65 protein-coding genes (2 of these 65 running past the window's edge) are annotated in these 56435 nt (G+C 38.4%); 47 read left to right on the top strand and 18 right to left on the bottom strand.

The window, feature by feature from the left end:
• The 8 genes from LJY09_RS19945 to LJY09_RS19910 form a co-directional block, all read left to right on the top strand.
• Positions 1-715, top strand: partial view of a dicarboxylate/amino acid:cation symporter gene (locus tag LJY09_RS19945; protein WP_057242995.1) — the 3' portion only. Its footprint begins 521 nt before the window's first position; the window shows 715 of its 1236 coding nt (coding positions 522-1236); its start codon lies beyond the left edge, outside the window; the stop codon is at positions 713-715.
• Positions 716-823: 108 nt separating this feature from the next.
• Positions 824-2173: an aspartate aminotransferase family protein gene (locus LJY09_RS19940; RefSeq protein ID WP_098999605.1), complete on the top strand. Its 1350-nt coding sequence runs from the start codon at positions 824-826 to the stop codon at positions 2171-2173.
• Positions 2174-2875 (top strand): CoA transferase subunit A, encoded by a 702-nt coding sequence (locus LJY09_RS19935; RefSeq protein ID WP_028415119.1) that lies wholly within the window; start codon positions 2174-2176, stop codon positions 2873-2875.
• Entirely contained in the window at positions 2860-3522 is a 663-nt protein-coding gene (locus LJY09_RS19930; protein WP_028415118.1) for a 3-oxoacid CoA-transferase subunit B, read from the top strand. The genes LJY09_RS19935 and LJY09_RS19930 overlap by 16 nt, the downstream gene beginning before the upstream one ends.
• Positions 3523-3535: 13 nt before the next feature.
• Positions 3536-4801 (top strand): peptidase, encoded by a 1266-nt coding sequence (locus LJY09_RS19925; protein ID WP_028415117.1) that lies wholly within the window; start codon positions 3536-3538, stop codon positions 4799-4801.
• Positions 4802-4827: 26 nt separating this feature from the next.
• Positions 4828-5676 carry a putative beta-lysine N-acetyltransferase gene (gene ablB / locus LJY09_RS19920; RefSeq protein ID WP_028415116.1) on the top strand — a complete coding sequence of 283 codons (849 nt, stop codon included), beginning with the start codon at positions 4828-4830 and terminating at the stop codon, positions 5674-5676.
• A gap of 67 nt (positions 5677-5743) precedes the next feature.
• Complete coding sequence (gene ablA / locus LJY09_RS19915; protein ID WP_028415115.1) at positions 5744-7156, top strand: lysine 2,3-aminomutase; 1413 nt, start codon at positions 5744-5746, stop codon at positions 7154-7156.
• A 14-nt stretch (positions 7157-7170) separates the two neighbouring features.
• Complete coding sequence (locus tag LJY09_RS19910) at positions 7171-7449, top strand: YokU family protein (protein WP_013058725.1); 279 nt, start codon at positions 7171-7173, stop codon at positions 7447-7449.
• 35 nt (positions 7450-7484) lie between these two features.
• Here the strand turns inward: LJY09_RS19910 and dat are convergent, their stop codons facing one another.
• Entirely contained in the window at positions 7485-8330 is an 846-nt protein-coding gene (gene dat / locus LJY09_RS19905; protein WP_028415114.1) for a D-amino-acid transaminase, read from the bottom strand.
• A gap of 121 nt (positions 8331-8451) precedes the next feature.
• A complete protein-coding gene (locus LJY09_RS19900) occupies positions 8452-9489 on the bottom strand; it encodes an acyltransferase family protein (RefSeq protein WP_013058723.1) in 1038 nt (345 codons plus the stop codon).
• Between the two features lie 408 nt (positions 9490-9897).
• On the opposite strand from LJY09_RS19900, the gene LJY09_RS19895 reads away from it, so the two are divergent.
• The 3 genes from LJY09_RS19895 to LJY09_RS19885 all read left to right on the top strand — a co-directional run bounded on the left by LJY09_RS19895 (position 9898) and on the right by LJY09_RS19885 (position 11433).
• Positions 9898-10113, top strand: coding sequence for a YozE family protein (locus tag LJY09_RS19895; RefSeq protein ID WP_013058722.1), 216 nt, complete (start codon positions 9898-9900; stop codon positions 10111-10113).
• 197 nt (positions 10114-10310) lie between these two features.
• The gene (locus LJY09_RS19890; RefSeq protein ID WP_013058721.1) at positions 10311-10997 is read left to right on the top strand and encodes a hypothetical protein; all 687 of its coding nucleotides are present in this window, start codon (positions 10311-10313) and stop codon (positions 10995-10997) included.
• Between the two features lie 265 nt (positions 10998-11262).
• Entirely contained in the window at positions 11263-11433 is a 171-nt protein-coding gene (locus LJY09_RS19885; RefSeq protein ID WP_013058720.1) for a YozD family protein, read from the top strand.
• Positions 11434-11491: 58 nt separating this feature from the next.
• Here LJY09_RS19885 and LJY09_RS19880 read toward each other — a convergent pair whose 3' ends face one another.
• Positions 11492-12553, bottom strand: coding sequence for a DUF2515 family protein (locus LJY09_RS19880; RefSeq protein WP_028415113.1), 1062 nt, complete (start codon positions 12551-12553; stop codon positions 11492-11494).
• Positions 12554-12670: 117 nt separating this feature from the next.
• Here LJY09_RS19880 and LJY09_RS19875 point away from each other — a divergent pair, with 117 nt between their 5' ends.
• The 5 genes from LJY09_RS19875 (at position 12671) to LJY09_RS19855 (ending at position 15954) form a co-directional block, all read left to right on the top strand.
• Positions 12671-12925, top strand: coding sequence for a hypothetical protein (locus tag LJY09_RS19875; RefSeq protein WP_080754470.1), 255 nt, complete (start codon positions 12671-12673; stop codon positions 12923-12925).
• Positions 12926-12931: 6 nt separating this feature from the next.
• A complete protein-coding gene (locus LJY09_RS19870) occupies positions 12932-13765 on the top strand; it encodes a serine/threonine protein kinase (RefSeq protein WP_047749946.1) in 834 nt (277 codons plus the stop codon).
• On the top strand, positions 13752-14522 hold the full coding sequence (locus tag LJY09_RS19865) for a sporulation protein (protein ID WP_028415111.1): 771 nt from the start codon (positions 13752-13754) through the stop codon (positions 14520-14522). The genes LJY09_RS19870 and LJY09_RS19865 overlap by 14 nt, the downstream gene beginning before the upstream one ends.
• A gap of 235 nt (positions 14523-14757) precedes the next feature.
• A complete protein-coding gene (locus LJY09_RS19860; protein WP_028415110.1) occupies positions 14758-15384 on the top strand; it encodes a phosphatase PAP2 family protein in 627 nt (208 codons plus the stop codon).
• Between the two features lie 246 nt (positions 15385-15630).
• Entirely contained in the window at positions 15631-15954 is a 324-nt protein-coding gene (locus tag LJY09_RS19855; RefSeq protein ID WP_013058713.1) for a hypothetical protein, read from the top strand.
• 51 nt (positions 15955-16005) lie between these two features.
• On the opposite strand, the gene LJY09_RS19850 is transcribed toward LJY09_RS19855, so the two are convergent.
• The gene (locus LJY09_RS19850; RefSeq protein ID WP_013058712.1) at positions 16006-16158 is read right to left on the bottom strand and encodes a hypothetical protein; all 153 of its coding nucleotides are present in this window, start codon (positions 16156-16158) and stop codon (positions 16006-16008) included.
• 194 nt (positions 16159-16352) lie between these two features.
• Between LJY09_RS19850 and deoD the strand changes: the two genes are divergently transcribed.
• Positions 16353-17057 (top strand): purine-nucleoside phosphorylase, encoded by a 705-nt coding sequence (gene deoD, locus LJY09_RS19845; RefSeq protein WP_013058711.1) that lies wholly within the window; start codon positions 16353-16355, stop codon positions 17055-17057.
• A 214-nt stretch (positions 17058-17271) separates the two neighbouring features.
• Positions 17272-18720 (top strand): SulP family inorganic anion transporter, encoded by a 1449-nt coding sequence (locus LJY09_RS19840; RefSeq protein ID WP_028415109.1) that lies wholly within the window; start codon positions 17272-17274, stop codon positions 18718-18720.
• A 245-nt stretch (positions 18721-18965) separates the two neighbouring features.
• On the opposite strand, the gene LJY09_RS19835 is transcribed toward LJY09_RS19840, so the two are convergent.
• Positions 18966-20132: an FtsW/RodA/SpoVE family cell cycle protein gene (locus tag LJY09_RS19835; RefSeq protein WP_014458560.1), complete on the bottom strand. Its 1167-nt coding sequence runs from the start codon at positions 20130-20132 to the stop codon at positions 18966-18968.
• A 666-nt stretch (positions 20133-20798) separates the two neighbouring features.
• On the opposite strand from LJY09_RS19835, the gene LJY09_RS19830 reads away from it, so the two are divergent.
• The 12 genes from LJY09_RS19830 (at position 20799) to LJY09_RS19775 (ending at position 31039) form a co-directional block, all read left to right on the top strand.
• A complete protein-coding gene (locus LJY09_RS19830; RefSeq protein ID WP_028415108.1) occupies positions 20799-21344 on the top strand; it encodes a hypothetical protein in 546 nt (181 codons plus the stop codon).
• Between the two features lie 160 nt (positions 21345-21504).
• Positions 21505-21960, top strand: a complete 456-nt coding sequence (locus LJY09_RS19825) for a hypothetical protein (RefSeq protein ID WP_028415107.1) — start codon at positions 21505-21507, stop codon at positions 21958-21960.
• Between the two features lie 140 nt (positions 21961-22100).
• Positions 22101-22727, top strand: coding sequence for an FMN-dependent NADH-azoreductase (locus LJY09_RS19820; RefSeq protein ID WP_014458563.1), 627 nt, complete (start codon positions 22101-22103; stop codon positions 22725-22727).
• Between the two features lie 130 nt (positions 22728-22857).
• Entirely contained in the window at positions 22858-23058 is a 201-nt protein-coding gene (locus tag LJY09_RS19815) for a hypothetical protein (RefSeq protein ID WP_099331239.1), read from the top strand.
• A gap of 234 nt (positions 23059-23292) precedes the next feature.
• Positions 23293-23790, top strand: a complete 498-nt coding sequence (locus LJY09_RS19810; protein ID WP_098999610.1) for a PTS sugar transporter subunit IIA — start codon at positions 23293-23295, stop codon at positions 23788-23790.
• Between the two features lie 37 nt (positions 23791-23827).
• The gene (locus tag LJY09_RS19805; protein ID WP_028415104.1) at positions 23828-24655 is read left to right on the top strand and encodes a PRD domain-containing protein; all 828 of its coding nucleotides are present in this window, start codon (positions 23828-23830) and stop codon (positions 24653-24655) included.
• A 178-nt stretch (positions 24656-24833) separates the two neighbouring features.
• On the top strand, positions 24834-26213 hold the full coding sequence (locus LJY09_RS19800) for a sucrose-specific PTS transporter subunit IIBC (RefSeq protein ID WP_228307410.1): 1380 nt from the start codon (positions 24834-24836) through the stop codon (positions 26211-26213).
• A gap of 505 nt (positions 26214-26718) precedes the next feature.
• Positions 26719-27537: a membrane protein insertase YidC gene (gene yidC / locus LJY09_RS19795; RefSeq protein WP_014458568.1), complete on the top strand. Its 819-nt coding sequence runs from the start codon at positions 26719-26721 to the stop codon at positions 27535-27537.
• 101 nt (positions 27538-27638) lie between these two features.
• Positions 27639-28844 (top strand): TolB family protein, encoded by a 1206-nt coding sequence (locus tag LJY09_RS19790; RefSeq protein ID WP_034328202.1) that lies wholly within the window; start codon positions 27639-27641, stop codon positions 28842-28844.
• A 35-nt stretch (positions 28845-28879) separates the two neighbouring features.
• Positions 28880-29389: a GNAT family N-acetyltransferase gene (locus LJY09_RS19785; protein ID WP_033579864.1), complete on the top strand. Its 510-nt coding sequence runs from the start codon at positions 28880-28882 to the stop codon at positions 29387-29389.
• Positions 29390-29508: 119 nt separating this feature from the next.
• Positions 29509-30351: an ATP-binding cassette domain-containing protein gene (locus LJY09_RS19780; protein WP_028415101.1), complete on the top strand. Its 843-nt coding sequence runs from the start codon at positions 29509-29511 to the stop codon at positions 30349-30351.
• Position 30352: 1 nt separating this feature from the next.
• Positions 30353-31039: a hypothetical protein gene (locus LJY09_RS19775; RefSeq protein ID WP_028415100.1), complete on the top strand. Its 687-nt coding sequence runs from the start codon at positions 30353-30355 to the stop codon at positions 31037-31039.
• A 27-nt stretch (positions 31040-31066) separates the two neighbouring features.
• Here the strand turns inward: LJY09_RS19775 and LJY09_RS19770 are convergent, their stop codons facing one another.
• From LJY09_RS19770 to LJY09_RS19760, 3 genes are all read right to left on the bottom strand, one after another.
• Positions 31067-31885 (bottom strand): glycerophosphodiester phosphodiesterase family protein, encoded by an 819-nt coding sequence (locus LJY09_RS19770; RefSeq protein WP_028415099.1) that lies wholly within the window; start codon positions 31883-31885, stop codon positions 31067-31069.
• Positions 31886-32013: 128 nt separating this feature from the next.
• A complete protein-coding gene (locus LJY09_RS19765) occupies positions 32014-32637 on the bottom strand; it encodes a class F sortase (protein WP_028415098.1) in 624 nt (207 codons plus the stop codon).
• A complete protein-coding gene (locus tag LJY09_RS19760; protein ID WP_028415097.1) occupies positions 32634-33443 on the bottom strand; it encodes a DUF4397 domain-containing protein in 810 nt (269 codons plus the stop codon). Before LJY09_RS19760 ends, LJY09_RS19765 begins: the two co-directional genes overlap by 4 nt.
• A 260-nt stretch (positions 33444-33703) precedes the next feature.
• On the opposite strand from LJY09_RS19760, the gene LJY09_RS19755 reads away from it, so the two are divergent.
• The 5 genes from LJY09_RS19755 to LJY09_RS19735 all read left to right on the top strand — a co-directional run bounded on the left by LJY09_RS19755 (position 33704) and on the right by LJY09_RS19735 (position 37599).
• A complete protein-coding gene (locus LJY09_RS19755) occupies positions 33704-34594 on the top strand; it encodes a YitT family protein (protein ID WP_013058693.1) in 891 nt (296 codons plus the stop codon).
• Between the two features lie 214 nt (positions 34595-34808).
• Positions 34809-35564, top strand: coding sequence for an alpha/beta family hydrolase (locus LJY09_RS19750; protein WP_098999616.1), 756 nt, complete (start codon positions 34809-34811; stop codon positions 35562-35564).
• A gap of 105 nt (positions 35565-35669) precedes the next feature.
• Positions 35670-36038 carry a GntR family transcriptional regulator gene (locus LJY09_RS19745; RefSeq protein WP_028415095.1) on the top strand — a complete coding sequence of 123 codons (369 nt, stop codon included), beginning with the start codon at positions 35670-35672 and terminating at the stop codon, positions 36036-36038.
• Positions 36035-36904, top strand: coding sequence for an ABC transporter ATP-binding protein (locus LJY09_RS19740; protein WP_028415094.1), 870 nt, complete (start codon positions 36035-36037; stop codon positions 36902-36904). The genes LJY09_RS19745 and LJY09_RS19740 overlap by 4 nt, the downstream gene beginning before the upstream one ends.
• Entirely contained in the window at positions 36904-37599 is a 696-nt protein-coding gene (locus tag LJY09_RS19735; RefSeq protein ID WP_033579869.1) for a hypothetical protein, read from the top strand. Before LJY09_RS19740 ends, LJY09_RS19735 begins: the two co-directional genes overlap by 1 nt.
• 38 nt (positions 37600-37637) lie before the next feature.
• Here LJY09_RS19735 and LJY09_RS19730 read toward each other — a convergent pair whose 3' ends face one another.
• A complete protein-coding gene (locus LJY09_RS19730) occupies positions 37638-38240 on the bottom strand; it encodes a DUF3885 domain-containing protein (RefSeq protein WP_013058688.1) in 603 nt (200 codons plus the stop codon).
• Between the two features lie 230 nt (positions 38241-38470).
• On the opposite strand from LJY09_RS19730, the gene LJY09_RS19725 reads away from it, so the two are divergent.
• The gene (locus tag LJY09_RS19725; protein ID WP_028415092.1) at positions 38471-38839 is read left to right on the top strand and encodes a hypothetical protein; all 369 of its coding nucleotides are present in this window, start codon (positions 38471-38473) and stop codon (positions 38837-38839) included.
• A 5-nt stretch (positions 38840-38844) separates the two neighbouring features.
• On the opposite strand, the gene LJY09_RS19720 is transcribed toward LJY09_RS19725, so the two are convergent.
• Genes LJY09_RS19720 through LJY09_RS19710 form a run of 3 tightly spaced genes read right to left on the bottom strand, consistent with a single transcriptional unit; the run spans position 38845 to position 42518 of the window.
• Complete coding sequence (locus tag LJY09_RS19720; protein WP_098113575.1) at positions 38845-39972, bottom strand: Ger(x)C family spore germination protein; 1128 nt, start codon at positions 39970-39972, stop codon at positions 38845-38847.
• A complete protein-coding gene (locus tag LJY09_RS19715) occupies positions 39969-41066 on the bottom strand; it encodes a GerAB/ArcD/ProY family transporter (RefSeq protein WP_098113576.1) in 1098 nt (365 codons plus the stop codon). The genes LJY09_RS19720 and LJY09_RS19715 overlap by 4 nt, the downstream gene beginning before the upstream one ends.
• Before the next feature lie 15 nt (positions 41067-41081).
• On the bottom strand, positions 41082-42518 hold the full coding sequence (locus LJY09_RS19710) for a spore germination protein (protein ID WP_228307409.1): 1437 nt from the start codon (positions 42516-42518) through the stop codon (positions 41082-41084).
• 118 nt (positions 42519-42636) lie between these two features.
• Here LJY09_RS19710 and LJY09_RS19705 point away from each other — a divergent pair, with 118 nt between their 5' ends.
• From LJY09_RS19705 to LJY09_RS27740, 3 genes are all read left to right on the top strand, one after another.
• The gene (locus tag LJY09_RS19705) at positions 42637-43041 is read left to right on the top strand and encodes a secondary thiamine-phosphate synthase enzyme YjbQ (protein WP_028415088.1); all 405 of its coding nucleotides are present in this window, start codon (positions 42637-42639) and stop codon (positions 43039-43041) included.
• A gap of 103 nt (positions 43042-43144) precedes the next feature.
• Positions 43145-43270, top strand: a complete 126-nt coding sequence (locus LJY09_RS27745; protein WP_016765283.1) for a hypothetical protein — start codon at positions 43145-43147, stop codon at positions 43268-43270.
• Positions 43271-43856: 586 nt separating this feature from the next.
• Positions 43857-43982: a hypothetical protein gene (locus tag LJY09_RS27740; RefSeq protein ID WP_013058681.1), complete on the top strand. Its 126-nt coding sequence runs from the start codon at positions 43857-43859 to the stop codon at positions 43980-43982.
• A 150-nt stretch (positions 43983-44132) separates the two neighbouring features.
• Here LJY09_RS27740 and LJY09_RS19700 read toward each other — a convergent pair whose 3' ends face one another.
• Positions 44133-44675, bottom strand: coding sequence for a 5' nucleotidase, NT5C type (locus LJY09_RS19700; protein ID WP_028415087.1), 543 nt, complete (start codon positions 44673-44675; stop codon positions 44133-44135).
• Between the two features lie 134 nt (positions 44676-44809).
• On the bottom strand, positions 44810-45487 hold the full coding sequence (locus LJY09_RS19695; RefSeq protein ID WP_013058679.1) for a C40 family peptidase: 678 nt from the start codon (positions 45485-45487) through the stop codon (positions 44810-44812).
• Positions 45488-45832: 345 nt separating this feature from the next.
• On the opposite strand from LJY09_RS19695, the gene pfkA reads away from it, so the two are divergent.
• Positions 45833-46792, top strand: coding sequence for a 6-phosphofructokinase (gene pfkA, locus LJY09_RS19690; RefSeq protein ID WP_028415086.1), 960 nt, complete (start codon positions 45833-45835; stop codon positions 46790-46792).
• 26 nt (positions 46793-46818) lie between these two features.
• Here the strand turns inward: pfkA and LJY09_RS19685 are convergent, their stop codons facing one another.
• Complete coding sequence (locus LJY09_RS19685; RefSeq protein ID WP_013058677.1) at positions 46819-46962, bottom strand: hypothetical protein; 144 nt, start codon at positions 46960-46962, stop codon at positions 46819-46821.
• Positions 46963-47120: 158 nt separating this feature from the next.
• On the opposite strand from LJY09_RS19685, the gene LJY09_RS19680 reads away from it, so the two are divergent.
• From LJY09_RS19680 to safA, 5 genes are all read left to right on the top strand, one after another.
• Positions 47121-47519 carry a universal stress protein gene (locus tag LJY09_RS19680; protein WP_013058676.1) on the top strand — a complete coding sequence of 133 codons (399 nt, stop codon included), beginning with the start codon at positions 47121-47123 and terminating at the stop codon, positions 47517-47519.
• A 12-nt stretch (positions 47520-47531) separates the two neighbouring features.
• The gene (locus LJY09_RS19675; protein ID WP_028415085.1) at positions 47532-48251 is read left to right on the top strand and encodes an NAD-dependent protein deacylase; all 720 of its coding nucleotides are present in this window, start codon (positions 47532-47534) and stop codon (positions 48249-48251) included.
• Positions 48252-48365: 114 nt separating this feature from the next.
• Entirely contained in the window at positions 48366-48596 is a 231-nt protein-coding gene (locus LJY09_RS19670; protein WP_016765278.1) for a YuzI family membrane protein, read from the top strand.
• Positions 48597-49209: 613 nt separating this feature from the next.
• Complete coding sequence (locus LJY09_RS19665; RefSeq protein WP_028415084.1) at positions 49210-50574, top strand: hemolysin family protein; 1365 nt, start codon at positions 49210-49212, stop codon at positions 50572-50574.
• 137 nt (positions 50575-50711) lie between these two features.
• Complete coding sequence (gene safA / locus LJY09_RS19660; RefSeq protein WP_074677042.1) at positions 50712-51335, top strand: SafA/ExsA family spore coat assembly protein; 624 nt, start codon at positions 50712-50714, stop codon at positions 51333-51335.
• A 40-nt stretch (positions 51336-51375) separates the two neighbouring features.
• On the opposite strand, the gene LJY09_RS19655 is transcribed toward safA, so the two are convergent.
• A complete protein-coding gene (locus tag LJY09_RS19655) occupies positions 51376-52482 on the bottom strand; it encodes a mechanosensitive ion channel family protein (RefSeq protein ID WP_025750169.1) in 1107 nt (368 codons plus the stop codon).
• 292 nt (positions 52483-52774) lie between these two features.
• On the opposite strand from LJY09_RS19655, the gene LJY09_RS19650 reads away from it, so the two are divergent.
• Entirely contained in the window at positions 52775-53740 is a 966-nt protein-coding gene (locus LJY09_RS19650; protein WP_028415083.1) for a bile acid:sodium symporter family protein, read from the top strand.
• A gap of 157 nt (positions 53741-53897) precedes the next feature.
• Entirely contained in the window at positions 53898-54350 is a 453-nt protein-coding gene (locus LJY09_RS19645) for a CBO0543 family protein (protein ID WP_028415082.1), read from the top strand.
• A gap of 61 nt (positions 54351-54411) precedes the next feature.
• Here LJY09_RS19645 and LJY09_RS19640 read toward each other — a convergent pair whose 3' ends face one another.
• Together LJY09_RS19640 and LJY09_RS19635 are read right to left on the bottom strand one after the other, a co-directional pair.
• Positions 54412-55845: an alanine/glycine:cation symporter family protein gene (locus LJY09_RS19640; RefSeq protein WP_154973184.1), complete on the bottom strand. Its 1434-nt coding sequence runs from the start codon at positions 55843-55845 to the stop codon at positions 54412-54414.
• Positions 55846-56122: 277 nt separating this feature from the next.
• Positions 56123-56435, bottom strand: partial view of a LysE family translocator gene (locus tag LJY09_RS19635; RefSeq protein ID WP_028415080.1) — the 3' portion only. The gene runs 308 nt beyond the window's last position; 313 of the gene's 621 nt are visible here — the last part of the coding sequence; its start codon lies off the right edge, out of view; its stop codon occupies positions 56123-56125.

The raw sequence follows: 56435 nt of genomic DNA, 5'->3' as shown, positions 1-56435 counted from the left end.
CGAGCAAGGCAATGAATTGATGATGTACCTTGTAAATCTAGTGATGAAGTTTGCTCCTTACGGAACATTTGGGCTTCTTGCAACAGCGGTTGGAAGTCAAGGCTGGCAGGCAATTAAAGCGATGGGGCTTTACATGATTGTAGTCGTGCTCGCACTGTTCATCCATTCGATTGTAACATATGGGGGGTCAGTCGCTCTTATGGCCAGACGTAACCCTATTGAATTTTTTAAAGGTTTTGCTCCTGCGATGACAGTTGGATTCAGTACATCAAGCAGTAGTGCAACGCTTCCGATTTCAATGAATGTGGCTCAAAAAAATCTTCGTGTCCCGGAGTCCATCAGCAGTTTTGTTCAGCCGTTAGGTGCTACCATTAACATGGATGGAACAGCAATTATGCAAGGTGTCGCGACTATTTTTATTGCGCAAGTATACGGCGTTGACCTGTCGCTGGGTGCTCTTGTGACGGTTGTATTAACAGCGGTGCTTGCTAGTATTGGTACAGCAGGCGTGCCGGGAGTTGGTCTCATTATGCTAGCGATGGTATTGAGTTCGGTTGGCCTGCCTGTAGCAGGTATCGGATTGATTATCGGGATTGATCGCTTGCTTGATATGCTTCGTACATCTGTAAATATTACGGGAGACGCTGCGTGTGCCGTTATTGTGGCTGAGTCAGAAGCAAAGCGTATCGATAAATCTGTAACGCAATCGGCTTAATAAATGTAAAAGCTCTAGCTATATGCTAGGGCTTTTTTTATTGGCAAGAAACTCTTCTTTTCAGCATACAGTTTAATAAGAGTATGTGTTTGAAAGGAGAGTGCGGAAATGAATAAGACCCATGTGATAAAGCCGCTGCTCGACGACGACTACCCAGTTATTTCATATGGAAAAGGAATTTATTTGTACGACCAAGATGGAAAAAAGTACATAGATGCTTCGTCAGGGGCAGTTACAGCAAGTATCGGACACGGCGTAAAAGAAATTATTGATGCGATGACGGATCAGGCACAGAAAGTTGCGTTTGTATATCGGTCGCAGTTTACAAGCGATCCGACGGAAGCCTTAGCTAAGAAACTATGTGAATTAAGCAGCAATCATTTCCAGTGGAGCTTTTTTGTTAACAGCGGGACAGAAGCGACTGAAACGGCTATGAAAACAGCCATTCAGCATTTTCAAGAGCAAGGAAAGCCAACCAAAACAAAGGTTTTGTCACGCTGGATGAGCTATCACGGTATTACAATAGGAGCGCTGTCTATGTCAGGGCACGTTGGAAGACGAAAACGTTTCTCGTCTTTGCTTGAAGATTATCCTTCGGTTTCACCTCCTTATTGCTATCGATGTCCGTTTCATCAAACCTATCCATCCTGTAATCTTGCTTGTGCACACGAATTGGAAACAGTTATCAAACGAACCGGCCCTGAACATATTGCTGCTTTTATTACAGAGCCCATTGTAGGAGCTGCCGGAGCAGCTCTTACACCTCCACCCGGTTATTATGAAGTGATAAGAGAAATTTGTGATAAATATGATGTGTTATGGATAGCCGATGAAGTCATGACTGGAGTTGGGCGTACAGGCGTGATGTTTGCATATGAGCACTGGGGAGCTAAACCAGACATCATGACGCTTGGAAAAGGAGTGGGAGCAGGATATACACCGATAGCCGTTACGTTAGCTAGCAGCAAAACGATTGAACCTATCATGAACGGATCCAAATTAATTATGAGCGGCCATACGCTAAGCGCTAATCCGCTGTCAGCGGCTGTAGGGCTAGCTGTCTTAGCCTATATTGAAAAGAACGATCTTGTTCAACAAGTAGCGCTGAAAGGAGCCTATTTAGTAAAAAAATTGAAGGAGCTTCAACTTCTTTACCCTATCATTGGTGATATTCGTGGCAAAGGCTTACTAGTTGGTCTTGAGCTTGTACAAAATCCAAAAACGAAGGAGCCTTTTTCATCCTCCGAAAATATGACGGCGCGCGTAATAAGTAAAGCCCATAAAAATGGTCTTCTCCTTTATCCTTCACAAGCAGGAACAGATGGAGTAGAAGGAGACGGTATTATTATTGCGCCGCCATTTACGATTACTCATCGCCAACTTGATGAAGCGGTCGTGTTGCTTTCGAAAACATTGTATGAAGTACAAAATGAAAAACAGGGAAATGAGGTGAAATAAGTGACAAAGGTCGAAAACTCATTTCAAAAGATTACAACTGTGGAACAAGCAATTGAATACGTGGATCATGCTGCTACGCTGATGATAGGAGGGTTTGGAGGCGTAGGCAGTCCGCCTTCTCTCATTGACGGCCTTATTGAAAGCGAAAAATCAAATTTCACACTGATATGTAATGATTCAGGCTTTCCTCATATTGGTGCGGGAAAATTAGTAAGTCAAGGAAGAATTCAAAAACTGATCGCTTCTCACATTGGATCGAATCCCGTGGCTGGAACGCTGATGACAGAAGAAAAGCTGAAAGTTGAGTTTTCTCCTCAAGGAACGCTTGCTGAACGGATTCGAGCGGGGGGAGTTGGACTTGGAGGAGTACTGATTGATGTAGGAATAGAAAATGACATTATTCAATTTGGAAAAGAAAAAGTGGAAGTAGACGGCAAGACATTTTTAGTTGAAAAACCGCTCACAGCCGACGTGGCTTTTGTATATGCAAAAAAAGCAGATCCATTCGGCAACTTGCTCTATGATAAAAGCGCTCGAAACACTAATCCATTAATGGCTATGGCAGGTCGTATAACTATTGCTGAAGTGGAGGAAATCGTTCCTCTTGGCGACATTGACCCAGAGAATGTGATGACGTCAGGCGTATTTGTGGATTATATTGTGCCTTCAAAAGGAGTGAATTGGAAATGGGTTTGGGAATAGATATTCGTCATCGTATTGCAAGACGTGCTGCGGCTGAAATCAAAAACGGCATGATTGTTAACTTAGGGATTGGCATTCCTTCTCTTATTCCTAATTATGTACCAAGCGCTGTTCATGTGATGTTTCATGCTGAAAACGGAATTTTAGGGTTAGGATCTTCGCCTCCTTTAGGTGAAGAAGATGAGAATGTCTGCAATGCAGCAGGCTATCCAACAACTACTGTTCAAGGGGCTTCATACTGTGATAGTGCTACAGCCTTCGCGATGATTCGAAAAGGATACGTCGATATGACCATTCTTGGTGCGTTAGAAGTGAGTGAAAAAGGGGATTTAGCTAATTGGATTGTGCCAGGTAAGCGAGTTCCTGGGATGGGAGGAGCGATGGAATTAGCTCAAAAAGCGAAAAAAGTCATTGTGCTAATGAATCATACGAGCAAGACAGGAGAACCAAAACTGGTCAAGACATGCTCTTTACCTCTTACTGCTTCGGGCTGCGTGGGATTAGTTATTACGGATCGGGCGGTTTTTAAAGTAGAAAAAGATGCGCTTCTTCTAACCGAGTTAATGTCTCCTTATACCGTAGAGGATATTTTGAGTTCAACAGAAGCGACAGTTCGCCTGAGTGATCAATTGATTACGATACGATAAGGAGGACCATTACATGAACATACAGCAATCTATTCATAACTGGATGACAGAGCATCGTCAAAGTGCAGTGCGTTTACTCAAGCGTTTCGTAGAAGAAGCAAGCGTACAGGGTTCTGAAAAGCATGCGCAGGCAATTGTCATTGAACGCCTTCGACAGCTGCAGTTAGATATTGATATATGGGAACCAGACGAAAAAACACTTCGTACCCATGAAGCTTTTGCCTCCAACCGTTCTAGTTTCCGAGATAGCCCGAATGTGGTAGGCGTGTTAAAAGGAAAAGGTGGGGGAAAATCCATCATTTTAAACGGACATATTGATGTTGTGCCTCCCGGCGATCTTTCACAGTGGAAGGAAGACCCTTATACGGCCGTTGTAAAAGATGGAAACTTATATGGGCGCGGTGCAACGGATATGAAAGGAGGAAATGTGTCGTTACTTTTAGCGATTCAAGCATTAAAAGAGCTAGGTATTTCATTAAAAGGAGATGTTATTTTTCAAAGCGTAGTAGAAGAGGAAAGCGGAGGGGCAGGAACACTTTCCTGCGTGCTTAGAGGGTATAAAGCAGATGGTGCCATTATTCCAGAACCAACCAACATGAAGATCTTTCCTAAACAACAAGGCTCGATGTGGTTTCGCGTGACCGTACATGGAGTAGCAGCACATGGAGGGACTCGGTATGAAGGCGTGAGTGCCATTGAAAAAGCAGCTGTTGTGCTTAAACATATTGAGGGTCTTGAAAAAGAGAGAAACAGCCGAATTACAGACCCGCTCTATAATAAAATTCCCATTCCCGTGCCCATTAATATCGGAAATATACAAGGAGGAACGTGGCCTTCTTCAGTTGCTGATCAAGTAGTATTAGAAGGCAGGATAGGAGTTGCTCCGCATGAAAAAATGAAAAATGTCAGAGCGGAAATGAAATCGTGGCTTGAACTTTTGCCTCAGTGTGATGAGTGGTTTGCTGAGCATCCTGTCGACTTGGAATGGTTTGGGGCCCACTGGCTTCCTGGTGAAATTGAATTAGAGCATCCGCTTATGACCTCTCTTTCGTCCTCTTTTTATCATGTGAAACAGAAACAGCCGATCATTGAAGCATCTCCTTGGGGAACGGACGGAGGGATATTGTCACAAGTTGGAGATATTCCAACAGTTGTGTTTGGACCAGGAGTAACAGAAGTAGCCCACTTTCCAAATGAGTATATTTGTATTCAAACGATGCTTGATGCAGCAGAAATTATTGCGCTCACCGTAGCAGACTGGTGCAGTATTGCGGACTAAGCTAAAAAGGGAGAGGATACAAACAAATGGCGAAACAAGAAACTATTTGTCAACCAACCTTTGCTATGACTCTTTTTTTAGATGAATGTAACAAGCGTCTGAGAATGGATGATTACCGGGGAAATGTGAACGATATTTACAGCTATATATATAAAGAAATGGATAAGGCAACGTACGAAAAGTGGATTATAAAAGCACGTGCCGAACATCTGTTGGACTGGATGAGCTTGGGATTTTCTTTAGAAGCAACTGTTCCCTACTATTTTAACGGAAGCGACGCGTATCTTTTATGCTACTATACGTCTCAATCCCGCCGAGACAGCGGGGAGACGTTAAAAGAAACAGAGCTGCTTCAAGATGTTTTGAATTTGCCGACATCTGATTATTCTCCTTTATCGAATCAACTGATCATGCGCCGAGCCATTTCATCTGACGCCAAACAACTTTCTCAGCTCTACCGTCAAATCTTCACAGTGTATCCGACTCCCCTCTATGAAGAAGAGTATCTCTTTAGTTTGCTTCAAGAAGATAATTTGTTTTATATCATCGTTGACAAGAACGATATCGTTAGCGCTGCTTCTGCTGAAATTGACTATGTCTATCACAATGCTGAACTAACGGATTGTGCGACTCTCCCTGCTTACCGAAAGTATGGATTCATGAAGCATTTATTAAGCGCACTAGAGGCGGAGCTAAAACAGAGGCATATTTTTTGTGCATACACAATAGCGAGAGCGCTTTCATTTGGGATGAATGCCGCTTTTCATCAGCTTGGGTATACCTATACGGGACGGTTAACGAATAATTGTTACATTTATAAATCGTTAGAAGATATGAACGTATGGGTGAAGGATCTATCAAAAAGTAAAGGATGAGAAATAATTAACCAATTTATGGGCTGTAACATATAACAATAGTAAATCTTCATAAAGGAGCGATTGTATGTTATATGATTTATATAAGCCGTCCCGACATTGGAAAGATATCGAATTATGGAAAGATGTGCCCGAGGAAAAGTGGAACGATTGGATTTGGCAATTAACAAACACAATTCGAACGCTAGATGATTTAAAAAAAGTCATTAATTTAACTCCTGAAGAAGAAGAAGGAGTGCGCATTTCAACCAAAACCATTCCGCTTAATATTACGCCTTACTATGCATCTTTAATGAATCCAGATGATCCTCGCTGCCCCGTCCGTATGCAGTCTGTTCCGGTTGGCCAAGAACTTCATAAAACAAAATACGATCTAGAAGATCCGCTAGATGAAGACGAAGATTCTCCAGTGCCAGGATTGACTCATCGCTATCCGGATCGCGTTTTGTTCTTAGTTACCAATCAATGCTCCATGTACTGCAGATACTGCACTCGAAGAAGGTTTTCAGGACAAATTGGAATGGGCGTTCCAAAAAAACAGTTAGATGCTGCGATTGCTTATATCGCCAAAACACCTGAAGTGCGAGATGTACTCATTTCAGGCGGTGATGGCTTGCTGATTAATGACAACATTTTAGAATATATTTTGAAAAATTTAAGAGCTATTCCCCACGTGGAAATTATTCGAATTGGCACCAGAGCACCCGTTGTGTTTCCCCAGCGAATAACGGAAAATTTATGTGCCATTTTAAGAAAATATCATCCAGTGTGGTTAAATACTCACTTTAATACATCCATTGAAATTACGGAAGAGACAAAAAAAGCATGTGAAATGCTTGTCGATGCAGGCGTTCCAGTTGGCAATCAAGCGGTTATTTTAGCTGGGATTAATGACAGCGTAGCTATCATGAAAAAGCTTATGCACGATTTAGTAAAAATACGCGTTCGTCCTTACTATATTTATCAATGTGATTTATCAGAAGGAATTGGGCATTTCCGCGCACCTGTTTCCAAAGGGCTTGAAATTATGGAAGGGCTGCGAGGTCATACGTCTGGCTATGCTGTTCCAACGTTTGTTATTGATGCGCCAGGAGGTGGAGGAAAGATTGCCGTTCAACCAAACTATATTATTAGTCAAAGCGCAAGTAAAGTTGTTCTGCGAAACTTTGAAGGCGTGATTACGACGTATCCGGAGCCAGAAAGCTATGTGCCTGGGCGTGCAGATGATTATTTTCGAGCTGTTTATCCAGAATCGGATGCTAAAGATTCTTCCATCGGCATCTCGGGTCTTATGAATGATGCTCAATTCAACCTTGTACCGGAAGGGTTAGGGAGAGTAAAAAGACGTAAAACATATGAAAGTGACAGTGCTCACGAAAGCCTAAAAGACAAACGTGAAAAAAGAGATGAATTAAAAGATAAAAAGTTTAAAGCTCAATTGAAAAAAGACGGTAAAAGCGACGATGCTCCATCATCTTAAGGAGGTCCTGTAATATGACTGTTCAATGCGCATGGTGCGAAGAAGAAAAAGCGGTAGAAACAACCAATACCGCATACTGGGAATTGCCAGATGGAACGAGAAGTATCGAAATTACTCATATGCCATGTATCAGCTGTTCAGGTTGCGGGATGTCATATCAAGAAGAAGAGATCATAGAAGAAGTGGAAACACAGCTGCTTCTTGTCGATACAAAAAAACTTGATGAATCCATTCGGTATGATGAGCTATTAAAAGTGCCAAGATTATTAAAGCGCAACTACTTTAAATTCTAAAAATCCGCCCCTTATTTTGTAAGGGGCGGATTTTCTTATTGATAAGCCTTTGTTCCAGCAGTACGTAGGCTGTATGCGTGCTTTAAAGCTACTGTAACAGGACGAACAGTTGGAAGTTCGACTTCGTCTATTTTCGAAACGGGCAAAAGACCAACGGACGTGCTCGTAATAAAAACTTCATCAGCGTCTTTTAAAAAGGAAGGAGTCATATTTTGTTCTCGGATTTGAATGGCTTGTTCCTGCGCACATTCCAGTACGTTAGCGCGCGTAATACCGGATAGAATTTTTCTTGTGGCAGGAGTCGTGAACAAGACGTTGTCTTTTATCGCAAATACATTGCTGCTCGACCCTTCGGTTATGTATCCGTCTTTTACTAAAATAGCTTCTTTGCACCCTTTAGAAGCCGCAGCTTGTTTGGCCAGAAGGTTAGGAAGTAGGTTCAATGATTTGATATAGCAATTAGCCCATCGTTCGTCTTCCAATAGAAGAGTGGAAATGCCTTTTTCATAGGCTTCTTCAGGTGTTTGGCGAGGATGGCGTATTGTGAGTGCTAATTGTGCAGGTACATCAGGAAATAAATGATTTCGAGGAGCAATCCCGCGCGTAACTTGAATATAAATATCAGCGTCTTTTAACGTTGATTTTTCCATTCCTTGACGAATGATGTCCTTTAGTTCCTGTCTTGAAACCGGCAGTTCAATAAAGATTGCCTTTGCACTTCTTTCTAAGCGGTCTAAGTGACGTTCAATCGAAAACGGAACTCCTTTGTATACACGAATAAATTCATAAACACCGTCTCCAAACTGGTGACCGCGTTCATCAATTGGAATAACAGCCTCGTTAATATCTCTAAACTCTCCAGCATAATATGCTAATTCCATCTTGAAAAACTCCCTTCCTTTAGATATTAAAACGTTAACATAAAATTCAGCAAAATGAAATTATTTACTTGGTTTCTCTAAAGAAAATGAAAAAAGTCATACTCCTAAAGGAGTATGACTTTTATGAAAACGTACGTTTGAATGCTAATGAAAATTTCTGAATGGCTTTTTTAGGTGTAACAAACTGAACGATGAGCTTGGTACCGGTGATGAACCAATCGACAATACGGCTACCAAGAAGCATCGTTACTAAAATGGACAGTGCGATTAAGACGATAATACCCCATGATGTTGGCTCTAGACTTTTTGAGAAGTCAGTTGTAAAGAACCATTTTAAAATGAAGCCGTGCAATAAATACACGTATAGTGATCGCTGTCCAATGCTTGTTAAAGCAAAACCGCGCGTTGGAATTAAAGCCATAAAGGCAAAAGATACAAGAAAAGCAATTCCATAGTGAGAAACGCGCATTAAAAATTCGGCCACATTGTCGTACGTGTTCGTTCCATACAGCATATCTGTGTAAGCCGTGTCGTCTAAGAAAGAATAGCTTCCAATTAATGTAACTAGTAATACGATGGATGCAATGATTCGATTTCGCGCTGTCAAAAGATTTGTAAAAGGCTCTTGTCGCTGTGACAAATAGTAGCCTAAAAGGAAAAACGGGAAGAAGACAAACATTCTGCTAATGCTTAGAATTTTATCAAATCCGTCAATATCAATGAAGCCCATTGCAAGTCCAAGCGAAATAGAGACAGTTAAGCTAATCCACATTGGGAATTTTGCAAAGAAAGGAAGCATTAATTTCCAAAAAATTAAGCTCAGTAGAAACCACATTGCCCATCTAGGAACCAAATATTGAAGCGTGTACGTTTCATCTGTATAAAGCACACTATAATAAAGAGTATAGATCGTTTGGAAAGCTAAGTAAGGAAGAGCCACCTTTGTAAATATTTTTTTGTAATATCCTTTTTTATGGAAATTTTTCGAGAAATAACCTGCTAGTAAAATAAAGACAGGCATATGGAAAATAAAGATAAAGTGATAAATGGACAGCATTCCGCTGCTATCTGTTCGGTACGGAGAAATCATGTGCCCAAATACAACTAAAAAAATTAATACGAATTTAGCATTATCAAAGTAAGCATTTCGAGTATTCATAGTATTATTTTTCCTCAACATATGCTGATGTAAACCTCCCACCAACAAGATTTATTTAAATGGCGATTATTGTTAGAATAACCTTTCACTACGGAATTAAAACATGAATTCTTCTTTTTTGCAATTACATAAAGGCTTGAGAAACCTGTCGAATCAACGCTTTTGTTATAAAAACGATGTGTTTTTGTTACAAATGTCTTTTTGAAAAAAGAAAAATATTGATATAACAATATTTATTCGTTACGCTAATAGTGAAATTTGTTTTGCAACTGTAACATGAATTTAATATTTTTTGTCCAGTAAAACACTCATATTGCAGTGTTCGACATCTACATATCACAGAAGAAAGTTGTAGATTTCTTGAAAAAATGATAGAAAAGATACACATACCGCTGGAGGGGGAGTACGATGAAATCCTTTTATCACTATATAATGAAATTCCGATCAAATAAAAAACATGATCGAATGGGAGAGTTTGCGCGAAGTGCTTATGATGATCACAGCTTCCCGAAATCTTCAACAGACTATGACGAACTGAGTTCTTATTTAGAGCTCAACGGACATTATTTATCAAGTATGACCGTATTTGATGAAGCATGGGAGCTTTATCAAAATAATGCGTGAGAAAATAAAAAGATCCGAACGATGAATCGTTCGGATCTTTTTATTTTCCTTAGCCTGTACAATAAGCAGAAAAAAATGATAGAGGGCAATAGATAATAAAGGCTTGGTTCTAAAGATGTTATACTTCCCCTTTTTTAGTTACTGCATATAATATTGTAACTTTTCAGTAGGTGTATGTTTACTAAGGAGGTGCGACGATGGCAGGGAAGAAAAAACCTAAATACGGAATTGGTGAAACAGTCGTTGTAACAATATACGGGACCGTTGGCACTATTACCGATATAAAAGTGATGGATGGGATTTTTGTATACGAAATCAACCATAGTGAAGGTCTTTTTTTAGAAGATACAATTGAGCTTCTAGAAGAATATGAAGGTCAAATATTAGTACAGGAAAGAGTAGAGCTTGAATATAAATTTTTCTTCGGCGATATCGTCCAGGTTTTTAATTATGGAAAAGAGTTATTTAAAATCATTGGTATTCGAACAGAAATATGGCGTTATAAAGAGGATTCATGGGAAGATATTGTCTATGAATTGTCACGTGTAACAGATGGAGAATGGCTTGAGGCTAGTGAAGAAGAACTCATTCTCGTAACTCCTCATGAGGAAACAGAAAATTACGCTCAAAGTGTTGATATGTTGTATTTAGGTAAAGAAATTAAAAAGACGGAGTTGCTACCAAAGATGAAAAAACAAAACGGTTCTGAAAAAGAAGAAGTGAGGTTAACTAAAGAAAAGCATGAGATTATAAACGGTCTTTTAGATGTGTACAATGATTATAAATTTTTGTATGAGCTTTTTGAAGATGAAGAATACGCTGAAGTCATGAACTTAGTGCTGAAACATTTAAAAAAGATAGCAAAATCCGAACAAGGAAAATAGCAGGTAGATGCCTAATAAATAAAAGATAGCCGAGATAGATCATCACATCTCTCTTAGCTATCTTTTATTGTGTATACGGCGATGGTAATGAAAAAAGAATGGGTATAATTACCTTTCTATTTAAACTGCTGAAATTTTAGACATACTATTGCCAAATTGTTCATAAATGTGTATAAGGTAAAACTTCAAGCAGAAGATGGAGTGAACCTATTTTTAAGAAAAATAAGGTACGCTAATCCGTTCAAACGGGATAAGGAGTGATATTGTGAAAGAAATCGAAGTGGTCATTGATACGGAAGAAATTGCGGAGTTCTTTTACAATGAACTAGTCAAGCGAGGCTATGTTCCCGCTGAAGAAGAGCTAGGCGAATTAGCGGATATAACTTTTGATTATCTCATTGATAAATGTATTATTGATGAGCAAGATGAAGAATAAAAAGATAGATACATCTGTAACGACGGGGAAACTCGTCGTTTTGTTTATGAGACAGCGGTTATGAAAAAGGATTAGCAGCTTTTATAGCGGATTGCACTTTTATATGATGCTGAAGGGGAATTTTTTTAACTGAAGAAGCGGGAATAGAGTCAAGAAGAGAAAATATGCTTTCGTCTTCAAACCAATCTTCTTTTCTTAAAAAAAGATGTACGCGGTCTCCCCAGCTCATAGTTAAAGTCGGGCTATAGAGCTTTTTGGAATGAGTTCTGTCATTTGTAAATATATCTGAATTATAATCGCTTCGAGACCCTGTATGAGGGTGTTTAAGGCTAAAGGTATAAATAGCATCATGCAAGTTTGAATAAAAAAGAAGAACGTATAGGGTTTTTCCCACTTCAATCCGTCTTATCACAGACTCAAAATGGTAGACTTTCGTTCCACATAAATCAATTTTATTACCTGAATAATAGGGAAAGACGATTTGAGTCATACCGAGAAAATTTTGAGTGTGAAACTGCCAAGAGTTAAGAACATCACGCTGAAACTCTTTTTTAAAGAGAACATTTTTTTCGATATGATACTGTTCGTTCACAATCAGGGCTATTGATAAGAGCGTTTTGTTTCTGTGCTGCCAAAAGTCATTCCAAACAGCTTTCATAAAAGAAGATATGTGAAAGGCGGGGAGTAAATGAAACAGATTGCTGTTTTGCTCTTTGCTTTTTTCATAGAGTAACAGCTGAGCGTAAGCATCATGAAATATCGCTGAGTTGGAATGTTCTAAAAACAAGAAGTATGCGTGCTGTTTCTCTGATGAAAGCAGGGATTTTATTAAGGTAGTGGAGAGATCTGTCATATAATAGCCGCCGTTTCGTGAAACTAAGTGTGCTAAAAGAGCCCAGTGAATTTCAGGGTGTTTTTGATAATAGTCCAAATAAGCTTGTGTACGTGTAACATTGTTTTGATTAGCTTTTTTTACTTTTCTTCGAATTTCTTTAATCCATTTTACATCTTCTCCAATAAAAGAGAGCGGGAGAATAGCAGGAGGTTTGTGCTGCATCATCTGCTGCAGACGAAGAACATCCTCCAATCTAATGAGGGGATTTGTGTCAGTAGAAGTCATGTTAAGCCTCCTTTGAAACGTTTAACTATTTTAAAAAAGGGTAAGGGACTTTTTGAAACCTTTATAACATTTCGTACGTATAAAGGGTAACAAATGTTAAGAAAAGAGGTTTTCTTTATGTTCAGAAAAATATTTGAATCATTAACTGGATCTAAACATCGCCGCTACAGCAGCAGTGATCGACACTACCGACGTCCACGCCACTACAGCAGCAGTGATCATCATCACAGACGTCCGCGTCACCATAGCAGCAGTAGCGATTATAAACGAAGCAAATATTATGACAGCCACAGTCATTCAAAATATGGTCATCACCATTACAAGCGTAAACGCAAAAGCGGAAGCTTCTTCTCAAGCTTTTTCTCAAGTTGATTTGGAATGAAAAATCGAATGTTCAAACACTTTCATCGCTGGCTAGTTGACCGTCCTTTTAAAAAAGGAACAGTCATTTGTGAGCGCTATGAAATCATAAATGTACTGGGAATGGGGAGCTATGGTATAACATATGTTGCTAGTGACATTGTGCAACAAAAAGAGGTAGTAATAAAGCAGCTCCGCAAAACGAAGCAGCGCACGCCTCAGGGGCTGAAGTCTTTTCATTATGAAGCAAAACTGCTGTCTCAACTAGATCATCCTCAAATTCCTTCGCTGTATGAAGCTGTTGAAATAGATGAAGGGTGTTTTCTAGTGATGGAGTTGATTCAAGGAAAAACGTTTGAAGATTTAATTTTTGAAGAGAAGCGCGTATATACAGAAGAAAAAGCGCTTGACATTTTACTTGATATTCTAAAAGTAGTTTCCGTTATTCATGAGCAAGGAATCGTTCACCGTGATCTTCGTATTCCAAACATTATTGATGTTAACGGGACCATCTATGTTATTGACTTTGGTCTTGCAAGATTTTTGGGAGCTCATGAAGAAACAAGCAGCCTTATAGAAGAACAGCAGTTTATGAGACAAACATCGGTTGCAAGCGATATCTATGCGCTTGGTCATTTTCTTTTATTTTTATTGTATTCTGGTTATGAGCCGACGGATAAACAAGAAAAAAGCTGGGAACAAGAGCTAAGCTTGTCGGCGCCCATTAAAACCATCATTCAAAAAATGCTGAGAGCAGATGAAGCGTATGAAAGTATTAAAAGTTTACAAAAAGACATTTATGACTATATAAATAGTAAGAACTCGGGGAGGGAAAAGCATGGCGCTATTTAATAAAGCGTTAGCCCGCATTGGAATTGGTGCAGCGCGAGTGGATGCTAAGCTTGTCAATGATGAATTTCGTGCTGGTGAAACGATTGAAGGGATTGTTGAAGTGTACGGCGGAAATGTTGAGCAGAAAATTGACAGCATCTATCTGCGTCTATTCACAACCTATGTAAAAGAAAGAGACGATAAAAAATACAAGCAGGACATTGAACTTAATACGTTTAAGATTAACGACCCGTTTACGATCCAACCATCTGAAACCAAGTCTATTCCTTTTACCTTTCAGCTGCCTGATGATACGCCTGTTACATTAGGGAGAACCCGAGTGTGGGTGGCGACGAGCCTCGATATTAAAGATGCGGTTGATCCGTCGGATATTGATCATGTAAAAGTGCTCCCTAACCTTATGGTAACAAGCACAATTGAAGCGATGGAACAGCTTGGCTTTCGCTTGCGCCAAGTCGAGTGCGAAGAAGCTCCTCGCAGGATGAGAAAAAGACTTCCTTTTGTTCAAGAATTTGAATTTGTTCCAAGCGGTGGAGTGTACGCTGGGAAAGTAGATGAAATTGAAATCATCGTGCAGCCGAGCGGCTTACATGACTACGATTTATTTATAGAAGTAGATCGACGGGCCAGAGGGTTTGGGGGGTTTTTATCTGAAATGCTGGATGCAGATGAGTCGCTCGTTCATGTTCATGTTTCTGAAAAAGAAATTCCTCAGTTAAAAAATAGATTAACCAATATTATTTCACGCTATAGCTAACGTGCATAGCTCTCCTTTATTTTTCGTATATTAAAGACAGTAAAAAGAAAGGAGAGAGGTATATGCCGCAATCAAAACAAACGAAAAAAATAAATGCAAAAGAGGAATTTTCGGCTGAATTTGTCGTTCATCAAGCTCCCAAGCCGGAAGACTATATTCAGCCAAAACGTGTGAATAAGTAAAGCATGTAGCACGCTACATGCTTTTTCTTTTAATAGGTTGGAGGAAATAAAAAATGGTAAATCGCACTACAAAATATTCTCTATTTATTGTATCGCTTTTAGCTTTCTTTTTACTCATTTTATTTACGTTTAATACACCTTGGGTGAAACAGCTTGACTTTAATGTACTTCATACCATTGAAGGATGGAGGACGGATACGTTAACACCCATCATCATATTTATAACAACTGTAGGATCTTGGTATGTCACTGCGCCAATATGGTTTGCCATTATAGTATTTCTTCTTTATAAACGAAAAGGATTGCTCGCTTTATATATCACGCTTGTTTTTTGGGGAGTTCGCGCTTTAAATTGGGGATTGAAGGAGATTTTTGCAAGACCAAGACCTGATTGGAGTCAAGTCGTTCCCGCCTCTCACTATAGTTTTCCGAGCGGACATGCCATGAACTCAATGGCGTTTTACAGCGGAGTGCTTTTGTTAATATGGATGTATACAAGAAGCAGGGCTATTAAAACGGCAGCTGCATGCGTAATTGCTATTATTATTTTATTAATTGGATTTAGCCGTTTGTATTTAGGCGTACACTTTTTAACGGATATACTAGCTGGATATTGTGTAGGACTTGCTTGGTCATTAGGAGTCTACCTCCTTTCTAAGCGCCTATATAACCAAAAATAGGAGCAATGGTTACATTTTTTTCGTTAATATTTCATTTTGTTTAAGTAGGCCTATTGATTCATCCATTCAAAAACAACTAATGATAAAATGGGAAACAAATATTTTATGTACATGTTTAATAAGAAAAAACTAGTAATTTCGACAAAAAACGTTTTGATTCGATAAAGGGTTTTCGGATTTTATCACTAATTATATAAGAATACATGACGTAAAAGAGTAAATACTTGCTTTTGGGTGGAGGGAAGAATGTTGAGTGTGTGGACCACAATAAAAAAACAATTTAATATTAGCACAGAATATGATGTAACCATTATGCAAACAGAAGAAAAAGGTGAAAAGCGCGGATATAAGCCTGTCCATCGTCTAACGATTACAGCATTCGATCATCAAGACGCAGCAACACAAGTATTTCAGATGTTTAATATTGCTGATAATTTGCCAAAAGATTGTGATGCGAGATTTATTAGCACAGGCGATATTTTGTTAATTGATGAAGGTACTCGAGGGAAGTATTACTACAAGCTATGGACAGACGGATGGCAAAAAGTGAATCGCCTGCACGTACGTTAAACATAAGGTAAAAGCGACCTATCTGGCCGCTTTTTATTTATATGTTGACTCTTAGTAATCACGAGTATGATGACCAGGGCCATTTTTTCGGTTTGTTGCTGAATATTCATCTCCATGGGCTTCATGTTCTGCTATAATTGCTTCTTTTGGAATGTGATTATTCTTTTTAGGCGAATTAATTCGGTTGCGATGTTTTTTCCCCATACATATCACCTCAGCTAAAGTTAGTAAATCCCTTGCGCTATTAGCGTACCCTTATATAAAAAGACATACTACGCCATTTTTTGGGCAGTATGTCTTTTTATTTTTGACGCATAATGTTAGAAGTAAATAGACATGCAAGGGATACAATATGGTATAGTGAAAGCGTAAGATTTTTTACATATAGGAGGTACGAAATGAGCGTACATATTGGGGCAAAACAAGGTGATATTGCAGAAACAATTTTACTTCCAGGTGATCCACTTCGTGCAAAATACATTGCAGAAACGTTTTTAGAAGATGTAACTTGCTATAACGAAGTGCGCGGTATGCTTGGATTTACAGGAACATATAAAGGAAAGCGCGTTTCTGTTCAAGGAACGGGAATGGGTGTACCATCGATTGCTATTTATGTAAATGAACTAATGAATGAATATGGTGTTCAAAACCTAATTCGCGTGGGTACATGCGGAGCAATCCAAAAAGATGTAAAAGTACGTGACGTTATTTTAGCCATGTCTTCGTCAAGTGATTCACAAATGAACCGCGTTAAATTTGGTCCTATTGACTACGCACCGACAGCTAACTTTGATTTATTAAAGCGCGCTTACGATGCAGGTGTTGAAAAAGGCCTTCAGTTAAAAGTAGGAAGTGTATTTACATCTGATCAATTTTACAATGAAGACGGCCAGCTAGAAAAATTAGCAGCTCACGGCGTATTGGCAGTTGAAATGGAAACGACGGCTCTGTATACGCTAGCGGCTAAATACGGCCGTAATGCTTTGTCGGTTTTAACAGTAAGTGATCACATCTTCACTGGTGAAGAAACAACGTCAGAAGAACGTCAAACGACGTTCAACGATATGATTGTTGTTGCGCTTGAAGCAGCAATTAATGAATGAACATAATTTCATTTATTTGCTGAATGGAAGCGAAATGCTGCCGCGTAACAAATAAAAAGACGAGAAGCAATCAAGCTTCTCGTCTTTTTATTTGCGAAAATTAATTGTTTCCAAATAGGAAATTGTATGGTACGATTTGATACGTTAAAAACGGCCTTGATTTTCGTGAAAGTCGAAAATCGTATAAAAAATTCATAAGAGGTGATAAACCATCATGATGGCAAGTATTAAACAGCAGTGGTTTTCAAATGTTCGAGCAGACATTTTGTCAGGGATGACAGTTGCTCTTGCGCTTATTCCAGAAGCCCTTGCTTTTTCCATTATCGCCGGTGTCGATCCTATGGTTGGTCTGTATGCATCTTTTTGTATGGCAATTGTGATTGCTTTTACAGGTGGAAGACCAGCTATGATTTCAGCTGCAACAGGAGCAATGTCTTTATTGATGATTAACTTAGTCAAAGATCATGGCATTGAGTATTTATTTGCAGCTACTGTTTTAACCGGAATTATTCAAATTTTACTTGGTGTTTTGAAAGTAGGAAGGTTTTTATCGTTTCTTCCTCAAACAGTGATGATTGGCTTTGTAAATGCGCTCGGTATTTTGATTTTTACCGCACAGCTTCCGCATTTTGAAGGAGCAAATTGGATGATGTACGCAATGGTAGCCGGAACGCTGCTCATCGTCTACTTATTTCCGCTCATGACCAAGGCAATACCATCTCCGCTTGTTGCGATTGTCTTGATGACGATTGTAGCGATTGTCTTTCATTTAGATTTAAAAACGGTAGGAGATATGGGGAATATTACGCGTTCATTGCCGGTTCTTCACTTTCCAAAGGTTGATTTATCAGTGGAGACACTGCTCATCATTTTACCTTATTCGCTTCCTTTGGCGATTGTAGGCCTACTTGAATCTATGCTAACGGCAACGGTACTGGACGAAATTACAGATACGCCTTCGAATAAAAATAAAGAAGCGCGCGGTCAAGGCATTGCTAATATTGTAACAGGTTTCTTTGGAGGAATGGCTGGCTGTGCCATGATTGGACAATCTATGATTAATGTAAAATCAGGGGGACGTGGAAGGTTATCTACCTTAGTCGCCGGAGTCTTTTTATTGTTCTTAATTATGGTGCTTGGCGATGTTGTTAAACAAATTCCAATGGCTGCTCTTGTAGGCGTTATGTTTATGGTAGCTGCCGGTACATTTGATTGGCAGTCCCTTAAAGACTTAACGAAATATCCGCTATCGGATGCCATTGTAATGGTTGTTACGGTGGTTATCGTATTGTTTACACATAACTTAGCATTAGGAGTAATGGTAGGTATTGTTTTAAGTACGATTGTATTTGGCTGGAAGATGGCTAAAATCAAAACAACTTCACAAAAAGAAGGCAATATGAAGCAATACAGGGTTTCAGGGCAATTATTTTTTGCTACCATCAGTTTCTTTATGGATGAATTTCAGTATGAAACAGACCCAGATACCATCATTATTGATTTTAGTTCTTCTCATATATGGGATCAATCGGCCGTGATCGGCATCTCAAAAATTATCGATAAGTATGAGCGATTGAATAAAAAGGTTATTGTAAAAGGATTAAATGAAGACAGTAAAAAAATCGTTAGGCAGATTGGCTTAACGTCGCTGTCGAACAAGTAAAAAAGGTGTGCAGTAGCACACCTTTTTTACTTGTTTCGTTTTAGTAGCTGTATGAGCCAGGTGGAAAAAGAAGTTGTAGATGAAGGTGCGGATGTCTGTTTTAACAAAATAGCATAGGCTTTGCGACGATATTGGTAATCAAGCATGCATATCTACTCCTTTTAAAACAGATTTTGAAAGCGTTTTCTTTATTGTAGCATGCTTAATAGGGAGATAAAAGAAAAAAGAGAGACCATTGTCTCTCTTTAATCATTTCCAAACATATAGCGTTTGTGATGCCATGAGATTCCAAACATCAGACCCATTGCAAACATGTTCCCCATCAGTGAACTACCTCCATATGAAATAAAAGGAAGTGGAATTCCGGTAATAGGTAAGACTTGAATGGTCATACCGATATTTTGAAATACGTGGAACGTAAGCATTGAAATAACGCCTACACATAAGTAAGAATTGAATTCATTTTTTGTTTCAAGCCCTAGCTTGATCAAGTAATAAACGAGTACGAAGAAAAGACTAATAACAATGCTGGCGCCTATAAAGCCAAACTCTTCTCCAATAACCGCAAAAATAAAGTCGGTCTGTCCTTCTGGCAAATAGACAACTCCATTTCCGATCCCTTTACCGTTTACCATTCCTGACCCAATCGCATCTAACGATTTCTTTAAATGATAGCCCTCTCCGGAACTATACGACTCAGGATCAAGCCAAGAATAAATACGTCCAAATTGGTATTGCTTAACCCCTAAATACTTTTCTAATAAGTTAGGTGCATAAACAACAAGTCCCAAAATAACAGAACCAACCGCTGTAATACCTAAAAATGCAGGCGCGATGATTTTCCAGCTTACGCCTGAAACAAATACAAGTCCAACTGTGATTGCTAAGAACACAAGAGCGGTACCTAAGTCAGGCTGCTGCATGATTAACAATAAAGGTAAAGCAAGTACAGCGCCTAGTTTACCAAGCAGTAAAAAGTCTTCTCTTACTGTTCGGATACGATATTTTTCATTGTGTTTAACAATGACCGTACTCAGTGTGATAATCAAAAACACTTTCATAAACTCTGATGGCTGCAACGAGAAGCCGGGAAGTGTGAACCAACTTTTTGCCCCGTTAATTTCTCTGGCAATACTTGAAGGAGCCACTAGTAAAAGAAGCAATAAAAAGTTCCCAAATCCATAAAAAACCCACGTTAGCTTTTGAAGCTGATCGGAGTCAAAACGCATGACAAATCCTATAATCACCATTCCAATAATATAAAAAACAACTTGTTGCGCTACGAAGTTCTTATCATACTGCCCAATTTTTTCAGCACTATGGATTGCCACAACGCTTACGCAAAACAATAGGAAGATTAGGAAAGCCAAGTTCCAGTCAAATCTACTAACATTTCTTTGATTTTCACCCATATTATTCACCTGTCACTATTAAATCTCATTCTTTCTTTATGATAAAAGAAAAATGCTGGTTTTTAATGCAAAGTCGATTAATGAAGAGTCGCACTAACCCCGCTTTGCAGTTTTTGCTTTGAATATAGACTTGCTAAAAGTAAGAAAAGATATGTCGCAAGCTGCGTTACCATACAGCCTTTTATTATACATGAATTATTCTATAACATAAATAGGAGAAATGATAACAATTTCTTTTTTCTAAAAACTCTATTTGTAAGGATTGATTCAATTCATCTTCTTTATCTCCTTAAAGGTTAATATGAAAACATACTATAGGAATTTATCTTTTTTTGCACGTGAAAAGATAAAGAAACGTGTATATATATAACGAAAGAAAGGGGCAAATAGTTTCATATGAACGACTGAAAAATTCTAAACTGCGAGGACTAAATCTAGCAAGCTATACATATGAATAATAGTAAAGGTAAGAGAAAGTGTTCTACACTATCTTTTTCTACATGCAGACATTCAACTTCTTAGCTCCCTACAAGTAAACAGTCATAGTCTACTTTCTTACTGATGAACGTATGGAAGGCATGGGGTAGATTACCGAATAAGAGACACAGGATATTAGGAAAATAATAGATAGAGATTAATAGAATCATAACGTAGAGAGGTGTGTTTATGATTATAGGGGCAAGTTTGACAGCATTTTTATTATTATGGTGGACAATTTTTTATAGCGGGCGCTACCATCATTATGTTTCAGAGCCTGTTGGCAAAAGAATTTCCCTTCACGTAGGAATACATGTTACCTTAGTGGTTGGAGTGAATGCATGTCTCTGGCTTGAGCAGCCGCTGCTTTTTTCTAGCATTTTAGCAGGGTGTGCAGGACTAGGAGCCGGATGGTTTGTGGGGATTCCTTTTTCGGTAAAAAGTATTTTAAGCGGAATAATGGGGGGCATAGGAACGAGTGTTAGTTTTTATATCTCTATGAGTATGTGGATAGATCAATTTAACTCGCTGTCTTTTTTATTGATAGGAACGAGCGTTATTTTTAGCGGAAGCTCGTTATTTCAAGTGTTAAAATCGATTCCGTCATTTGAAAAGGTACTGGTGAAAATGTGGGTTCAACATCCTTTTCTGATAGCGCCTATTTTGATTACCGTATTTTGGCTGTATAATTTTATTGAAAAGTATTTTCCGCAAGCAGATCCAACACGCAAGTAGTTTCCGTGTTGGATTTATTACTTTCTCCCATAAGGCTCCTCTTTAAGCTTACCAAGTTTGACATCGTTCAATTAGTCTATAGAAGGTAAAAGTAGACATTCACCTATCTTCATTATGATGCATATTGTAACGTAGCAAGCATTATAAAGGGGGAGTGCGTATGTATCCATATCAATACGATCCACGTTTTCAAAATTTGTTTCCACCTGGAGGAGGCCAAGGGTTTCCGTCGTTTCCACCTGGAGGAGGAGGTCAGGGCTTTCCGCCGCCGCCACCTGGAGGAGGAGGTCAAGGCTTTCCACCATCGCCACCTGGAGGAGGGGGCCAAGGGTTTCCGCCGCAGGGAGGAGCGCAGCCGCCTTCAAGTCCGCCGCCAGGTTTTACACCTGCACCAAAGCTAGGTTCAGGAGGTCCATCACTTTATGCTGTTGATCCAGGCGCTATTTCAGGATGCCTATACCGATACACCTATATATGGCCGAGAAATGGTCGACCTTACTGGTTTTACCCAACCTTTGTAGGCAGACGCTCAGTTGCAGGATATCGCTGGACAGGATCTTTCTGGGTGTATGCTGGGGTAGATGTGAATCAAATTCGAGAATTTCAATGTGTATAAAACTCCGCTTGCGGAGTTTTTTTGTGCGAAAAGGTTGACGCATAAAAAATGACGTTATATAATAAATCTCGAATTAAAGATAATTTGTTTAGTAATATCTCGAATTGATAATAATATACACTTTTTAGGAGATGACATTTATGGCAAATGTATTATATGTAAAAGTAAATCCACAGGTTGATGAAGCATCATTTTCAACTCGTTTAGCACAGGTTTTCTTAGATGAGTATAAAACAGCAAACCCGACTGATACAGTGACAACGCTTGATCTGTATAAAGAAACAGTTCCATTCATCGATGGAGATGTTTTAGCAGCATGGGGAAAAGCTGGAGCTGGTGAAGAATTATCAGCTGTTGAGTTAGAAAAAGTAACGCGTATGGGTGAATTAGTAGAGCAGTTTTTACAAGCTGACAAAGTTATTTTCTCAGCTCCAATGTGGAACTTAAGTTTCCCTCCACTAATGAAAGCATATATTGATAACATTTTAATTGCAGGAAAAACGTTTAAATATACTGAAAATGGTCCAGTAGGATTAGCTTCAGATAAAAAGGTAGTATTACTAGAAGCTCGTGGAGGCGTGTATTCAGAAGGCCCTGCGGCAGAGCTAGAATTTACTCAAAGCTATTTACGTACAGTAATGGGATTCATTGGTGTTCAAGATTTCCAACTGGTTGTTGCAGAAGGCATGGCTTACACGCCAGCAGAAGCAGACAATATTCTAGCAAAAGCATCTGAAAAAGCAAAAGAAGTTGCGTCAACGTTCTAATCTCAAGAGGCTGGGACAAAAGGATTTTAGACGAAGTGAAAAACGAACCACTGATCAAGATGTTTGATTAGTGGTTCGTTTTTTTTGTTACGGTGAACGTAGGTTTCATGTTTGTAAGTCTTTCTAGCAGTTGATTGGAGGGCAAGCCGAAGACTCCTGCGGGAAAAGCGGAATAGGTGAGACCCCACAGGAGCGTATGCGACGAGGAGGCTCAGCATCCGCCCGCGGAAAGCGAAGTCGTGCACGGAAATCAACTGCGGTGTCAAAAGCGGTTCGGCTCATGTATACGAGTTATTCGTCTTTAGATTGGATTCATTTGTTTATGTCTTAACCTCTTTTTTAGGTTTAAAATTTAATATCCACCCTTCAAAAGATGTATAAAGGGTTACATGAAGTGCGGCATAGAGAACGCACTTCTTATGAAAACACGCATACATTTTTATTTACAAGACAAAAAAAGCATGGTTAAATAATGACCATGTTAATGTACCATCAGGATAGGAGAAGTTTTTCTGCAGAATCATTGGGGTATGCTACAAGTACAATCTAAAAAAGGGTGATTGAGATGTTTAAAAAATTATTTGGTAATAAGACAAAATCAAAAGAAACAACCGTTCTAGCTCCGCTTTCAGGTAATATCCTGCCAATCAGCGAAGTGCCAGATCCAGTGTTCGCACAGAAGATGATGGGAGACGGTTTTGCAATCGAACCTTCAGAAGGACAAGTTGTTTCACCCGTTGCTGGGGAAGTCGTTCAGCTTTTTCATACAAAACATGCGGTAGGCTTAAAAACAGAAGCCGGTACAGAAGTATTAATACATATCGGCCTTGAAACAGTGGCAATGGAAGGCGAAGGATTCGAAGCTCACGTAACACAAGGTGACAAAGTAAGTGTAGGAACACCTCTTATTACATTTGATTTAGCGCTTATTCAAGAAAAAGCGAAAAGCATTATCACACCAATTGTTGTTACAAATAGTGATGCAAGTGAAAGTTTCGAAATTTTGGCTCAAGGGACGGTTCAAAAAGGCGAAACTGCTTGTGCAAAAGTAACGATGAAGTAATAAGCAAGGCCTTTTCCTTTAAGAAAGGAGAGCGCATTTGAAGATTTTAAAAGTGTTAAATAACAACGCCGTTGTCTTTAAGGAAGGCGGAGTTGAAAAGATTGCGATGGGTCCCGGCATCGCTTTTCAAAAAGGTAAAAATGATCTTATTAATGCTGCAAAAGTGGAGAAAGTCTTTGTCATGAAAGAAGAACAGGAAAAGTTTCAAGAACTATTAAAAAATCTTCCTGAAGAGCATATTCAAGTGGCGGAAGAAATCATTTCGTATGCTGAGCAGCAGCTTTCTGCTACGCTAAGTCATCATGTGCATATTGCTTTGAGCGATCATTTATCCTTTGCTGTCGAAAGGATAGCCCGCGGAATTTCCATCCAAAATAAATTGCTTAATGAAATTAAATCACTCTATCAGCCTGAGTATGCAATAGGAGTGTGGGCTCTTCAGCATATCAAAAAGAGGTTAGACATCACGATGCCGATTGATGAAGCGGGATATATTGCGCTTCATATTCATACGGCGAAACTGAATTCACCAGGAATGCAGCAGCTCATGATGAATACAACGATTATTAATGAAATGGTTACGATTATAAAAAAAGAGCTGAATATGGAGATTGATGAAAACAGCATGTCCTATCAGCGTCTGCTGACTCACTTGCGCTTTGCGTTAAATCGTTTAGCGCAAAATGAACCTTTTCATGAGATGGATGAAGAGATGCTCGACGTATTAAAAGTCAAATATAAAAAATCGTATCAGTGTGCTGAAACGATAAAGCAATTTGTCAAAGAGGAGTACGACATTAATTTTCCAGAAGCGGAGTTAGGCTACATCACGCTTCACATTTGCCGAATAGAGCAAAGAATATAGAAAAAAGCATTGACGAATATTGTTGCATTGAGTACAATGAAAGCGTATTAATTGAATAATCGGGATTGTGACTGGTAAAGCAGGCAAGACCTAGAATGCGCATAAAGGACAAGTGTGTCTTTTATAAGCGTGTTTTAGGTCTTGCTTTTTTTATGACATACAACAAGGAGGAAGTAAGATGGACGTAAAAGAAATTGCTAAAAAGCTTGTTCCGCTTTTGGGAGGAAAAGAAAATATTGCTAGTGCCCAGCACTGTGCTACGCGTTTGCGCCTCGTTATTCGAGATGAAAGCAAAATCGATCAAAAAGGTTTGGATGAAATAGAGGATGTAAAAGGGGCTTTTTCAAATTCAGGACAGTTTCAAATCATTTTTGGAACCGGTCTCGTTAATAAAATCCACGCTGCTTTTGTTAAAGAATTAGGCGCTGAAGAGGCTGCTGCCCCAGTAGATCACCAAGAAGAAATGAAGAAGAAGATGAACCCATTTGCCCGTTTTGCCCGCATGCTTTCCAATATTTTTGTTCCGATTATTCCAGCCATTGTAGCAAGCGGTTTATTAATGGGATTGCTCGGTATGATGAAAGCGTTCCACTGGGTCTCAGAAGATAGTGCGTTATTTGTTTTATTGGACATGTTCTCAGGCGCAGCATTTATCATTTTACCGATTTTAATCGGGTTTTCAGCTGCAAAAGAATTTGGTTCAAACCCTTATCTTGGAGCGGTTATCGGAGGGATTTTGACGCATTCGATGTTATTAAATCCATGGACATTAGCAGATGCTAAGCCAGAATATATGGATTTGTTTGGCTTAAGTATTCCGCTGATTGGCTATCAAGGTACGGTCGTTCCAATTTTATTAGCTATTTACGTGATGAGTAAAATTGAAAAGGGCCTGCGGAAAATTGTGCCGAATTCGGTTGATTTACTTGTTACGCCTTTTTTAACTGTTATTATCACGGGCTTTGTGTCACTTGTGTTTATTGGTCCTTTCGGCCGCTATATTGGAGATTTAATTTCCATTAGCCTTCAGTCTCTATACGATGTAGCCGGAGTGTTTGCAGGAATTTTGTTTGGTGGCTTATATTCAACCATTGTATTAACAGGCCTGCAGCATAGTTTTCATGCTATTGAAGCAGGGCTGCTTGCTAACCCGAAGATTGGTGTTAACTTCTTACTTCCTATTTGGGCCTGCGCGAATGTAGCGCAAGGAGGAGCAGGGCTGGCTGTTTACTTTAAGACGAAAAATGCCAAAACGAAAAAAATTGCGATTCCGGCGGCTATTTCTTCTTTCTTAGGAATTACAGAACCGATTATCTTTGGCGTCAATTTACGGCTTCGCAAGCCATTTATTGCTGCGGCTATAGGCGGGGCAGCCGGGGGAGGCTACGTTGTACTTATGCACGTAGTAGCCAATGCATACGGACTCACAGGTATTCCAATGATGGCAATCGCCGCACCGCTTGGTATGAGCAATTTAATTCACTATATCATCGGTATGATTATTTCTGTGGGTGTAGCATTCGGCGTTACGTGGTTCATGAAACTAAAAGAAGACTGAGAACCAGCGCTAAGCATACGAGAATAGAGAATGGTATTAGATTTGCTCATCATATTTTATGGTGAGCAAATTTTGTGTCGTAAATATGAAACTTTTTAAAAAGTAATACGTAGAACAGTCAAAGAGATAAGTTGATGTTGTGTAACAGGAACGTAAATGCTACACTACATATATTGGATTGTACTATTATAGTCAGAAAGAGAGCTGGCACATGGAATTTTATCACGATCTTTTTCTATATGCGCCGTATTTATCTGCTTTCGTTTTATACATCCTTTGTTATTATATGCTTCGTGAAGCTAGGTTTACGGCTTTTCATGCGGAACCTGTCACTGACCATGTGAATGCAGGGATCGATCCTTCAGTATTAACGATATGGAAAAGACGAAATGTATTTATACATGTGTATAGAAAAACACCAGTTAAAGAGAAGAATAATGATGAAGAAGATCCTTTCCTTCTGAAAAACACTTCATACATTTAGTCATTATTAGGAGGAAAGAATATGAAAAGAAATAAAAAATTATTATTGCTTGGTTTAATGGGAGCGCTTCTTTTAGCTCTAGCCGGCTGTAGCAGTACAAAAACACCGGTTACGGCTACAAGTGGCGGATTCTGGGATCATTATTTTGTTTACCCTTTATCTATGGCATTAACGAAAATTGCTGAGTGGGCAGGCGGAAGCTATGGTCTGTCTATTATTATTGCGACGGTTATCATTCGTTTAGTTCTATTGCCACTTATTTTAAAACAGCAAAAGAGCACGATGGCTATGCAAGCACTTCGTCCAGAGATGGAAAAGATTCAAAAGAAATATGCTGGTAAAAAAGATCCGGAAACACAGCAAAAGCAGCAAAAAGAAATGATGCAGCTTTACCAAACGCATAAAATTAATCCGGTTGGCGGATGTTTGCCAATCTTTATTCAAATGCCTATTATTATCGCATTTTATAATGCCATTGCACGAACGCATGAAATTGCGCAGCATTCATTCTTATGGGTAAGTTTAGGAAAGCCAGATCCTTACTTCATTTTACCGGTAGTTGCAGCGATTACGACATTCTTACAAATTCGTGTAAGTATGACGGATGAAATTCAACCTCCAATGAAAATGATGATGAACATTATGCCAATCTTCATCTTAGTAGCGGGAATTTCACTTCCATCTGCTCTTGCACTATATTGGGTAATTGGTAACTTATTCGGAATTGGACAAGGTTACTACTTGAAAAAACGTATGAGTTTATTAAAAGAAAAAGATGCGGCCAATAATGCAGCACAAGCTAAAACAAAGCCATCACCAAAATCTAAGTCAAAATCATAATATACAAAAAGCGCAGCTATCCGCTGCGCTTTTTTATTTTTTCAAAAATGTGATGAGATGAGGAGATTTGTGTAACGCTATAAAAAAAGACAGGAGTGAACATGGTGAAAAAAATAGCGTTATGTCTGCTTTTTCTTATGTTGTTCCCTATGCAAATAAATGCTGCCAATACAGTGAAGGTCAGTTTTATACGGCAAGGAAACCTATGGGTATATGATAACGGTACCGAAAGGCAGTTATCCTATGCCCGTCATGCCTCTATGCCTCAATGGTCATCACATGGAGATATAGTTGCGTATGCAGAAAATGATTCTTTAATGATTGCACCGTTAAAAGGAAAACCGCTGCTTGTTGAACATGATGTGACTCATTATCAATGGTCACCGGTTGCCGAGGAGCTTGCGTATATTTCGAATGGAATCTTAGTATATTACAACGTTAAAACGCATGAAAAGAAGCGTGTAGCCATAGGAGTTGATCAGTTTTCATGGTTTCCGGAAGGAGATCGATTTTTAATTACGTCAGCTGCTGCGCTGGCGCCCACGGGATGGGGACCGGTAAAGCTATATACAGTGAGCAAATATGCAGGGTTAGATGTGAAAAAAGTAGAGGCTTTTACGACGCTGCCAGCAGAAAATGATTCATTTTTTGCGTATACAACAAGCAGCTTTAAATGGTCTCCTAACGGTCAATGGATTAGTTTTATCGCTATTCCAACGGCTTCGATGTCTGCAGATGCAAATAAGCTGTGCATCATTACAAAAGAAGGAAAAGCTTTTCAAGTGGTGGGAGATATGCTTAATGTACCCAATTGGTTTAAGTGGAGTAATGAAGAGCAAGTACTGGCATTTATTAATGGAGAAGGAAGATTTGCCACCGAAAATAAAAAGTTCACTTTAAAAGAGATGCCCGTTTTTAAAGAACATGTGTTTACGCCAAAAGGCTTCGCAGATTGGGATTTCACTTGGACAGAAAAAGATAACATCATCATTTCACGTGTGCCCGAAGCAGGGTGGTCGAATGATGAAAAAAAGAGGCCGCTGCCTTTTTTATATAGCATGAATGTAAAGACCAATAAGCAAAGTCAGTTCACATTTCCGCAAAAAGGCTTAGGCGATTACGCGCCTGTTTATCATAAAGCAACGAATCAAACGATGTGGATTCGTACAAATCGAAAACAAGCAAATCTTTTAACGCGCGTAAAAGATACGAAAAATGACAAGGTACTCATTTCAGATTTAGACCTGCCGGGAAATTATTATGAGCTTTATCGGTGGAATGAAGTATTTAGCGTGTACAGTCCTTAATAGCTAATTAAAACATAAGAAACTAAGGTGAAAAGATGAATATACGATTGTTGGCAAAAGAAGACGCTGACGTGTACTTTGAACTCCGTCTTCGTGCTTTAAAAGATCATCCCGAAAGTTTTATTTTAAGTTATGAAGAAGAATATGAAAAAGAAATTGCTGATATCAGAAATTATTTTCCAAGCAGCCAATCAGAATTTGTAGTAGGAGCTTTTATGGAAAGCCAGCTTGTAGGGATTGTAGGGTTTCAGCAGCAAAAGCCTTTAAAAGTTCAGCATAAAGGAGATATTTGGGGCATGTACGTAGCCCCTGAAGCAAGGGGGAAAGGTCTTGGGAAGAAGCTGTTAAAAGCCGCTGTTGAACAAGCTTTTTCCAAAACGAATGTTTTGCAAATCTACCTAGCTGTCGCTGCTAAAAATGAAGGGGCAAAAGCCCTATACAAAAGCCTCGGTTTTACTTCTTATGCGTATGAAAAAAGAGCTCTTCAAGTAGATGGTGAATTTATTGATGAAGAGCATATGGTATTGTCTATAAAAAGCCTTTGATCATATCAAAGGCTTTTTTGTACGGGAAAAATTTAGCTGAAACGTATAGAGATGGAAGCACATTCCCCATAAATATGCTATGATTTAACATATAGGATTATGGAGAGGCGAGGCAGCGGATGGAAAAACTGATTGAATTAAAAAATGTTGCAAAAGTATACAAAAAACATACCGTATTAGAAAACATTCATACGACCCTTTATAAAGGAGAGACTGTTGCGATTGTTGGAAAAAACGGGGCGGGAAAAAGTACGTTTTTAAAGCTAATTGGCGGATTATCTAAACCGACTAAAGGAACAATTCACCTTGATAAAGAAACCGGTACGCCTGGATTTGTGGTAGAGCAATTTCCTCAGGAGCTGCGTTTTACCCTAGTAGGTTATTTGCAGCACATGGGACGAATTCAAGGATTGTCTAAGAAAAAGCGCAGCTCTAGAATTGAAGAGCTGCTCGAAACTTTCGAAATGGTAGAGTTTAGACATGAAGAAATCGTTTCTTTTTCAAAAGGAATGAAGCAAAAAGTCAACATGATGCAAGCACTGCTGAGTTCTTCTAAGCTGCTATTGCTTGATGAACCTCTATCAGGATTAGATGCGCGTGCTCAGCTAGAAGTAGAACGAATTTTTACAAAGCTAAAAGAACGAGGGATGACCATTGTATTTACGTGTCATGAAGAAAGGCTCATACATGCTGTAGCAGATCGTGTTATCACCATTGGGTCACAGCGCATTTTAAAAAATGAGCGCGTTCAACTCATTGAGCATTTAACGGTTATTGAGGCAAATGTGATTCTTAATAAGCCACTTCGTTTATTAAAAGAAAAGTGCACGAAAATTGAACAGCACGGAAACTACTGGATTTTTTATATAGATAAAAAATATGTAAACGAGTTTCTTGCAGAATTACTTGCTGTTCAAGGTGAAGTTGTAAAGCTATATCATATGGAAAGGGAAGAAATTTAAGATGGGTGCATTGATTCGCTATCATTTTATTACATATATTAAATCGTATCGATATATTCCGCCGCTTGCACTTTATATTATTTCGCTGTGTATGAACTATACATATAGACCGAACCCGGTGCTTGATAGCTTTTTTAATACGGCGCTTTTCCTCTTTTTTCTAACCACTTGGTTTACAATGTCGCTGTTTCACGCGGAAGATTCCAGTCAAGAAGTTATTACAAAACTTCACGTAGGGAAAAAGAATAAGTACTTTACGAGCAAACTTATTAGCTGTGTTCTGCTGTTTACATTTTTATCAGCGGTTTCAATTGCCTATCCCGTGCTGCTTGATATGTTTGAAGTGGATATATCCACTAAGCAAATGGTGTTTGGGTTTATTATTCACTGGACGTTTAGTTTGCTTGGTATGAGCATAGGTCTTGTTTTTACAAGAGATGTTGTAAGAGAAGGCAGCTTATCGTGGTTTGGACCTCTATTTATTTTAATCATTACGCTTGCAGCGGCAGGTGTTTCATTTCCGTATCAAGGAGGCGGACTGCTGCTGTATGTATTGCCACCCGTATCTGCAATCATTCAATTTATTAACGAAGGATTAAACAAATTTTTGGTGTTTGGCTGGGCTTTGCTTTATGCCATAGCATTAATTAGCCTGTACTTGTGGAGAGCTAATAGAAGAGATGTATAAAGAATAAACACTTGCCGCGGCAAGTGTTTATTTATTATGAAGCACGTTATAAAGACGATCCGGGTAATTAGTAAACATGCCGGTTACGCCCCACTCAATAAGCATTCTCATTTGCTTTTCATCATTTACTGTATAAGGATGAACGTCTAAATCATATGAGCGAGCTTTTTGTACATATGACTTTGTCAGCGTGTTTGCATTAGGACCGATGCCGTTTGCGTACTTTTTGATTTGTCTGAACTGCTGATCTGTTAACATATTGGTTTGCTTAGAACGAATCAGTTGAATTAGTTTCATAGTAGGTCGGTATCGATGGATGGTTTTTAAGCTTTCAGGACTAAATGATTGTACAATGACGTGATCGGTATGAATGTTGTACTTAGCCATCAACGTCAACAACTCCTTTTCCATACCTGGATATTCATGAGGAGATTTTGTTTCAATATAATAGTTTGTTCGATTGCCAAACGTACGGAATATTTCTTCTAAAGTTGGAATGACGGCTTTTTTAGGGCCTTTTCCTGCGTTCAAACGCTGAAGCTGCTTCACTGTATACTGTTTTACATAGCCTGTTCCATTTGTCGTGCGGTCAACTTTGTAGTCATGAATGGCTACAAGCTGCTGATCTTTAGACATGTGAAGATCAAGTTCAATGTAATCCGCTTTTTGCTGGACGGCCGTGAGATAAGATTGCATCGTATGCTCTGGCTCATATCCTGATGCGCCTCGATGAGCAATAATGGCTACTTTTTCTGCTTGAGTAGAAGCTGCCTGCGTATGTATAAACATAAAAATACCGCATAAACAAAAAGTGAGTGAGCTTACAAACCACCATTTTAGTCTCATATCAAAACTCCTTTTTATTGAGGGGTCGTGCATTAGTTTACCAGCGAGATGTTGTGTTCATATTAAGGCTGTGTAAATATTTAAATAAAACGAACCAGTGTGTAATTAAAAGTAATAAAGGCCGATGTTTAGTGAGAAACATCGGCTGTTTTTTCCGGGCGGAGGCTTGTATAAATAACGAGTCTGCGCTCATGAGTTTTCTGTTTATGATCAAATGTTCCCGTACAGGTGATTAAATTAAGCTGGTGTTGAAAAGTTGGACCGAAAATCTCTCTGATAGGAGCAGACTCTCGGGGGTAAGAAGCTTTATTGGTAACAACAAAGGCCAGCTGCTGACCTTGCTGATCGGTTACAAAAATTTCATCTCCTTTTGTGAGCTTGTCGAGATGATAGAAGATAGCGGGTCCTTTTTGGTCATCAACATGTCCTGCAATGACCGCATTTCCTTCCTCTCCGGGTCTTGCTCCAAGCTTAAACCATGCTACATCATGACCATTATCAGGAACGCTCATTTCACCTTGATTAGTAAGGCCCATTCCTTTTATAAAAGCCTTGATATGAAGCTTCGGAATAATAAGCTGAGATGGAAGAGGTGTAGAAGCGGTCCCTGAAGATTTCAAGGATTGAGCCGATTTTGTTTCAGCCATCTTCACAACAAAATCCGTCGAGCTGTTTGCAAATGCTGATTGGGCAAACCAGCTGCTCATGAATAGTATAAAAGAAAAGGTGAAAACCCCTCCTATCCATTTCATTCGCTTTCGTATCCTCTGTGACGACGAACAACAAATATAGCGACCGCTCCAATTCCCAATAAAGTAAGAACCGGCACAATTGAATTATAATTATCCTCTGAAGCACCGCCCATACCGGTTTTTGGCATTTCGGAAGGCATAGCGGTATTATCTTTTAATAACAGCGTTTCAAGGCTGTCGGCTTTGTTAATAGCGAGCACCGTGTAGACCGTGTTGGCTTCTAAATTAAGGTTTGGAATTTCCAGTATTTTTTTATTGTCTTGACTAGTTGCGATGGTTAAATCATAAGTTCCGGCATCTACTTCAGAATAATTTGTCATTTGTTTAAAAGCAGTGTCTTTAAACAAAGCAGGGCCGTGATTAATACCTACATTAACAGCGGGAGCATCTGGAGAAAAGTGAGCAATTCGGATTTTACTCTTTCCTTTAGCTACGTTCATATCATCTTGAGCTACTTTTAATTCTAAGTGTGCAACTTGGTTAATAGCAGCAAGGGTGTAGGCTTTGTTTGCTTCGACGGTTACATTAGTGGAAATGACAGGTTTTTCTTTTCCTTTTGTACCTATAGCATATACCTCTACTTTATGAGACCCCGCAGGTACCTTAAGGTAATCTGTCACATCTTTAAACGATGCGCCGACTACGATGCTTTGATTGTCCACATATATATCTACTTCAGGTGCATCAGGTGATGCATGCACAACTCGTATCATTGCCTCCTGCACAGCTGCAGAAGTGAAATTATCTGAAAAAGCTAGCAATAAAACTGCGAGTAAAGAAGCAGCAATAATCTTTACACGGTTCATAACGTTTTACTCTCCTTTTAATCTAAGTTTGTCCTGTTAATCCCGTATGAAAAGTGGTCGGGGTGCATTCACTTTTGAACGTACTCGGGCATTTATTCACTTGTTATCATCTACAATTTTATCCAATATATGCATAATTTATTTCGTTAGATGAAATTTTTGTAAAAGAGCAGATAAATAGTTTGAATTTTGTGATAATATTAAAATAGAGCGTTTAGTTAGTAATTGATGTCTCTATCACAAAAAGGAGGGGAAGTTATGTGCTGCAAACGAATCATGAAATAAAAAAGGTTGTTCATCGTTCGCTATCAGCTAAAATGATTGTAAAGCGTATGCTATTTATTTTAGTGGGGGCTCTTTTAATGGCCGTCGGGCTAGAATTTTTTCTTGTCCCTAATGAGGTTATTGACGGTGGAATTGTAGGTATATCTATTATTTTATCCCACTTAACGGATGTTCAAATCGGCTTTTATATCTTCGTATTAAATCTTCCATTCTTTTTTATTGGATACAAGCAAATTGGAAAAACATTTGCGCTATCTACGCTATTAGGTGTTATCATTCTATCCATTGCTACCTCTATTTTTCACGACTTGCCGGTCTTAACAGGCGACCCTCTTTTAGCAACTGTGTTTGGCGGAATTGTTCTCGGTGTGGGAGTAGGAATTGTTATTCGATACGGAGGTTCTTTAGACGGAACCGAGATATTAGCTATTTTATTTAATAAGCGTACGCCGTTCTCCGTAGGTGAGACGATTATGTTTTTTAATTTATTTATTTTGGGAAGTGCCGGTTTTGTATTTGGCTGGGATCGCGCTATGTATTCTTTAATGGCTTACTTCATTGCTTTTAAAACGATTGACATTGTGATTCAAGGTTTAGATGAGTCCAAGTCAGCTTGGATTATTAGCGAACAATATGAACAAATTGGTGAAGCAATCCTTGCTCGTTTAGGGAGAGGCGTCACGTATTTAAACGGGGAAGGTGCGTATACGGGAGATGATAAAAAAGTGATTTTTTGTGTTATTACCAGGCTTGAAGAAGCAAAGTTAAAAGCGATTATCGATGAGATAGATCCATCTGCTTTTTTTGCTGTAGCAGCTATTGCTGAAGTCAGGGGAGGAAGGTTTAAGAAACGAGATATTCATTAATGAAGGTTGTCTGCTAATGAGACTGCCCCTTATTATAGCTTACAGCCGAATTTTTAGCTTTCTCTGCTTGATTGTTTGTAATGGTTTACGTTACTTTTGCTGCTTCATGCATATTGAGCCCCTCTTTTTTCTTGTATGTCTTTGAAACAAACATGTAAAATGTCTAAAAGATATAAAAAGAGTACATAGTAAAAAAACAGAAAGAGGGAGTGACATGAAAAAAACGTTAAAAATACTAGGAGTCAGTCTTGCCGTTCTTGTTGCAGTAACCGCGGCTTTTTTTGTTATATGGTCGGGTTTTGATTATGAACCTTCAAAACAGCTTCACTCACTGGTAGATGAGAAAAAAATAGTGAAAAAAGACGATTATTACGTATTTAAGCCTCAAACGAACAAAGAGATAAAGGCCGGCTATATTATTTATCAAGGTGCTAAAGTAGAGCCGTTAGCATATGGCTATTATGCTCAGCAAATTGCAAATGAAGGATATCTTGTTGCTGTTGTAGATTCTCCGTTTAATATGAGCTTCTTTAGTCAAAATAAAGCGACGGATATTGTGAAGAGCTACCCGAAGATTGCCGCATGGTTTATCGGAGGGCATTCCCTTGGAGGAGTGAGTGCAGCGTCTTATGCGTATGATCATCAAAACTCAATAAAAGGCTTAGTTCTTTTAGCATCGTATCCGATGAATAAAAATGATTTTTCAACCTCCACTTACCCTATTTTGTCTTTAACCGGTGAGAAAGATGGTTTGTCGACGCCTGAAAAAATTAAAGAAACCAAGCATTTACTTTCAAAAAATACGGAGCTGGTCCAAGTAAAAGGAGCTAATCACGCACAGTTTGGAATGTACGGGAAACAAAAAGGCGACAACAAAGCCAGTATTTCTCCTAAAGAGCAGCAGGATGAGCTAGTAAAAAGAACGGTAAAGTGGTTCAACAGTCAAATGAAAAAGTCCGTCAGTAACTAACTGACGGACTTTTTTTCTTTTTTTGGAAATAACACTTGAAAAAATAACCAGTTAGTTATATAGTTAGTTACATGAGTAATGAACCACTTAAGTGAGGTAGTCAAAATGAAACAATCATTAGATCATCAGCGACCAATTTTTCAACAAATCAAAGAAACCATCGAAGAGAATATTTTAAATGATGCTTTTCCAGAAGAAGAAAGAGTACCGTCTACGAATGAATTTGCCAAAATGTATCGCATTAACCCTGCAACGGCAGCTAAAGGAATTAATCAGCTAGTTGACCACGGAATATTGTATAAAAAGAGAGGGATCGGGATGTTTGTATGTGCGGGTGCCAAAGAAGTGTTGCTTACACAAAGAAAAGAAGAATTTTATAACCGTTTTATCGTTCCGCTGAAAAAAGAAGCACAGCATTTAGGAATTACGGTAACCGAGTTAAAAGAGCTGTTAGACAAGGGGGAAATAGAATGAATATAGAAGCGCAGCTGTTAAATAAATGCTACGGATCTAAGCAAGTGTTAAAGGATATTTCACTTACGCTAGCACAAAATAAAATATACGGACTGCTAGGTAGAAACGGAGCAGGTAAAACGACTCTGATGCAAATTGTAGCCGGACATATTCCAGTTACAACAGGAGAGGTAAAAGTGGGAAATCAATCTCCGTTTGAAAACCGCTCTGTTCTACAAAACATCTGCTTAATTAACGAAAGCGGAAATTTCAAAAAAACATTAAAAGTCAAAGACGTGCTAAAAATTGCCTCCTTTTTTTATCCTTATTGGAGCCAGGAAGCTGCTGAGAGGCTTATGGAAGAGTTCGATTTAGATTGTAATAGGAAAGTGAAGGCATTGTCTAAAGGTATGGAATCAGCGTTAGGAATTATTGTTGGGTTATCTTCTCGCACAAGCATCACAATTTTTGATGAACCTTATATTGGACTTGATGCTGCGATGCGAGCGCGCTTTTATGAGCTTTTATTGGATGAATATGAAGAATATCCACGCACGTTCATTATTTCAACGCACTTAATTGATGAAGTAAGTAATTTGTTTGAAGAAGTACTTATTATGCAAAAAGGAAAGCTGATTCTTCAGGATACAGCAGAAAATTTGCAGCAGCGCTGTGTAAGTGTGAAAGGACCTAAAAGTCAAATTGAAGAGTATGAAAAAGGAAAGCAAGTCATCCATGAACAAGTATTCGGGGGAGAGAAAAAAATAGTGCTGTTTAATGAAGATATTTATGCTGAAGAACTTGTCGACAGTTCGTTTCATGTAGAAGCCGTTCACATACAGGATATTATGATTTATCTTACAGCCAATCGTGGAGGTGTAGCGTAATGAAAGGACAGTTTGCAGCCATTAGTTATTCGCTCTACGTTGAACTAAAGTATTTAATGATTCGCTTTTGGACGATTCTGCTAGCTTTTGTTGCAGTAGATATTTTAGTGTTCAGTCAGGTGAATGAGCATCTTCTGTTAGTAACAAGTATGCCGCAGTATATCTTTTCAGGTATTGTAAGTTTTATTATCATTCGAAAAAGTTTTTCCTTTTGCTTAAAGTTAGGAGCTACTCGTAAAGCATATCTTTCAACGATGACCTGTGTTTTTGCTCTATTTGCAATTGTAATGTCTTTTATCAATGTTGTCATCATGAGCATTTCAATGAAGGTGATTAATAGTTTGAATTTAATGAATGTTCAGCTTTATTATGCAAGTGATTTTATCTTCCATGATCCTACTCTCGCTGTTCACTTTTTAACGGACGCTGTCTTTATCTTTTTTATTACAGCAGCCGCGTGTTTGCTTGGCAGCATTGTTTACAAATTCGGGCAAACAGGAGGGATGATCAGCGGTGCTGTTCTGGTGTTACTGTTCACAATTCCAGTAACAAAAGAACCGATTATTCATTTTATAAAAAGCTTTTCGAGCGGGTCGTTATTGCTTACATTCGGAACAATGGTTATCGTAAGCTTCCTACTCTTTCTTATCAACTGGCTGTTTTTAAAAAAAGCGTCTCCTGTCCATCAAGCCTAATAAAAAAGCAATCATTCCTTTACTGAATGATTGCTTTTTTACTGTACTTTTTTTGAACAAGCTGCATCAATATCTAGAATCCAGTCGTGAAACTTTTGCTGAAGCAGTTGAAGAGAAGACTGATTGTTTGATACGATGTCCAGGCCGCGCTCGTCGTATAGGTGGAAGATGGTTTCTTTATTCAAATTCACAATGTAACACTCTTCTTCAATAGCCGGATGAATATGAAGATCACGGTTGGCAATTGATTGCAAAAGAAGCTTTTCTTTCACATCATTTGTTTTACAGGCAATAATATACTCAGCGTTATTTAATAATGCTACGGATTGAACTTCTTGTTTCTTCAGGCGAGAGCGGATGAATTTTTTAATAGCTGTTTCTTTTTTCTTTTTTAAAAGTAAATCATCCTGTGCAGCATTCGCTTTGAAAACAAGCAGCAGCTCATCATTTTTTTCATGGAGTGTTTCAAAAATTTCGTAAGCGCGTGCGTACACATTTTTCATGTATTCTCGTTCCCATACGCCTTTTTGATTGGTAAGCGTAAAGCGAATACCCGCAGGCGCGTTATAAAAAAGAGGTCTTTTCATTTGAACATTTGGAAACATTGTTGTTAAGTATGATTGAAGCCGCATTGTGGTCATACGCAACACCTCATTTAGTTTAGTCCTGACTTAATATGTTGAATTTAGTCTATCACGTGATTAGCTAAATTTGTAAAGAAGTAATGTTATTTAATCAAAAGGTAACCAAACTGTTATATTTTGTTGATTTTGCATTATTTCTTTACACAACCTTTGCGGATGAACAGGTTTTTTCATACGCCTGTCGTATTACTTAACGTAGTAACGACGTGAAGAAAGGGTGATAGACGGTGAAAAAACAGCTTGTTCTTATTTCAATTGTTACAGCTGCTTTCTTTGTGCTTATTTTTCACAAAACGATCTTTCAAGAAGGTAATCCTCTTCCCATTGCATGGAGTATTGTAAAATTAAAGTCTTCAGGTGAAGATGTTGTTCAAATATCTGATAAGCCTAAGAGGTACCTCATTCATTCAAATGACTATTTAACGTTTATTAAACAAATGAAAAAGAAAAAAGTGAATTTTCAATATCAGGACGATAAAAAGTTTTATTTTAATAACGATGATGAACGCCAGCTGTTCATCAGCAAAAACTATACCGATAAGTTCACGATTATGGAACTAAAGAAAAAAGAGCTGACTGAAGCTGGCGTTGAGTAATAAGACTAATCTCTGCCCTGTGTACCAAAATCTTTAATTTGAACATCGACATGATAGTCGATGGTCGACTGGCTAAATATTTCATCCCATTCATGCTGATGTTTTTTCCAAAAATGAGGATGATGAATTCGTACGTAATTATGCAGGTCAAGCACATCAGCTTTGTAATTATTTTGTAATAAGCGAAGTGTTTTTTCTGCGTCTTTTCGAATAATTTTTTCTATTTTTTTCTCGGTGTTCTTTACATTAGAGGCGGCAAGAGCCTGTTTTGAAGTCTCCCAATCTTCTGATAGCCTGCCGCTTGTTTGAACGTTGATGTCAAAATGAAGGGAGTGATTTGAATCAATGCGGGCCTTCACATCTTGCTGAACATCTCCAATTTCATAGGAAAAGGGGTATGGACCGTGTTTGCCGTAAATAATTCCGCCTTTAATATTCCCCGTTAACCACGTTAAAGCCTCCACTTGGTGCTGAGTTAAGGTGAATTTTGCTTTTTTATCTTTTATGATTGCCGCGCCGTCTATTTCAACGCTGTTTTTTATTTTAGAAAGCCGCTGTATTAAAAAGCTTTGATCTGTTTTTAACTTAGCCGATAGCTCTCCCATGGTTAAGGGATTTAGAATTTTATTCGTTTTGAATTTATTGTAAACAAGCTCGTAAATTAAGTTGACTGGAGGCACAGACATTCCTTGAATCGTTAAAACGTTTTTAGCGTCTCCTTTTGTAACAAACGCAAGGCTGCTGCGCCGTATTTCATTATCACGTACAAACTGATTGATAAGCGCATCAAGAGGGATTGTCTTGCTCGCTTTTTCTCCTATTAAAAGTGCTCGCTGATGCTGGCTGTATATAGGGTCAGATTTCAGCGAAATATTTCGTGTGATTTCATGAATGGTAGGGCCGGCTGTTGTAATGTTTTTGTATGGAATGGAAGAAGACATATTTCCGGATTCCGTTTCGGTTAACGTTTGATGAGTCAGCACAAGCTGATTTTTTCCTGTTTTTGGTTCGATTTTTGGTGTAATATCCATTGCCACTCCTATAACAAGAGCAAGTTGTTCAATATTCCGATGGCTCATACAGCCGCATAATAAAAAAACGGTCATCATGACAGGAAGACATTTTTTCGTCATTTGAACACAACCTTTTTTATTTTCATTAACGTGCTGAAAAAAAGAGGGATAACTAAAAATGTCACTAAAAATGCCCAGCCTAATACCGTTGAAAAATGGGACACGTCGCTTGCTGTTTTGGGGGCTAACGAGCTCATAAATAAAATGGGCACAAGAAAGATAATATTGGTAGTTGACCGGTTTTTGAAAATCTTTTTAAATCCTGAAACAGCCAAAAAGAAATACATTACAAAAGTTAAAAAAAACTGAAGAAGCCAGACAATAAGTAAAAATAATTCAAGCCTCTCAAAGAAAATTCCTTTTACTTCATGCGTCTGAACAAATTCAATCGTGGGCCAAACGGTTGTTTTTACCTCCGGAACGGATAAAGCGCCTACAACTAATACGTAAGTGATAATATACAAAAGTAAAGGAATAGAAAATCCGATGATCGAAACTTTTCGTAAGTGATTTTTATTTTTCATATGCTTCGGAAGAAAGACAATGGTTTCAATCCCTAAAAAAGAAACAGAGACGGTTGTAAAGGCAGCAAGAAGCGGGCTGAATCCGTCAGCTAATACAGGCTGCAAGTTTTTTAAATCCACCATACCGATGCTAAGAGCGTATAAGGTAAGAAGAATGATGACCGTTACAGGAAAACATAGTGCCATTACTTTTCCAATAGAATCAATACCTCCCGTGATTAAATAAACGCCTGTCAAAATAAACGAAAGAATAATTAATTCAATGGGCATCGTTTCCAGTAAATAAAAATGAATCATTTCTGCCATAGCTCTTACTTCAAAGCTTGCTACAGATGTAAAATAAACGACCATAGCAAAGTTGAAGATATTTCCAATTATCTTGCCGGTTACTTCCTGTGTAAAATCAAACATACAGCTAATTGTAAAATACTTAACCATCCAGACTAAAAAAAGAACAATTCCAATAAACAAAAGACCGTCCATAATCAGTACAATCCATCCGTCTGCATTATTTGTCTGGTTTGTAATACTGCTTGGCAGTGTTAATAAACCGACGCCAAGCATAGTTGAAGAAATAATTGAAATGGCGTAAAAATCTGAAAGAAGCTTGCTTGATTGTGATTGTTGCATATGGTCCTCCTTTTGTTAGTTTTGTTTTGATTTATTTTTAGACTGTTTTAGGCTTTTGTTTGGAAGACGAACATAAGAGTCTTTCCACGCTTTTTTATTTAACGCAAAAAACGGTTTAAAGTAGGCTATACCAAAACTTTCGAGCTTAGTTAGATGAATGACAAGAACAAGGAAAAACATGGTAACTCCGTATAATCCAAAGATTGCTGCAATCATCATAGATACGAAACGCAAAATTCGAAACGAAAGGCCAATTCCATACTGAGGAACGGTAAAGGACGCAATTGCCGATACGGATACAACAATAATCATAACGGAGCTAACGATATGGGCTTCCACCGCTGCTTGACCAATCACAACCCCTCCTACAAGTCCAACTGTTTGTCCGACAGGAGTAGGGAGACGCAGCCCGGCTTCGCGCAATAATTCAAGCGTCACTTCCATGACCACTGCTTCGATAAAAGGAGAAAAAGGAACGTTTTCTCGTGTAGCCGCAATAGTGATAGCTAGCTCCGTCGGAAGCAGACCTTGGTTAAACGAAACGAGTGAAATATAAATAGCTGAAAAGAATAGGGTAATAAAAATAGACAAGTACCTTAGTAATCTCAGCAACGAACCCGCTATCCATCTTTCGTAATAATCATCGGGTGATTTCATAATCATATCGAAAGTTGTAGGTACTAAAAGAGCAAAAGGAGAGCCATCTACTAAAATGGCTACTCGCCCTTCATTCACCGCAGCGAGAACGCGATCCGGTCTTTCTGTGTTTTGCACTTGAGGGAACGGTGAGTAGGGTGCTTCTTCTAAAAATTCTTCAATCATTCCTGAGTCTTGAATGTTATCTAAAGGAATATCTAATAATTTCTCTCGGACTTGATTCACGATGTGAGTTTGACAGTGTTTATTATGAAAAACGATACTTGTTCGATGTTCCTTTGTATTTCCAATGTAAATGTCTTCAATAACCATTTCTTCTTCGGTAGAACGCTGCCTTAAAAGACCAAGGTTTTCATCTAAGTTTTCGATAAGCGCAATTTTAGGGCCACGCACTACTTTTTCTGTTGTAGGTTCACTTAAAGAGCGCTGTTTGGTCATAGACATATTCAGCGAATATGCCGTGGTGCTTTTGCTAATGAACAGCAAGGGCTGACCTTTAAAAAAACACGAGATCGCTTGCTTGTATGTATAAACTTCTTTGTCTTTAATGACAGAAATAAACGAATCGATGTCATCGAGTGTTTGCGTTTCACTTTTTGCTTTGGTCTCAACAATATGCTGAGTGAGATTATCAAGTTTTTCTCCGTCGACTAATCCTTGGAGATAAATAATGCATATATATTTTGTGGGGGACAGCCATAATTTTTTGGAACCAACATCTGTATTTTGACCCACCAAATCTAGAAACGTTTGAACGGTGTAGTCTGCATTGGGCTGAAATTTTGAATCAAGCATAAATAAACTCACCGCCTGTTGTATTAATGAGCTTAGTGTTTACGATGTAAAAACGAGTTATGCGAAAAATGTGGAAGAATAGAAAAGATATGTTATGGTAAAGAAAAGAGGTGATGGTATGCTACATTCATTTACGTTAAAAACGAATAAGCGTGACGAAATGATCGACGTTACGAGTCATGTACAAGCAGTAATAAGAACAGAAGGATTAAAAGAAGGGGCTGTAGTTGTTTACTGTCCTCATACAACCGCTGGTATAACAATTAATGAAAATGCGGATCCCGATGTAAAAACGGATATGATCCGACGCTTCGATGAAGTATATCCTTGGGAACATAAGTTAGATCTTCATATGGAAGGAAATACGGCGGCACATCTCAAAGCGAGCACGGTCGGCCCCTCTCAGCATATAATCATTCACGATGGGCAGCTGCTGCTAGGAACGTGGCAAGGAATTTATTTTTGTGAGTTTGATGGACCGAGGAACCGTACGTATTATGTGAAAATTTTATCCCTGCAATAACTTTTTTTCATACGTCATTGTCCAACTTTCTTTTTAAAGTTGTTATAAAACAAAGTTTAGTTAATATAAATGTTATATAACAGTTAAAGGGAGAGATTGAATAATGGAAAAGATCGGTGCAGAACAAGAAACAGTAAAAAAAGAAAACGAAAAAACAAACTTTACATGGGTGGAAGAATACCCAACTATTTTAGACATTGTTAATGAGTATTACAGTACGTGTCGATAATGTGAAGAATCTGGGGCAAAATTATTTTAGTTGAAGGAAGATCCGAACGCGTTTGATTCTTGCTGGAGAATCCAACGCATTCGGATTTTTTCATTGATATAGTGAACGTAGATTTTATGTATGTAGACGAGGAGGCTCATCAGCCGCCTGGGGAAAGCGAAGTCTTACAAGGAAATCAACAGCAACGTAACAAGCAGTTGAGATTATTTATCTCGTTTGTTCGTCTTTGGATTGGAATAATTTAGTTAGGTCTTAATATCTTTTTTATAAAAAAGATATTATAGTAGCAATTTTTCTAAAAGGTTTAATATAATAAATATTAGGGTACTGAATTGTATGAAGTAAAGATAAAACGCATCGTTTCATACTATTTCCTTTTTTACCGCTAGTATAGCCTTGAAGAAAAAGTTTCATTTGATATACTAACTATACGCTTAGTCTTTAAGAGAAAGATGAAGATTCATTGTCATTGTTACACGCAGTGAATGAGCTGCCTTTGCTTGGCGAAAACGTCGTACAAACAAAGACAGATAGCGAATTGTTTTGGGTGCGTTCATTTAGTTCAAAACAGGGAGGCGATTAGTCTATGTTACTTGTACGTATGGCCATGATTGGTTTCTTTTCATTAACAGCCATATCATTGTTTTCTTTTCAGTCCGTTGAAATTATCCATGCCATTATGGACTTTTTTTCATCAGCTGATAAGTACTAAAAAACGATATCTTTTTTAAATAAAAAGCGGATAACCCTTAGGGGGCTATCCGTCAAAAACCGCCCAAAAGGCGGTTTTTTTATGCTTATAGCTGTGCTCACAAACGCACTGCATTCATTCTCTGATGACAAAGTCTACGTGTTTTTTTGATTAACATTCGTTGAAATAAGTATTTACGTACTGTTCAAACTGAAGCCAATCGTCCACGCGAGGGACATTTACTTCTTCGTTGTATGGGTAGCTCATGGCAACAGCATGGCGACCTGTAGCTTGAAAAGCCTTCAAATTATGCGGTGCATCATCAAATAGCAAGTCTCCGTATATTTTATCTTTTTGGTGTGTAAACACGATATTGTACTTTCCGATAAACGGAAGGTGTTTTTCAACCCACTGCTCTTTTTCTGTATAAGCATAGGTACGGCTGCTTGTGACAATTAAAATGGAAAACCTTTCATAAAGTCGTTTAAGAACCTCAACAGCATGAGGCAGAGGTTGTAAATGTAAAAAAAGCCCCGGCTGATCGAGGTAGTCATAAATCTTTGTGCCGCATTCCGGCTTTACATACTTTTCTGATTCCCAGCATTTTAACTTTTCAACCGATAAGCTGTCGCAATAATCTTTGTTATATTGGTTATGCCAATCCGTCATAAGATCACAAATGACAGAATCCATGTCAATTAAAAGGGTGTGCATTTATTCAACTTCCTTTACAGTATTCATCTACACGCTTGGTTTTGTAATGCGCTGCTTCTACTATACCAAATCTTTTACATGCAGAAAAAGAGCAAGCCGCATCAAAATCGCACAGCTTGCCCTTTTTATCGAAACTACATTCTTTTAGCACCTAAATAGCGTTTGCTCCAATAGCTCTCTTTTAGAGAAGAGATGCTCACACCTTTAGATGAAGAACAGTGAAGAAACTGGTTGTTTCCTAAATAAATTCCTGCATGGGAAGGCCCTTTTGTATAGGTTTGGAAGAACACAATATCTCCAGCTTTTGGACTTGAGACGCGCGTTCCTTTTTGGTAAATTTGAGCTACTGTCCGAGGAAGCTGAACCCCGCCGCCATGTTTGAACGCATAGCCAATAAAACCGCTGCAGTCAAAGCCGCTTGGCGTTGTTCCGCCCCAGCGATAGCGAACGCCCATGTACTGTTTTCCTTTGTTAATCACTGCGTTAGGGTTATAGCGCGCTGAGCTAGAAGACGATTTGCCCTTTGCTGAAACGCCTAGTTTAGCGTACGTTCCTTTTCCGACAATACCATCTGCTGCTAGTCCATTTTTGCGCTGAAATGATTTTACAGCAGAAGTTGTAACAGTCCCAAAGTATGTAGTCGTATTCCCTTTAAAATAACCTTTATTTTTCAACGTTTGTTGTAGTTGTTTAACATCTTGGTGATTCATGCCTTGGCGAAGCGTTTGGTCGCCTAGAGCCGCTTGGCTGACAATCGGGCTAGTAGAAACAATAACGCCAGCAAGCGTAAGAGCTGCTATTACTTTTTTCATAAAACTAGTACCCCCTGAAAATTTTTCCTGATTTGAGTAAATTCATCATATCATCTTTCGACAGTGTTCTACGTTACAATTTCATTACATATATGAAAAAAATGAAATATAAAGGTGAATATAGTCTTATAAAAGCTGTAATTAAAAGGGTTCTTTAGATGTGTAATATTGCTAGAAAAACTTTGAATATTTGACGGTAAATAACTAAAAGATATGAAAAAGTATGTACATTTAAAATTTAACAAAGAAATATGTTGTGAATTACTACACAAAAAGTTCGAACTCGGGTAAAATGTAGAACTATAATATAGTAGTCATATATGTGACTTTGATGAGGTGAAAGTAATGAAAAGAATAGGTGTATTAACAAGCGGCGGAGATTCTCCAGGTATGAATCCTGCGGTTCGTGCTGTTGTGCGTAAAGCAATTCATGAAGGTATGGAAGTTTATGGTATCTTCCAAGGATATCAAGGATTAATAGAAGGAAATATTAAAAAGCTAGAAGTTGGAGATGTTGGTGACATCATTCAACGCGGCGGAACGATGCTTTATTCTGCAAGATGTCCAGAATTCAAAACAGAAGAAGGGCGTTTAAAAGGTATTGAAAACCTTAAGAAGCACGGTATTGAAGGCTTAGTAGTTATCGGTGGAGACGGATCATATATGGGAGCTGTAAAACTAACAGAGCTTGGTTTCCCTTGTATCGGTATTCCAGGAACAATTGATAACGACATTCCAGGAACAGATTTTACACTAGGATTTGATACGGCTCTTCATACGGTTATCGATGCAATTGATAAAATCCGTGATACGGCGACTTCTCATGAGCGTACGTTTATTATTGAAGTTATGGGTCGTAATGCAGGAGACATTGCTCTTTGGTCAGGTCTTGCTGGCGGTGCGGAAACAATCCTTATCCCAGAAGCAAAAGATGAGTTCCAAGAAATGGTTGATCGTTTGAGAAAAGGACAAGAGCGCGGTAAAAAGCACAGCATTATCGTGGTAGCTGAAGGTGTAGCCAATGGTAATGAAGTAGCGAAACAGCTTCATGAAGCTGCAGGTATTGAAACGCGTGTAACAGTATTAGGACACATTCAGCGCGGTGGTTCCCCAACTGCTCAAGATCGTGTGCTAGGAAGCCGTTTCGGCGGTCGTGCAGTCGAACTTTTACTAGAAGGTAAAGGCGGCCGTGCAATCGGTATCCGTAAAAATGAAATTGTAGATTATGATATTATGGAAATTTTAGGTGAACCTCACCATATCAATGCTGATATGTACCGTTTATCTAAAGAGCTTTCAATCTAATCACAGTGTTGCTGAGGCGAAACTTCTTATATTGAAGGAGTTTCGTCTTTTTTTGACTGCATCCCTGTCCCTTCACAGTGTTTGCATGTTTTCATGTAACCGATACCAGGAATAACAGCTAGCTTTCCGAGCCCTTTGCAAAAAGTGCAAATTAATTCAAAACCAAACATTGGTTCATCCCCTCTGTACACGTTTTCTTTCAGTTTATCATAAAAGTAGACAAATAATTTTAAAAATTATAGAAATAATCAAAAAAATGATTACATTTGAACAGCGAGTGATATAGTAAAGAGAGAAGACCATTTTATAAAAGAGGAGAGGAAGCGTGATGTTTAAACGAATTTTACTTGCCTCAGATGGCTCAGAGCATGCAGCTAAAGCAACAGAAAAAGCCGTTCAGCTGGCTCAGCTTACGGAAAACAGTTTTATTCAAGTTATTTATGCAGTAGAAGGTGATTCAAGATTAAAATCACTTAGCCGCGACGAGGAACGGGAAAGTCGGATACATACAACGGATGAAATTTTAAAGCAAGGAAACGTGGAGTATGAGATCACCTTTATGCACGGAGACGCGGCTAAAACAGTGATTCAATTTGCTAATCAAAATTCATTTGACCTTGTAGTAATAGGGAGCAGAGGGTTAAATCCTGTAAAAGGCATGCTGCTTGGAAGCGTTAGTTCTAAGATAGCACAGCAAGTAACAATTCCTGTGCTAATTGTTAAATAGGAGAGAAATGCAATGTCAAACCAGTACAAAGAATTAAAACAGCTCATTGATGATGCTAAACACATTTGTTTTTTTACGGGAGCAGGAATGAGCACAGAGTCGGGCATACCTGACTTTCGCTCTCAAAATGGCTTATATCGCCAAAACAAAAGCTTTGTGGACATAGTAGCTGCTGACTTCTATGAACAGTATCCTCATGAATTTTGGCCGCTGTTTAAAGAAATTTTTCATATTAAAATGCTGCATCATTATAAAGCAAATACGGGCCATCGCTTTATTGCTGAACTAGAAGACGCCAAAACCGTGCATGTGATTACGCAAAATATCGATGGGCTGCACCAAGATGCAGGAAGCACGAACGTTTTTGAAATTCATGGGTCCATTAAGAGAGCTCATTGTCCGAGGTGTAAAAAAGAGTATGACTTAGCGTATTTAAATCAGTCAGCTCTCCCACAATGTACAGCGTGTGAGCGCCTTTTAAAGCCAAATGTTGTTCTCTTTGGAGATGCCATTCATCAGTTCGATGAAGCAGTTACAGCAGCGCTGTCATCTGATTTATTCATCGTGCTTGGTTCATCGCTTGAAGTAGCACCGATTAATCAGATTCCGCTGCTTGTGAGCCGGTACAATCGTACAAATATGGTGATCATTAATAAAGAACCTACGCATTATGATTATTTGTTTGATTTGGTTATCTATGATTCCATTGGACAAGTGGTTGCAAATTTATAAGCGTCTATGCATGGACATAGCGCTTTTTTAGCATTTAGTGATAAAGTGTAGGGATGTATCATATGGTGTAGTACATCATCCATTCGCTAATGGATAGAAGGGATGTTTTTGCATATGAGTGGAGGCCTGAGAGTTTGTCTTTTCATTGTTGGTATTGCACTCAAAGTGACAGCTGTTTTGACTTTGATTTTTGAAATGAATCTTGTCCCTATTCACGGAAGGAGTCTCACTTATTATGCTGAAGCGATAGGTATGAAACTCCCCATTATCTGTTTTGTCCTTGGTTTTTTTTGTGTAGCAGCAAGCTTTTATTTGCCTGCTAAAAATCGCCGCACCAGTAAATAGCAAGGGCAGGAGACTAACTAAAACGTTTGACTGCAAAGTTTTTAACATTTAAAATAAAGTCAATAAGTTTAAAAAGAAATAGGATAATTATTCCTAAATCTTTTTAGATATACGGAAATAGAGGTGATTGGATGGGGCAGTGTACCACGTTGGCGAAGTAGCATTATATGCACCAGTGTCAAAGCGTACAATACAGTATTATACAAACCTACATTTGCTTCACGCATATCGCTCTTTATCACATAATCGCTCTTTTAAGGCGTTAACAGACTTTAACTTTATAAAGATTGTAAACTACTAAATTTTTTATAAATGAATTGGGAGAGAGAATCAGCGCTGAAGCAACATCATGAAATGAAGCGATGTGAGCCATTGCTTCACATCTAGAACAGCTGAATAAAGAATGACCTGCTAGATTAACGAGTGAAACGTGAGATAAGGAAGAAAGGCTGGCAGTTTTGCTCCATATAAAAATGTTTATACATTTATCATGTGATTCCTCCTTATATGCACTTTTCCAAGTGATCAGTACAGGGATAGAGTTCTTTATCCAAATTTTTTATTTTTTAGGAGGTGAGTCCTTACTCGTTTTTAAACGAGCTAAGGAACTTGATTGGACATATTTAACTTGATTTTACTAGCGGTACTGATTGCATTAACTGCTTTTTTCGTTGCTACCGAGTTTGCGATTATTCGCGTGAGGAGTTCCAAAGTGGATCAGCTTATAGCAGAAGGGAGCAGCAATGCAAAAGCTGCGAAGCAAGTTATTTCAAATTTAGATGAATACTTATCTGCGTGCCAGCTTGGTATTACGATTACTGCGCTGGGAATTGGTTGGTTAGGAGAGCCTACACTTTCGCATCTCCTGTCACCATTACTTGATCAACTAGGGATAAGCGGAGCGTTAACAAAAGTACTATCTGTTGCGATTTCTTTTGCGGTTGTTACATTTATAAATGTTGTGGTCGGAGAGCTTGCTCCGAAAACATTTGCAATTCAAAAAGCAGAGAAAGTCACTTTATTATTTGTTCGTCCGCTTATACTCTTTTATAAAGTAACCTATCCTTTCATTTGGCTATTAAACAGTTCTTCTCGTTTAATAACAGGGTTATTTGGTCTAAAGCCTGCTTCAGAAAATGAGCTTGCACACAGTGAAGAAGAGCTTCGCATCTTGTTATCAGAAAGCTATAAAAGCGGTGAAATCAATCAATCGGAGTTTAAATATGTAAGTAAAATTTTTGACTTTGATGATCGCGTTGCCAAGGAGATTATGGTGCCGCGTACGGAAGTCGTTTCAATTGACCAGGAAGATACGGTCGAATACATCCTTGAGATGGTCCAAGAAGAACGGTTTACCCGCTATCCGGTCATCGATGGAGATAAAGACCATATTATTGGAATGGTCAATATGAAAGAAATTTTAACCGAGATTGTCATGAACAACAGCAAGGAAAAAATAGATTTAAAACAGTATATCCGTCCTGTTATTGAAGTAATTGAATCGATTCCTATTCATGATTTATTGCTTAAGATGCAGCGTGAACGCATCCATATGGCTATTTTAATTGATGAATACGGTGGAACAGCAGGGATTGTAACAGTAGAGGATATTTTAGAAGAAATTGTCGGTGAAATTCGTGATGAATTTGATGCGGATGAACTTCCATTAATTCAGAAAGTCAAACCCGATCATTATATTGTAGATGGAAAATTATTAGTAAGTGAGCTTAACGAGCTGCTTGGCACGACAATTGATGATACGGATGTTGATACAATTGGAGGCTGGGTCTTAACGGAAAAATATGACGTCAAACAAGGAGAAAGCCTTAGCTTTGATCAGTATGATTTTACCGTTACGAAAATGGAAGGCCATCACATTCAATATATTGATGTGATTAAAAAACGTCAGGTACATCAAAGTACGGATGAAGCGGTTAATGTGTCGGACATGAACCAGTCACAGGCTTTATCTTCATAATAAGAAGGCGCATTGCGAAAGAGCAGTGCGTCTTTTTTTAAAAGAAAGTGTGGAGGGAAGATGACAAAGTCATATGATGGAACTATGGGATAATATTACCGCTATGAATCTTGAAATCAATTTGCTTTAATAAAAGTATGAAAACTCTATCAAAACTTTTATTAGTAACATTGTTGTCTGTCACTCTAGCTTTTGGTCTTAATAACACTGCGCAAGCAGCAACCGTACATACCGTTCAATCGGGAGATACGATGTGGAAAATAGCAGTAAAATATCAGGTGGGCGTTTCCGAGCTGATTGAAGCGAATTCTGCTATTAAAAATCCTAATTCGATCTATCCGGGACAAAAAATTACCATACCAACAGATAAAGCGGGAAGTTCATACGAAGAGCAAGTGGTTCAGCTAGTGAATCAAGAACGTGCTAAAGTAGGGCTTAAGCCTTTAAAGTCTAATTGGGAAGTAGCTCGCGTGGCTCGCTATAAATCGCAGGATATGATTGATAAAAATTATTTCAGTCATACATCGCCTACGTATGGAAGTCCGTTCGACATGATGAAAAAATTTGGCATTACATACAGTACAGCAGGTGAAAATATCGCTGCTGGACAAGCAACTCCAAAAGAAGTGGTTAACGCATGGATGAATAGCGAAGGTCACCGTAAAAACATACTATCAAGTCAATTTACCGAAATCGGAGTAGGTTACGCTAAAGGCGGAAGCTACGGTCATTACTGGACTCAAATGTTCATTTCAAACTAAAGAAGAAAGGAAAAAAAGCTGACTACTAAGTCAGCTTTTTTTAGCTTCGAGCACTTTCTAGAAATTCTTTTGGATTGCCAGAAAGCTTTCCGTCCTGCTCAACGATGAGTGTGCGTGTAGGGAAAGCAAATTCTACGCCTTCTTCTTCAAGAATGTCCATAATTTCGAAGTTTATATTTTCTTTTACATCTAAGTAATCAGCAAAAACGGTTGTATTTGTAAAGAAATACAGATAGATATTTAAACTAGATTCATAGAAACCGTCAAAATTTACAAGAATCGTTTCATTGTGAATTTCTTCGTGCTCAGTCAGCATCTTTTTAATTCTTGCCACTACGGTTTCTAACTTTTCTTTTGGTGTATTATAATTCAAGTTTAAATGAAAGGCAATTTGACGTTTCCCCATTTTAGCCCAGTTAATAATAGGTTCATTAGAAAGAGTAGCATTTGGAACCGTTACGACTGCTTGAGCGAACGTTCGAACTTTGGTGCTTCGAAACGTAATATCTTCTACAACGCCTTCAACACTTGGTGTTTTAATCCAATCTCCAATGGTAAAAGGCTTTTCAGTAATAATTACGATTCCGCCGAATAAATTACTAACGGTGTCTTTTGCGGCTAGGGCAAAAGCAAGACCACCTAAGCCAAGACCTGCTACAAAGCCGTTTACGTTAAAACCCCATTCTTCTGCGATGATGGAGATAGAAAGCATAACAACAACGATGCGGATAAACTTTTCAATAAAAGGAATAATGATTCGATCCACTTGGATATCAAAATTTTTGGCAAACGTTGCAAAAAATAAATTGGTAGAAGCAGCTAAATTATACAAGCCCCATCCTGCAAGGCCAACAGAAGCTGAACGAACTAAATGTCTTTCCGTATCGGCTGTTAAAACATCAAAGGGAAGATAGGGAAGAGCAAGCTTGAAACCAATAATCACAAAAATCCAGCGCAGCGGCTTTTCAAAAGCTTCTAAAACGCTCGTAATTAAATTGATTTTTTTATTTTTGACAAAACCAATAATAAACTTAAACAAATAAGTCGTGAAAAGCTTGCGAAGAATTAAAAAGATCAAAAAGATCCCAATCGCAATCACGATTTTTTTCCAATCATCTAACGATGATAGAGACTTCAAAAAATCCATACAATCCTCCTAGTTACCAAAACTGTGCTACAGTCCATTTATATCCGTCAATTGAAAGCATTCCTATGTAGAGTGTTCTTTACCCTAAATTCATGCTTTTTAAAAGCTTCTTCCCTATTAAAATAGCACAAAAATACCTGTAAATCTATTTAAGTGATAATTATGAATATATCTCTTTTTAGTAAAAGAGACAGACAATAGTCTGAAAATAAGTTGTATAATAAATAGGTGATATTATAAACGTTAATTTATCTTATTATTTATTTAAAACGTTCGTTGGAGGGAGAAAGCTTTGTTAAGTCAATTAAATAGAATGCTAGAAAAATTGATGCCGTTTATTACGCCGCTCAGCTTGCTCATAGGAGTTCTTATCGGTTCATCATTAAGTCAGTATACCTTCTTAATTCCATGGCTTTTTGCATTAATGACGTTTGCCGGAAGTTTGAATTCAAACTTTCACCAATTAAATGCCACGATACATCGTCCATTTCCAATCATTATGGCTCTGTTTGTTTTACATATTTTTATGCCAGCATGGGCTTGGAGCGTTGGCCAAGTGATTTTTCCACATGATGTATTTACAAGCACGGGTCTTTTGCTAGCAGCAATTATTCCAACGGGAGTGACTAGTTTTATATGGGTCTCGATTTACAAAGGAAGCATTCCTCTTGCACTATCCATTATTTTAATTGATACTCTTTTAGCACCGCTTATCGTTCCTTATACGCTTTTATTGGTGGTTGGAGACACCGTACATTTGGAAGCGCTAAAGTTAGTCAAAGATTTATGTTTTATGATTGTCCTTCCATCTTTGTTAGGCATGTGCTTAAATCAATATACAAAAGGAACAATTAAGCAGACCTTAGGACCAAAGCTGGCACCTGTTTCGAAAATAGGGTTAAGTGTGATGGTTATGGTAAACGGGGGAGTGATTGCACCTTATTTAAAACATATTGATAAAAAACTGCTGTTTATTATCGTGATCGTCTTTTTAATGAGTTCAGCTGGTTATTTCTTCAGCTGGATGATTGGCAAATGGCTAAGATGGGACCGAGCAAAAGTTGTGACGCTTACGTTTTGCGGAGGCATGAGAAATATTAGCGCCGGAGCCGTATTAGCCGTATCTTATTTTCCAGCTCCCGTTGCTGTACCGGTCGTATTAGGGATGTTATTTCAGCAGGTATTAGCTGCTTTATCAGGGCGTTTAGTTCAAAACTATTACCAGAAAAAAGACGCTGAATTTGCTTCATTAAAATAAATTAAAAAAGCAAGGGACGAACCACAGTAATCATAAAGTAAGCACTCTGGTTTAACGATCAGAGATAAGATACTTTTACACTTGCTGCGTTCAAGATAATGAGATGATTAGAAAAAGCTGCGGTGTGGCATACTAGAAAGAAAAAGGTCGGATATTCTTGCTTATCAATATAGCGCTGGCGTTTGTTTTACCTTGGATTTTTGGCACCCTCTATTTACATCCTAGAAATCGTCGTTTACTGCCTTTAGTAGGAACTGCTTTTTGCATTTTAGCAATCGTTATCAATGAATTAGGGAGCTATTATGGCTTTTGGAAACTCCGGACTTCTTTAGAAAATGAAGCATTAGAAGCGCTGCCTTTTAATTTAGGTGTTTATCCTGTATTGGCCAGCTATATGATTTTTTTAATCCAGCGAATCGGAAAGCCTCATTTTTTTATTTTTCTTATAGCGCTGTTTACAACATTTTTAGAAGGAACGTATATGTATATGGAAAGAGTTATATACGGAAACGGATGGAATCTCGGCTGGACATTTTTTTCCTACTGGATTCCGTACAGCGTAATTTATTTATACTATAGGTATTTGGTTAGTCTTAGACTGCTTCACTAGAAGAAAAAAAGAAGTAAATTTGCACAATAAAAAAAGCCGTGAGTATTCACGGCTTTTTTTATTAGATCGCTTCTTTAGAGCTAGATTTATCTTTTGAATGATCCCATGCATCAATATTATCAAGTCCAGAAATGCTGTCTTGATAGAAGACAGGGTCTTTTCCAGCTTTCTTTTGGGCAAGATAATCTTTGAGTGCGGCAAAGGCCACTTTCGAGAGCAGGAGAATTGCGATTAAGTTGACTACTACCATAAAGCCCATAAACAGGTCTGCTAAGTCCCATACAAGCTGAATTTGAGAAATAGAACCGAACACGATCATTGCAAGCACAGCAACACGATAAGTCATCAGCCAAGCTTTATTTGTGTTCAAGAACTCAATATTTGTTTCTCCGTAGTAGTAGTTACCAATTAATGTACTAAACGCAAATAGGAAAATCATAATTGCAAGAGCACCTGTTGCCCAAGAACCAATATGAGTGCTTAAAGCAGCTTGTGTTAATTCAATACCGCTTAAATTTTTATTTGTATAAGTACCTGAAAGTAAAATGATAAAGGCAGTACTACTACAAATAATAAGCGTATCCGTTAATACACCAAAGGCTTGAATTAATCCTTGTTTTACCGGGTGGCTTGTTGTTGCAGCTGCGGCTGCGTTTGGCGCACTACCCATACCCGCTTCGTTTGAGAATAATCCGCGTTTAATTCCTTGCATAAGAGCTGCTCCAAGAGAACCGCCAGCAATTTGCTCGAAACCAAATGCATTTTTAACGATTAACGCAATAAGAGAAGGCATTTCTTGAATGTTCATAATAATAATGAAGAGTGCTACTGCAATGTAGGCAACAGCTAGTACCACAACAATGTATTCTGACATTTTTGCAATACGCTTAACTCCGCCAAAAATAATGGCAGCGAAAGCCACTGTCATAATAATTCCTAACACTAGACGATTCGTTCCGAACGCATTTTCAAACGCAAGGGTAATCGTGTTTGATTGTACAGCATTAAAAATTAAGCCGAAGGATAAAGTGATTAAGACAGCAAACAGTCCGCCCATCCAGCGCTTTTTTAACCCTTTTTCCATATAGTAAGCCGGTCCGCCTCGGAAGCCGCCGTCTTTGTCTTTTACTTTGTATATTTGTGCTAGCGTACTCTCGACAAATGCTGAAGCTGAACCAATAACGGCAAGTACCCACATCCAAAATACAGCACCAGGTCCCCCTAAAGCGATCGCAATCGCAATACCTGTAATATTCCCCGTACCAACGCGGGCTGCCATACTGATACAAAACGCTTGGAATGGCGAAATTCCGTCTTTAGAAGAGCTATCCGCACCTTCTTTTAATACACGAATCATTTCTCTTAATAACCGAATTTGTAAAAACTTTGACCTGAATGTAAAAAACAAACCAAATGCAATCAGCATCGCAATCAGTAAGTAGGACCAAAGAAATTCGTTGATTGAACTAACAAAACCTTGAACTACTTCTTGCATAGTTTCACCTCTTCATGAATTATAGTAGAATAATAATAAAAAACGTGAATTTATAGAATTTTCCCTCTATTTAGATAGATCTCCCTATTTCCCCGCTGTTTTTCTTCATTATCCTTGTCGAATCTTGTTGCTAAATCTGAACCTTATATATATATAAAATAATAATTTTGGTCTTTTGTCAACTAACCTCACATGGAAAAATAGGGTGATATGACAAATGAAGCGGGTATGAAAAGGTGATAACAGCAGGGATGAAAGAAATTTCATTTTGTTTTACTTAATTGTTGCTAGAAAATAAAAGTTTTAGGCCAAGTACCCCAAAAACGGTTCCTTTTACATATTTTAATGTGTGCTGAAAGATACGGCTTTTTTTGACTTTTTTCCCAAGGCCAGAAGCAAATAGCGCAATAAGTGAAAAGATGATGAGCGTTTCGGCGATAAAGATGATCCCAAACAAAATCATCTGCAAACTTACATGTCCAAGAGACGAATTAACAAACTGCGGTAAGAACGTAATGAAGAAAATAGCTACTTTTGGATTGGTTAAGTTGCTAACAAATCCTTTTCTAAAGTGATGGTGGTGCTGAACG

The sequence above is a fragment of the Priestia sp. J2 genome, assembly GCF_020790095.1.
Classification (GTDB): domain Bacteria; phylum Bacillota; class Bacilli; order Bacillales; family Bacillaceae_H; genus Priestia; species Priestia zanthoxyli.
The sequence above is the reverse complement of the archived record's forward strand: the minus strand, read 5'-3'. Positions and strand labels throughout refer to the sequence as shown.

Excerpts from the sequence above, each read along its gene's own strand:
- LJY09_RS19940 (WP_098999605.1), top strand. The coding sequence starts at position 824 with ATGAATAAGACCCATGTGATAAAGCCGCTGCTCGACGACGACTACCCA.
- LJY09_RS19930 (WP_028415118.1), top strand. The coding sequence starts at position 2,860 with ATGGGTTTGGGAATAGATATTCGTCATCGTATTGCAAGACGTGCTGCG.
- LJY09_RS19925 (WP_028415117.1), top strand. The coding sequence starts at position 3,536 with ATGAACATACAGCAATCTATTCATAACTGGATGACAGAGCATCGTCAA.
- ablB (WP_028415116.1), top strand. The coding sequence starts at position 4,828 with ATGGCGAAACAAGAAACTATTTGTCAACCAACCTTTGCTATGACTCTT.
- ablA (WP_028415115.1), top strand. The coding sequence starts at position 5,744 with ATGTTATATGATTTATATAAGCCGTCCCGACATTGGAAAGATATCGAA.
- LJY09_RS19910 (WP_013058725.1), top strand. The coding sequence starts at position 7,171 with ATGACTGTTCAATGCGCATGGTGCGAAGAAGAAAAAGCGGTAGAAACA.
- dat (WP_028415114.1), bottom strand. The coding sequence starts at position 8,330 with ATGGAATTAGCATATTATGCTGGAGAGTTTAGAGATATTAACGAGGCT.
- LJY09_RS19900 (WP_013058723.1), bottom strand. The coding sequence starts at position 9,489 with ATGAATACTCGAAATGCTTACTTTGATAATGCTAAATTCGTATTAATT.
- LJY09_RS19895 (WP_013058722.1), top strand. The coding sequence starts at position 9,898 with ATGAAATCCTTTTATCACTATATAATGAAATTCCGATCAAATAAAAAA.
- LJY09_RS19890 (WP_013058721.1), top strand. The coding sequence starts at position 10,311 with ATGGCAGGGAAGAAAAAACCTAAATACGGAATTGGTGAAACAGTCGTT.
- LJY09_RS19880 (WP_028415113.1), bottom strand. The coding sequence starts at position 12,553 with ATGACTTCTACTGACACAAATCCCCTCATTAGATTGGAGGATGTTCTT.
- LJY09_RS19875 (WP_080754470.1), top strand. The coding sequence starts at position 12,671 with ATGTTCAGAAAAATATTTGAATCATTAACTGGATCTAAACATCGCCGC.
- LJY09_RS19870 (WP_047749946.1), top strand. The coding sequence starts at position 12,932 with ATGAAAAATCGAATGTTCAAACACTTTCATCGCTGGCTAGTTGACCGT.
- LJY09_RS19865 (WP_028415111.1), top strand. The coding sequence starts at position 13,752 with ATGGCGCTATTTAATAAAGCGTTAGCCCGCATTGGAATTGGTGCAGCG.
- LJY09_RS19860 (WP_028415110.1), top strand. The coding sequence starts at position 14,758 with ATGGTAAATCGCACTACAAAATATTCTCTATTTATTGTATCGCTTTTA.
- LJY09_RS19855 (WP_013058713.1), top strand. The coding sequence starts at position 15,631 with ATGTTGAGTGTGTGGACCACAATAAAAAAACAATTTAATATTAGCACA.
- LJY09_RS19850 (WP_013058712.1), bottom strand. The coding sequence starts at position 16,158 with ATGGGGAAAAAACATCGCAACCGAATTAATTCGCCTAAAAAGAATAAT.
- deoD (WP_013058711.1), top strand. The coding sequence starts at position 16,353 with ATGAGCGTACATATTGGGGCAAAACAAGGTGATATTGCAGAAACAATT.
- LJY09_RS19840 (WP_028415109.1), top strand. The coding sequence starts at position 17,272 with ATGATGGCAAGTATTAAACAGCAGTGGTTTTCAAATGTTCGAGCAGAC.
- LJY09_RS19835 (WP_014458560.1), bottom strand. The coding sequence starts at position 20,132 with ATGGGTGAAAATCAAAGAAATGTTAGTAGATTTGACTGGAACTTGGCT.
- LJY09_RS19830 (WP_028415108.1), top strand. The coding sequence starts at position 20,799 with ATGATTATAGGGGCAAGTTTGACAGCATTTTTATTATTATGGTGGACA.
- LJY09_RS19825 (WP_028415107.1), top strand. The coding sequence starts at position 21,505 with ATGTATCCATATCAATACGATCCACGTTTTCAAAATTTGTTTCCACCT.
- LJY09_RS19820 (WP_014458563.1), top strand. The coding sequence starts at position 22,101 with ATGGCAAATGTATTATATGTAAAAGTAAATCCACAGGTTGATGAAGCA.
- LJY09_RS19810 (WP_098999610.1), top strand. The coding sequence starts at position 23,293 with ATGTTTAAAAAATTATTTGGTAATAAGACAAAATCAAAAGAAACAACC.
- LJY09_RS19800 (WP_228307410.1), top strand. The coding sequence starts at position 24,834 with ATGGACGTAAAAGAAATTGCTAAAAAGCTTGTTCCGCTTTTGGGAGGA.
- yidC (WP_014458568.1), top strand. The coding sequence starts at position 26,719 with ATGAAAAGAAATAAAAAATTATTATTGCTTGGTTTAATGGGAGCGCTT.
- LJY09_RS19790 (WP_034328202.1), top strand. The coding sequence starts at position 27,639 with ATGGTGAAAAAAATAGCGTTATGTCTGCTTTTTCTTATGTTGTTCCCT.
- LJY09_RS19785 (WP_033579864.1), top strand. The coding sequence starts at position 28,880 with ATGAATATACGATTGTTGGCAAAAGAAGACGCTGACGTGTACTTTGAA.
- LJY09_RS19780 (WP_028415101.1), top strand. The coding sequence starts at position 29,509 with ATGGAAAAACTGATTGAATTAAAAAATGTTGCAAAAGTATACAAAAAA.
- LJY09_RS19775 (WP_028415100.1), top strand. The coding sequence starts at position 30,353 with ATGGGTGCATTGATTCGCTATCATTTTATTACATATATTAAATCGTAT.
- LJY09_RS19770 (WP_028415099.1), bottom strand. The coding sequence starts at position 31,885 with ATGAGACTAAAATGGTGGTTTGTAAGCTCACTCACTTTTTGTTTATGC.
- LJY09_RS19765 (WP_028415098.1), bottom strand. The coding sequence starts at position 32,637 with ATGAAATGGATAGGAGGGGTTTTCACCTTTTCTTTTATACTATTCATG.
- LJY09_RS19760 (WP_028415097.1), bottom strand. The coding sequence starts at position 33,443 with ATGAACCGTGTAAAGATTATTGCTGCTTCTTTACTCGCAGTTTTATTG.
- LJY09_RS19750 (WP_098999616.1), top strand. The coding sequence starts at position 34,809 with ATGAAAAAAACGTTAAAAATACTAGGAGTCAGTCTTGCCGTTCTTGTT.
- LJY09_RS19745 (WP_028415095.1), top strand. The coding sequence starts at position 35,670 with ATGAAACAATCATTAGATCATCAGCGACCAATTTTTCAACAAATCAAA.
- LJY09_RS19740 (WP_028415094.1), top strand. The coding sequence starts at position 36,035 with ATGAATATAGAAGCGCAGCTGTTAAATAAATGCTACGGATCTAAGCAA.
- LJY09_RS19735 (WP_033579869.1), top strand. The coding sequence starts at position 36,904 with ATGAAAGGACAGTTTGCAGCCATTAGTTATTCGCTCTACGTTGAACTA.
- LJY09_RS19730 (WP_013058688.1), bottom strand. The coding sequence starts at position 38,240 with ATGACCACAATGCGGCTTCAATCATACTTAACAACAATGTTTCCAAAT.
- LJY09_RS19720 (WP_098113575.1), bottom strand. The coding sequence starts at position 39,972 with ATGACGAAAAAATGTCTTCCTGTCATGATGACCGTTTTTTTATTATGC.
- LJY09_RS19715 (WP_098113576.1), bottom strand. The coding sequence starts at position 41,066 with ATGCAACAATCACAATCAAGCAAGCTTCTTTCAGATTTTTACGCCATT.
- LJY09_RS19710 (WP_228307409.1), bottom strand. The coding sequence starts at position 42,518 with ATGCTTGATTCAAAATTTCAGCCCAATGCAGACTACACCGTTCAAACG.
- LJY09_RS19705 (WP_028415088.1), top strand. The coding sequence starts at position 42,637 with ATGCTACATTCATTTACGTTAAAAACGAATAAGCGTGACGAAATGATC.
- LJY09_RS27745 (WP_016765283.1), top strand. The coding sequence starts at position 43,145 with ATGGAAAAGATCGGTGCAGAACAAGAAACAGTAAAAAAAGAAAACGAA.
- LJY09_RS27740 (WP_013058681.1), top strand. The coding sequence starts at position 43,857 with ATGTTACTTGTACGTATGGCCATGATTGGTTTCTTTTCATTAACAGCC.
- LJY09_RS19700 (WP_028415087.1), bottom strand. The coding sequence starts at position 44,675 with ATGCACACCCTTTTAATTGACATGGATTCTGTCATTTGTGATCTTATG.
- LJY09_RS19695 (WP_013058679.1), bottom strand. The coding sequence starts at position 45,487 with ATGAAAAAAGTAATAGCAGCTCTTACGCTTGCTGGCGTTATTGTTTCT.
- pfkA (WP_028415086.1), top strand. The coding sequence starts at position 45,833 with ATGAAAAGAATAGGTGTATTAACAAGCGGCGGAGATTCTCCAGGTATG.
- LJY09_RS19685 (WP_013058677.1), bottom strand. The coding sequence starts at position 46,962 with ATGTTTGGTTTTGAATTAATTTGCACTTTTTGCAAAGGGCTCGGAAAG.
- LJY09_RS19680 (WP_013058676.1), top strand. The coding sequence starts at position 47,121 with ATGTTTAAACGAATTTTACTTGCCTCAGATGGCTCAGAGCATGCAGCT.
- LJY09_RS19675 (WP_028415085.1), top strand. The coding sequence starts at position 47,532 with ATGTCAAACCAGTACAAAGAATTAAAACAGCTCATTGATGATGCTAAA.
- LJY09_RS19670 (WP_016765278.1), top strand. The coding sequence starts at position 48,366 with ATGAGTGGAGGCCTGAGAGTTTGTCTTTTCATTGTTGGTATTGCACTC.
- safA (WP_074677042.1), top strand. The coding sequence starts at position 50,712 with ATGAAAACTCTATCAAAACTTTTATTAGTAACATTGTTGTCTGTCACT.
- LJY09_RS19655 (WP_025750169.1), bottom strand. The coding sequence starts at position 52,482 with ATGGATTTTTTGAAGTCTCTATCATCGTTAGATGATTGGAAAAAAATC.
- LJY09_RS19640 (WP_154973184.1), bottom strand. The coding sequence starts at position 55,845 with ATGCAAGAAGTAGTTCAAGGTTTTGTTAGTTCAATCAACGAATTTCTT.